This is a genomic window from Desulfocurvibacter africanus subsp. africanus DSM 2603 (genome assembly GCF_000422545.1).
GTDB lineage: Bacteria > Desulfobacterota > Desulfovibrionia > Desulfovibrionales > Desulfovibrionaceae > Desulfocurvibacter > Desulfocurvibacter africanus.
Window position 1 is genome coordinate 230687 of record NZ_AULZ01000001.1, and the last position, 57671, is coordinate 288357.

The window sequence follows — 57671 nt, forward strand, 5'->3', positions numbered from 1 at the left end:
CAACGGGGCCGGCCAGGCATCCCCGTCCCGCCTCGTCAACGCCGGCAACGCGTCCGGCCTTGTCGGCTGACACCAACGGCGGCACGCGTCCTCCTAATGCGCAGACAGAAAAGGGGGAGCCCACAGGCTCCCCCGGAAAGACGCTCTGCTCTAGGCTTCGGCAGTGGTGCGCTTGGTCTTGATGCGGGCAGCCTTGCCGCGCAGATTGCGCAGGTAGTAGAGGCGGCTGCGGCGCACGTTGCCTTCGGTGATCACTTCGATGCGCTCAATGAAGGGCGAATGCGTGGGGATGATGCGCTCCACGCCAACGCCGTCGGACACCTTGCGCACCGTGAAGGTGGAGTCGGTGGTGCCCTTGCGCATGCGGATCACGTTACCCTGGAAAACCTGAATGCGCTCTTTCTCGCCTTCGATGATGCGCAGGTAGACCTTGACGGTATCGCCCGCCTTGAACTGAGGCAGGTCCAGGCGCAGGTGCTCGCGCTCGATGTTCTTGATGAGGTCCATGGCTCTCTCCTTATAAAATAACGCTCCGGTCAGGGCCGGTTGTTCTTCCTACCAGTAATCCGCCAGCAATCGGTCCAGACAAATTGCCACCGCCGACCGTACAGGCAGATGGTTGTACTCGTCCAGGCAGCGGATGGGCCGCAGCATTCCGTCCGCTTCGCTCAACACCTGGGGCGCCAAGCCGTGGCTGGTGCCGAATATCAGCAACACGGGCCCTTCGGCAAGCCAGCGACGCACGTCGTCGGCCGCGAGTTGTTGCACCCTCGCCAGCTTTTGCCTGCCTTTGCCCTTGCGGGGCAAAGCCGCGCTGGTGGCCACAACCCGAGGCTTACGGCCCGTGCGGATCTCGATGTCCGCCACGGATGCCTCCAGACTCTCGCGCACGCATGCCAGTCGCAGGGCCTCCTGGCGATCTGGGTTGGACCGACCTCCGGGGCCGCCCACCCAATGGCCGAGAACCGACTCGGCCATCTCCTGCTGGTCCCGAAGCGGCGTGACCAGATAAAGACCGGCTGCACCATACGTGCGGGAAACGCGGCTTATATCGTGAACATCCAGGTTTGTCAAAGAGACTGCTGTTATTCTTCCCGACTTGTCCAGCACCGGGTAGTGCACCAAGGCTACAAACAAGCCCCGACCAAGGCGCTGCCTGGGTTTGCCGCGCAGATAGGCCACATCCTCGCCGTCCAGCGGCGTCTCGGCCAGAAGCTCCGGCCGCACGGCCAGCGTGGTCTCCAGGGATTGCTGACGACGCCAGGCCGCGATGCGCGCGTGGTCGCCGGAGAGCAGGATCTCCGGCACGCGCAATCCCTTGTATTCCTCGGGTCGCGTGTAGTGCGGGTATTCCAGCAGGCCGGCCGAAAAGCTTTCCTCCTCGCCCGAGCCCTCGTGTCCCATGAAGCCGGGCAGCAGCCGCGCCACGGCCTCCAGCAGGCACACGGCCCCTGCCTCGCCTCCGCTGAGCACATAGTCGCCGACAGAGACTTCCTCGATGGGGTGCAGCTCTGCCAGCCGAGCGTCGATACCCTCATAACGCCCGCACAGGAGCGTCAACCGTTCTTCGCCTGCCAGTTCGCGGGCCAGTGCCTGATTCAGTGGACGCCCGCGTGGCGAGAGCATGAGCACGCGGCCGGTGCCGCCGGAGGACTGCACGGACTCCATGGCCCGTTCCAGAGGGGCGAGCATCATGACCATGCCCGGCCCGCCGCCGTAAGGCCGGTCGTCCACGGTGCGATGGCGGTCAGTGGCGAAGTCGCGGGGATTCACCAGGGAGAACGACACTATGCCCTGCTCGCGGGCCTTGCCCATGAGCGCGGTGGTGAGCGGCGAGTCGAAGAACTCGGGGAAGAGGGTGATGACTGTAAAATGCACTTCTGGTCCTTGGGCACAACCGGTCAAACGGCGAGCAGGCTTTGAGGAAAACGACCGCTTGGCAATCCGTCAACAAACAGGCTGTGCGGGCCTTGTTGGCTCGCCGGTTGCGAAGCAGCCGCGAACAATGATGGAGCATTGCTCAACCATTATGAAATTGAAAATAGTCAAAACGACTCTCTCCAACAGTTTGCCAAGAACAGGGCAGCTCTCAACGCGCTACAGGGACTATCTCAAGTAAGTACTCAAAACAAGCCGTTCGGCGCACCAGAAAGCGATATTACTCGAGAAGTGCCGGCAGCCGACTGGAGCATTTGCTTTTAAAAATGCTCTGCAAGCCATGCGTCGGCATGGCTTGCCGCCACGTAGGCGTAGGCGCAATTCACTTGCGCCGTCAACGCCGGAGCGGGCGTTGTAAAACGCAATCTGCTCTAGAGAGGACACTGGCTACGCGGAAAAATCGGAAACAGTAAATGGACTTTTGTCAGAAGTCATGCGATAGTTATAGTGTTATAGGAGTAAGAATGAAAAAAGCTTTCAAGCACTTGGATTATATCATAGATCCCACTCCGTATAAAACGGAGGACGGGCGCTATACCGCTTCGGGCAGTATTTATCCGGAGGGGCATCCAGAAGACGGCAGGTACTACGATGTAATAACCATTGCGCCCAAGTCGTTTTCGACGATCGATAAGGCGACGAACATCTTCATCGTTTTCGCGAAGATGCGCATTGCTTCCGGCGCAATATAGCCTGACCTGCATCTTCCCTGTCCCGCACCGACGTCCCTGGTCTCCCTGGCCTTATAGGTCCGCTGGCGGTTCCCTGCAGATGAAGCCGAGGGACTGTTATTCGCTGTTGTCTCGGAGCAACAGGATTCAACCGTCAGCCTCTTCCTTCTTCAGGTACAGGTCCAGCAACCCTGGCGGTGGGGCGATAGTCACTGTGCCGGCTTCCAGATCGATGTTCGGGACCAGTTCCGGGACGGCCGGGAAGAGGACTTCCTCGCCCTTGTCCGTGGTGATGGACCACAACTCCTGAGGTTCGAGAATGAAATCGGTGATGGTGCCCAGGCGGCTGCCGTCTTCCAGAAGCACGGTCAGTCCCTGCAGGTCGTGCAGGTAGACTCCGCCTTCCTCGGGCGCGGGCAGCTCGGATTCCTTGAGCAGCACCTCGGCTCCGCGCCAAGCGTCGGCCTGGTCGCGCCCATCTATGCCCGTGAGCCAGAGCAGCACACGATCCTGGTGTCCGCGCCAAGCGCGAATCTGGAAACGCTTCGGCCTGCCGCCGGCGGTAGAAAGCCAGACGTGACCCACTTCATCCAATAGCAAGGGGGAGTCAGCGTAATACTTTACGCTAAACTCCCCCTTGAGTCCGTGCGACTTGGCCACCTCGCCGATCAGAACCCATTCGGTATCAGGCATGGGATATCCTTACGGCGAGGCCGTGCGAGCTTATTCCAGGATCTCGAGAACCGAGCGCTTCCTGGCCTTGGTGGACGCCGCGCCCAGAATGGTGCGCATGGCGCGGGCGGTCCTGCCCTGCTTGCCGATGACCTTGCCGAGATCTTCTTTGGCCACCTTAAGTTCGATGACGGAGGTCTGCTCACCCTCGATTTCGTGAACGCTCACTTCATCCGGATTATCAACCAGCGATCTGGCGATATACTCGACGAGATCTTTCAGCATGCTACCCTCCAACAGGTCGGTTCAGCTGTCACGCGAGCGGCGACAATCCGGGGCGCTTTCTGATCTGCTCGGGGGTGGGACGCCGCGCCTACTCTCCTGCCTTGCGGAGCAGGGCGCGCACGGTGTCCGAAGGCTGCGCGCCCCGGTCCATCCACTTCTGCACTTTTTCTTTATTAATCGTGATTTCCGCCGGGTCAACCATGGGATTATAGTGTCCCACGAAGTCCAGAGCGCGGCCGTCGCGGCGCGTGGCGCTATCCACGGCCACGATGCGGTAGAAAGGACGCTTCTTGGAACCCATGCGGGTCAGTCTGAGCTTGAGAGCCATACGTCTTACCCCCGTACTATTGGAGTCTATTCTGGTGGCTTGAAAAATGGCAAGAGAAAGTCACTATCGCTTCTTCTTGCGTTTCTTCCGATCGTTCTTCTTCTTTTTGGTAAAGGCCGACTTGGGCAGGGCCTTGGCGCCTTCACCTTCCATGCCCGGCATTCCGGGCATACCCGGCATACCGGGGAATCCGTCCATGCCAGCAGGCATTTTGGGCATGCGCATGCCCGGAGGCAGGCCGCGCCCGCCAGGCATCTTTGGCATCTGGGGCATGCCGCCTTTGGGCGCCTTGCCGCCCATAACCTGCTGCATCATCTTGCGCATCTGGTCGAAATTCTTCACCAGCTGGTTGACCTGCTCCAGGCTGGTGCCCGAGCCAGCCGCGATGCGCCTGCGACGGCTGACGTTGAGCACTTCGGGCTTGCGGCGCTCCTCCATGGTCATGGAGCTGATGATCGCCTCTACCCGCTTCATCTCCTTCTCATGCACGCTCATCTCGCCCAACTGCTTGGTGAGTTTGCCCATGCCGGGAATCAGCTTGAGCAGACCCTCCAGGGAGCCGAGCTTCTTGAGCCGGCGCATCTGGGTGCGGAAGTCCTCGAAGTCGAAGGACGCCTTCTGGAACTTCTTGCCCAGTTCCTGGGCCTCGTCCTCGCTGAACTCGCCCTGGGCCTTCTCGATGAGCGTGAGCACATCGCCCATGCCGAGGATGCGCGAGGCGATGCGATCCGGGTGGAAGACCTCCATTTCGGAGAGCTTCTCGCCCATGCCCACGAACTTGACCGACTTGCCCGTGACGCTCTTGATGGACAGGGCCGCGCCGCCGCGGGCGTCGCCATCCATCTTGGTCAGCACCACGCCCGAGATTTCGAGTTTGGCGTCGAAGCTCTGGGCCACGTTCACGGCATCCTGGCCGGTCATGGCGTCGGCCACGAACAGGATCTCGCGCGGGCTCACGGCGGCCTTGATGTTGGCCAACTCCTCCATGAGCCGCTCGTCGATATGCAGGCGGCCCGCGGTATCGAAGAGCACGAGGTCGTAGCCCTTGTCCTTGGCGACCTGGAGGGCGTCCCGGCAGATGTCCACCGGGTTCATGTCCGTGCTGGACGGATATACCGGCACGTCGATCTGCGCGCCGAGCTTGGTCAACTGGTCGATGGCCGCGGGACGATACACGTCGGCCGGGACCAGGAACGGCTTCATCTTGTGCTCGCGCCGCAGATACAGCGCCAGCTTGCCGGCCGAGGTGGTTTTGCCCGAACCCTGCAGGCCGACCATCATGACAGTCAGGGGCTTAGAGCCCTTGACGTCGAAGGCCGAGGTCTTGCCGCCCAGAAGCTCCACGAGCTCGTCATGGACAACCTTGACCACCTGTTGCCCAGGCGTCAGGCTGCCCTGCACGTCCTGACCGAGCGCCTTTTCGCGCACCCGGTCCACGAACTGCTTGACGACCTTGAAGTTGACGTCCGCCTCCAGGAGCGCAAGACGCACTTCGCGCAAGCCTTCCTGGATATTCTCCTCGGTCAGGCGGCCCTGACCCTTGAAGCGCTTGAATACGGACTCTAGGCGGTCGCTCAGGCTTTCGAACAAAATTTGCCTCCGGCGGCCAGGGGATGGGATACTCCGAAAGGGCTGTTTCCCCTGCCCCAATCCAACCCTTACATGCTTTCCGGTGCCGCTTCGCGAACGGGTTGGCCGAAATCCTCATGGAAGCGAGTCAGGCCCTAAAAAGCAAGACGGTGATTGTTAAGGAATATAGAAAAGGAAGTCAACCAGGCAGGTTCAGGAATTTCAACCCTGGTCAAAGCGGCCATGACGAATTATCATCTTGCCATGGTCGGGATAATCCTGCATTATTCCACGCCCTTTAATCCCTCAAAAAAGCTAATTTGTTAACATATCCTATGCCGTATCTGCCGTCTACCCACAATGCTCTGCCCCCTGGGGCCCTCGCCAAACGTGAATCCGTCCGCCAGCGGATTCTGGAACTCTTTGCAGCGGCGCCCAGGGAAGTTCAAGGCTCCATTCTGGGGCTCTTTGCTCTCGCCAGAGCCAGTCTTGATTTCCGTCGCCCCGAACTGGCCGCCGCGGAAAGAGACGTGCCAGTGTCCGACTGGCCCTCGCTGCTGGCCCTGCTGACCTCCGTGAGCCTGTCCGGCGAAGCGAGTTCGGGCCTGCCCAGCGCCAAGCGCCTGGAGAAACGTTGCGCCCAGCTCAAGCGCCTGCACGAGCACAGCCTGCTGATGATCGAAATAATGTACGAGCTCGTCAACGCGGGACATGAATTCCCCACGGGCCACGATATCCTGGAGGAAAGCGCCGGCATCCTCATGCGCGAACTGGGCGCGGACCTGTACGTCTGCCGGCTGCGCCAGCCGGACGGAAGCTGGGAGAACATCGCGGCCGACACGGCCAGGGGGCAGGCCACGCCGGTCTTCGTGCGCTACATGGAGGAGACGCATCCGCACCATCCGGTCATGCGCGCCGTCCTGGGCCATGACGGCGACAAGGCCTTCATCATGTCCAACAACCTGCGCGGCTCCGAGGCAGGCGGCGAATCCCTGGACTGCACGCCCTACCAGGAAGGCTACCGCTCGCGTCTGTCCTTCATCTTGCGCGACGCTTCGCACAAGGCCTTCGGTCTGATCATGCTCTACGACCGGCGGGAAGGCTATTTCCGGCGCTACGAGTCGGGCTTCCTGGACGACTGCGCCAAGATTGTCTCGCTCACCGTGGAACGTCGCCTGGAAGCCGGCCAGGACGCCCTGGCCAAAGCGGCCGGAGGCATGGCCCACGTTGGCAACAATGTACTCGGCATCATCAAGAACAATGTGGAGATCGTGGCCGAGGAACTGGACGAGTTCAAGAAGGAGTTCGGCCTTGGCCTAGCCGATGCCGAGGCGCTGGAACACAACCCGGCCTTCCATTACCTGCTCTCGTCCCTCAAGGTCGAGCAGAAGGTCGCCTACCTCAATACAGCCCTGGAAGGCGTGCAGCGCTTGAAGCGGGCCATCCAGCGCCTGAACGACTCGGTCCATCATCCGGTGATCATGCCCTATACACGGCAAGGCGAGGAGGTCCTCGACCTGGAGCCCGAGCGCCAGACCCAATTGCGCGGGACCGTTGTCCATCGCACGGCCTGAGCAGCCCGGATCACGGCGGGCCATGGCGCGAATTTAAGGGCAAGCGCCAGTCTCTATCTAGAATGTCATGAAGCCCCGCCTGGAGTACGCACCTGGCGGGGTTTTCTTTCAGAACTCGTCGCGGATGATGCGCCAGCCCCGGATCGTCTTGGCCAGGCCGAAGGAACCCGAAAAGCTCTTGGAGAAGATGCTTTGCTCGGCCGTGACGGAAATCACGATTTCGGCGCGCCGATCAGACATTCTCAGCTCCTCGATGTCGTGGCTCGTGATGCGCGCGCCGCGCTCCTCGTAGTCGTCCAGCTTTTTCTGAAGCCTGGCGGCGTACCTGTCCACGCTGACCCACTCATCCTCGGAGAGGTCATCCACCTTGATGCGAGCATGATCGGCATACAAATCAAGGAGGCACTCCGTGTCGCGCGCGTTGAAGCATTGGATATAGCGTGAGATGAGTCCGCTGATCGCCGCGCGGTCGTTGCCTTGCGCGGTCATGGCGGGTCGGTCCGGGTCCGCGAGCATGGCCAGGATGATGAGCGCGGCCAAAATGGGCATGAAGCGGGGCATGGACACGTCTCCTGGCCCCGAATGAAGGGGCTCGGATCAGTCTAGCCCGTCCAGCGGATCATAGGCAATGGGAAAGCCGCCCCGACCATCACCATCATCAGCGGAAGCCTGCCCAGACCCGCAACCGCTTTCACCGCCCCGGCCTTGCTCGGGCGGCTCGACCAGCCGCCACTTGCCGGTCTTTTGTCAGAATCCGTAGCGTTCGTACTTCCTGTTCACGCGATCCACGAACTGGATGTAGCGGTAGCCGCCCTTGAGCTGGTCCTGCTCCAGCAGGCCGTAGGCCGCCTCCACACACTTCTCGCACGCGCCGATAGGCGCCTCGATGCCCACGGACACCGGGTTGCGCGTGGAGCGCGTCTCGATGCGCAGCACGCCGCGGCAGTGGTCGCACTGGCGCACGGACTCGGTCTGGGCTTCGTTTATGTCGTCGGTGTCGTAGTAGATGTTCTTGTGCCGCACCCAGTAGCCGCCCACGAGGGCCTCGCGCTTTTCCGGCGGCGGCTCGGGCGGATTGAAGTACAGCTTGGGCAGCTCTTCGCACAGGGCCTTGATGTACTCGGTGATGCGCGGGTCCTGGCGCAGGGCGCGCTCGTCGTACTCGGGCTCGCGCACGTGCGAGTAGTCCATGCCCGCCATGGCCAGGCAGATGCCCAGGTTTACGTAAGGCAGCGCGCCCTGGATGGCGTAGCCGCCCTCCAGCACCGCGATATCCGGATTAAGGCGCCGGTTCAGTTCGGCATAGCCGCGCGCGGACACGGCCATGTTTGTGATGGGGTCAGTGAAGTGGTTGTCCTGGCCCGCCGAGTTGACGATGAGGTCGGGCTTGAAATCGGCCAGGATTGGCAGCACCACGTGGTCGATGCACCACAGGTAGCCTTCGTCCGCGGTGCGCGGCGGCAGGGGAATGTTGATGGTCCGGCCGCGCGCGCTGGGGCCGCCGGTCTCGGCCGGGAAACCCGTGCCGGGGTACAGGGTGCGGCCGTCCTGGTGCAGGGAGATGAACAGCACGTCCGGGTCGTTCCAGTACACGTCCTGGGTGCCGTCGCCATGGTGGCAGTCCGTGTCCACGATGGCGATACGCTTGCGGCCGTATGTCTCGCGAATCCACTCAACCATCACGGCCTCGTTGTTCACGGCGCAGAATCCGCGCGAGCCTTGCACGACCTTCATGGCGTGGTGGCCCGGCGGCCGCACCAGGGCGAAGGCCTTCTGGCAGCGGTTCTCCAGCACCAGCCTGGCCGCGGCGATGGCCCCGCCGGCCGAAACCATATGCGAGCGCGTGGCCACGGCGTCCACGTCCGGGAAGCAGAAGTGCGTGCGCTCGATATCCTCGCGGCTGGCCACGTCGGGCTTGTGCTCCGTGATGCCCTCGATGTCGAACAGCCCCTCTTCCATGAGCTGGTCCTGCGTGTAGAGCAGGCGCTCCTCGCGCTCGGGGTGCGTGGGGCTGATGGCCCAGTCGTAGGCCGGGAAAAAGATGACGCCCAGGGAGTTGCGCGCTTTCAGCATAGCGTCCCCGCGAGGTTCTTGTAGCGGTGCAGGATACCCGGCTTGATCTGGCATTTGACGCGGATATTGCGCCCCACCAACCGCGAGCCGTTGACCATGTTGAAGCTGGATGCGTGGGTGATCTCCACGTTCTCCTCGCGGGCCGGGACGCCCTCCTCGCGCAGCGAGTTGAGCAGCAGGCGCGTGGCGTCGCGCTGGGCGTCCTTGAGCCCGTAGCGCTCCTCCACCGTGCGCGAGTAGCCGAGCGAGGGCACGAACAACTGCTGGCGCTCGGTGTCGGCGAACAGCTCGATGCCACGCGTGGTGCGCGTAAGCGCCGCGCCCACGGCGTTGGCCACGGCGTAGTTGCGCGGCACGCTCACGGACAGGGAAAAGACCTTGAACAGCTCGGAAGCCAAGGCCTCGGCCGGGCCGCCCACCACGTAGACCTTGCGCGGCACGATGCGCCGCTCGCCCAGCAGCTCGCGCAGGGTGTACACGGGCCGAGAATTAAGCTCGTCGACCATCTCGCGCACGGCCTCGCGGATGCGGCCCACGGCCGCGGACACGGCCCGCTCGGCGAAATCCTGTGTCGTCAGCCCGAGCTTGGCAGCCAGTTCGTCCAGCCCTCTGCGCGAGGCCTGTAAATCGCCGTAAGCCGACTTGCCCAGAAAGTTGAGCGCATCCGTAAGCGTGGGCCTTGGGCCGCCGTCGGCCATGCACGGGCCGTCGCGCTGCGGACCCACGCGAACCTCGCCGTTGAACCAGATGGCCGAATCGCCGCCCACACCGATGGAGTGCGTCTTGAGGGCGCGCACCAGCGTGGCGTGGGAGCCGATATGGATGCCTTCGTACTCCATGACCGGCGCGCCATTCACGAACACGGCCATGTCCGTGGTGGTGCCGCCTATGTCCAGGATGACCGAGTCGAGCGCGATGTCGCACATGGCCGCCAGGCCCATGACGCTGGCCGCCGGCCCCGAGAGGATGGACTCCACGGGCGTGCGACGGGCGATGGACAGGGGAATGGTGCCGCCGTCGGCCTTGAGGATGTTGACCTTGGGGGACATGCCGAAGGTGTCCAGGCTGTCGGTCACGGCGTTGCAGAAGGTGTTGAAACGCCGCCAGACCGCGCTGTTGAAATAGGCCGTAGCGATGCGCCGGGGAAAGTTGAGCCGGCCGGTCATCTCGTGCCCCAGGCTCACGAAGTCGGCCCGCTTGCCGATGACGTCGCGGATCAGGGTTTCCTGCGCCGGGTTGCGCGGCGAAAACTTGGTCACGGCGGCGAACACGCGCACGCCGGCGTCCAGGCACTTGCGCACCGCGCGCTCCACATCATCAGCGTCCAGTTCCTGGACCACCGTGCCGCGATGGTCCGTGGAGCCGGGCAGCACATGGTAGTCGCGGCAGACCATGAAGTCCGCCGGGTCCAGGCCCGGCCCGCCGGACACGAGCACGCCCACGTCCTCCAGCTTGCCTTCCACCAGGGCATTGGTGGTCAGGGTCGTGGAGAGGTTCAGCCGTTCGATCTCGCCGGCCGGGACTTCCTCGCGCACGCGCTCCAGCACGGCCAGGACGGAATGAAGCAGATTTTTCTGGTCGGTCTTGACCTTGTAGGTGGCCGCAATGCCCGTGTCGTCGATGACCACGGCGTCGGTGTGCGTGCCACCCACATCAATGCCAAGCAGCATGGGTGCATCCCTCGCGTCAGGCGGATTGCTCGGTGGGACAGTCAGTCAACATGCCGATTTGTCCTCCGTCGGGAGGGAAATGTCCACCCTCATTCCGGTGGACGGCAGCCTGGACGCGGCGAGTGGTCTGGAAACAGCTATGCGTCCTTCTGTTCCTGCTCCTCGTTGCGTAATCCCACCCGTAACCGCCACGCGCCCAGCAGGCTCAGCATGCCTATGAACGCGCTGGCCTCGCCCATGCCGCGATAGGCGGCCACGACGAGCTGCACCGAGCCCACCAGCAGCAGGATGGCCGACAGGATTCGCACGGCCAGGCCTATGCGCTGCAGGGCCAGCACGCAGAGCATGATGTACGTGCACATGGCCGCGGTCATGGTGATGGGTACCAGGGGAGGCGCGGGCATGAGCACGGTCTCCAGGTAGCGCCAGCCTTGCCAGCCCACGAAGACGGACAGGATGATGATGCGTTCGTACATTCCGCCCACGGATGGTCCTCTTGGCCGGCTGGCGATCCGGGGCGGATCGCCGACTATAAATGCCGGTCTAGCCGGATACTACCGGATAGCCCTCGGATTGCCAGTACTGAAAACCGCCGATCATCTCCTTCACGCGGAAACCCAGCCCGGCCAGCTTGGCCGCGCCTTTCTGGGCCGCGTTGCAGTGCGGTCCCCAGGCGTAGACGACCAGCAGCTTGTCCTGCGGCAGACGGGCCGTCGTCTCGGAACTGATGGTCCGGTGCGGCAGGCTCACGGCGCCGGGCACATGGCCCTTGGCAAAGGCTTCCGGAGCGCGCACGTCCACGACCACGAAGGTTTCCACGCCTTGCTGCAAGTCATGGTGCACGTCGGAAGGATCGGTCTCCACGCTCAGGCGGGCCAGGAAATGCCGGGCGGCGTCGGTGGGATCGGCGGCAGGGTACTGAGTCACGAGCGAATTCTTTGGGGCCATGGCTGCTCCTTGGGTTGCGCTGGTCGTGGGGGATATGGAAGAATAGTTTTCCAGGCGGCGGGTTTTCAAGCGTATTTCCCGCCCGCCCATGATTACACACCCCCCTGACGACGCCAAGCGAGGCGAGCATGACGAGCCAGACGCCCGACGAAATGCATTACGAGCTGACCCTGCGCACCACCGCCGCTGGCATCGGCTTCTTCTCCACCAAGCCCACGCGGCAGATGCCCCTGCCCGAAGCCGCGCGCTTCCTGGTGGCCCACCCTTACGACGACTTCATGCGCAAGTTCCTGCTGGAAGGCGTGGAGGTCCTTGAACCCGAAGAGCTGGGCCAGATCATAGGCGAGAACCTGCATGCCCCCCGGCCCTTCCTGGCCGTGCTCTACGAAGCCTGCATCCTTTATCCCAAATACCGGGCCCTGAGCGGTCGATTCCAGGGCGTCGAGCCCGAGGACCTCGCGCCCGAGACCTCGCACGTAGCCATCCGCTCCGAGCTGCTGCCCGACCACTTCACGCACGTGGCCTGGATCGAGGCCTTCGAGGCCAACCGCAGCAGCCACCAGCCGCTGCCGAGCCAGAAAGACGTGGACGAGGAGCCGCCGGTTTCCTCGGCCGACATGGCCAAGCTGGCCGAACGCACATGGACGCGCATCGATGAGGTGCTGGAACGGGCCGATGCCCGCGCCCAGCCTGCCGCTCCCCGGCCGCCAGCCGCCGAGACATACGCCAGGGCCATCGAGCGGCTGGAATCTGTGGGCGTGTTCGCCGAGCCCGAGTTGCGCCACCAGTCGTCCCTGTCGCCGGTTGCGCTCATGCGCCGCTGGAAACTGGACCGCACGGTGCAAAACGGCCGCCTGGATTACCGGCTCACGGGCCTGCAGACGAGCTGGGGCAAGGGCCTGACCCTGGACGCGGCGCGCGCTTCCTATGCCATGGAGATGGTCGAGCGCGTATCGAGCTTCACGTCGGTGTCGCCCGAAGGCCTCCTGGGCTACACCCGGCCCTACCCGCTGGTTCAGGCCACTTTTGACGACCTTGTGCGCCAAGGTCGCCACGTCCTGGTCCCCAACGCCGTGCGCCTGGACGTGCCCTACGAGAACCAGCCTCTGTGGTGGATGCAGGCCCAGGACTGGCAGGGCAAGGATATCCTGGTGCCCACGCAGTTCGTGTTTCTGTTCTGCAACCTGGACGAGCAGGGCTTCTTCGGCGGTCTGGGCTCTACGGGCCTGGCTTCGGGCAACACGCAAACCGAGGCGCGGTTCTCGGCGCTGTTGGAATGCGTGGAGCGCGACGCCGAGGGCGTGGCCCTGTACCGGCCCGAGGACTGTTTCCTGCTGACCGCCGACGACCCGCAGCTCAAAGCGCTCCTGGACGGCTACGCGGCCAAGGGCGTGCACCCGGTCTTCCAGGACGTGACCACGGAGTTCGGCATTCCCTGTCTGCGCGCTTTCGTGGTCAGCGAGGACGGCGCGGTGGCCAAGGGCACGGCCGCTCACCTGGACGGACGCAAGGCGCTCGTCTCGGCCCTGACCGAGGTGGCCTATCCCTACCCCGAGAGCCCGGCCAGCAGGCCCGCGCCCGAGGATCTGCCCACCCGGCGCTACGAGGACCTGCCCAACTTCGCCAGCGGCGATTACGGCCGCGACCTGGCCCGGCTGGAAGAGGTCCTGGCGGCCAACGGCTACGAGCCCATCTACCTAGACCTGACGCGCCAGGACGTGGGCCTGCCCGTGGCCAAGGCAATAGTGCCCGGTCTGGAGCTTACCGCCGACCTGGAGAGCTTCTCGCGCGTGAGTCCGAGGTTGTGGGCCAGATATCTGCGCGCGGTGGGATAAAGGCAGAACTGGAGAGGGGCGCTGCCCCTCTCCAGACCTCTCCCCGCCAGGGCGTAACGACGCCCTGGACCCCGTATTTCGGGGCTGCCGGATGACAATAGTGCAGGACAGCGCTATTGGACGTCGCCACCTTGGGCGACGCCCGCAGGGCGAGGGCCAGGACAGCCCGAGTCAACCGGCAGCCTCGGGAAAATCGCAATACTGGGGCATGGGCAACGGCTCACAGCCGCCCGTTGCCTCGCGCCATCCGGCGTGCTACACGGCTGCCTTCGGCGGGTATCGCTCGCCGTTTCAGGTCATTGAATAGACTTTTGTTGCATCCGAATGGGGTGTCCCGCCCGAAGCGGGACTGAGATCACACCCATGGAACCTGACGCAGTTCGGACTGCCGTAGGGATTTCGGATCGCCGGACGCACTGGCCTCGCCAGCGCTCCTCCGCATTCCTCCATCCTTATCCGCCAGTCCATGCTGCCGTAACCTGCCGCCGAGCGCGGCAAGGAGAACGCATCATGGCAAACACCGTCGAAGGCAGATCGCCCGGCTATTCCGGCATCGGCCTGTTCCTGCTCTGGTTCGGCGCGGCCGTGTCCGTGGCCGAACTGCTCACGGGCGGCTACCTGGCCGACCTGGGCCTAGTCAAGGGCATGTGGGCCAACGTCGTCGGTCACCTTATCGGTACCGCGCTATTGGTCCTGGCCGGCCTCATGGGCTACCGCCAACGCCTGCCGGCCATCATGTCCTTCCGCCGATCCCTGGGCCGCCAGGGCTCCTGGCTCGTGTCGCTGCTCAACGTGCTGCAGCTCGTGGGCTGGACCGCCGTCATGGTCCAGCAGGGCGGCCAGGCCGTTGACGCCTTGCTGCGCCACCTGTGGGGCGTGGGCGACGTGGCCCTGGCTACCTGCGGGCTGGGCCTGCTGGTGGGCCTGTGGGCCGTGGCCGAAGCCTGGGGCGTGCGCATCCTGAACATGGTCGCCGTGGTCCTGCTGTTCGGCCTGACCCTGGTACTGGGCACGGTGGTCCTTGGTCAGCCCGTCGGGGCCGGCGCAGCGAAAGCCGAGGCGACTTTCGGGCTCGGGCTGGAACTGGCCGTGATCATGCCTCTGTCCTGGTTCCCACTCATCGCCGACTACACGAGCCGCGCCCGCTCGGCCACGGCCGCCTGGCTGGCACCGTTCCTCGGCTACTTCCTAGGCAGCACGGCCATGTACGCCATGGGTCTGTTCGGCGCGCTGGCCACGGGCTCGGCCGATCCCACGGGCATGCTGCTGGCCGCCGGCCTGGGCGTCACGGCCCTGCTGGTCATGTCCCTGTCCACCGTGACCACGACCTTCATGGACGTCTATTCGGCGGCCGTTTCCTGGCAGAACGTCTTCCCCAAGGCCTCGCGCCGCGTAGTCTCGGTGGCCGTCACCCTGATCGGCACACTGCTGGCGGTCGCGCTCTCCAGCGAGCTGTACATGGACTTCCTGTTCCTCATCGGCTCGGTCTTCGCGCCCCTGGCCGCCGTGGTGCTCACGGATTACTGGCTGCTGCGCGAGGACAGGCGCGAACAGTCTTGGGACCCCGCGGCCTGGGTCTCTCTCGCGGGCGGCTTCGCCTTCCACAGGCTGGCCGGAGGGCTTGACCTGCCCATGGGCGCGACTTTGGGTTGTATTTTGTTCACCGCCATACTGCACTTGATCGTGCGCAAGCTACTGGAGCCCGCTGCACGGCGGGCCATTACCGGCTCAACAGCGCACGCTGAAAGATGATGCACACACTTGGCGCTTCGCCAAGTAACTACGCGGGTCCAGGGTGTCGTTACGCCCTGGTGGGTGGGGTCTGGGGAGGGCAAAGCCCTTCCCAGCTCTTATGCCTTTCTCTTCAAGCATGAGGAATAGCAGCATGTTCGACGTTTCCACTGTCTGGGCCCACCTGTGCCGGGTCCGCGAAAAGAATCCCTTGGTGCTCAACGTGACCAATAACGTGGTCACCAACACTACGGCCAACGCCCTGCTGGCTCTTGGCGCGTCGCCGGCCATGACCCATGCGCCCGATGACGCCGGTGAACTAGCCTCCCTGGCCGATGCCGTGGTGCTCAACATCGGCACGCCAGCCTCCAGCTACATCGAGAGCATGTTCAAGGCCGGTCAGGCCGCCAACTCCAAGGGCATTCCCGTGGTCCTGGACCCGGTGGCCGCCGGCGCCACGGCCTACCGCCGCGAGGTGGTCGCCGAGCTTTTGAAGCGCGTGCGCCTGGCCGCCATCCGCGGCAACGCCTCGGAGATCCTGTATGTGGCCGGCGAGCAGGGCTCGTCCAAGGGCGCGGACAGCACCAACGCAAGCGAGGAGGCCCTGGATGCGGCGCGCGCCCTGGCGGAACGGCTCGGCGCGGTGGTCTGCGTGAGCGGCGCGCGCGACGTGATCACCGACGGACGTTCCGTATTGGCCGTGGACAACGGCCACCCCATGATGACCAAGGTCACGGGCCTGGGCTGTACGGCCACGGCCCTGGTGGGAGCCTTCGCGGCTTGCGCCGGCGGTGCGGACGACATGGGCGGCCGCCTGGCCGCCACGACGACGGCCATGGCTGTCATGGGTCTGGCCGGCGAGGTGGCGGCCCAGGATGCGCCCGGTCCCGGCACATTGCAGGTTCGCTTCCTGGACAGCCTGTACGCCATGGACGAGGAGCTGATCCGCTCTCGACTCAAGCTCGCCGCGCTGTAAGCCGTTCAGCCATCTGCAATGCAGGGATCGGCAGCCCGGAACAGGGCGGCTGATCCCTGTTTCTTTCTCGCACCGGAGCAGTAGGCGGTCCGGCAGTTTGCAACCCCGCCCGCACGCATCCCCTCGCTCTCTCATTATAAAACGTAAAAATCTCATTGCGCGCGACTGCACCAGGCGGCAGGATGCTGCATAGGGGAAAGTCTCATACTGGTTTGATATGGTGGACATGCCAAAGCTGTTGTTAGCTCTCGCCATATTCGCCGGTCTGCTTTTGCAGGCTGGACCAAGCTCAGGCCAGGATTGTGGCCTGCGGCTCGACGCCGGGATCGCCCGAGGCGGAGAGGAATTACGTATTCCCCTGGCGGCCGTGACCTTCCTCGATACGCCCGCGCCTGAACTTCGCGCACTGCCCGGATTGCCGCCCGGCTGGGCGCAGCACCCCGCCATAAACGCTTTGCCGCATCAGGACACATTGAGCATGTCGTTTGCGCAAACGTATCTTCCCTGCAACACGGGCATCACGTTTATGCCCTATGTCGGCGGCTGGGCCGCCCCTCTGGACTGGTACGCCGAAAGTGACAGCCTCGCGCCCGGTGATCAATCCGGGGCAAGGTTTGCCTGGAACTTCGGTGGCGGCATTGTCTGGTTTTTCCGCGATGTACTGGGCGTGGATTTTGGCCTGCGCTGGACCGAGAAGGACGTCAGGGTCAGCAGCGACGGTCTGCGCATTGGCGATATCCGCACACACGGCAAGCTTAACCTGCAAGAGCAGTCGGTGCATGTGAATGTCTCGATGCCCCTGCGCTAAAACTCGCTTCAGCCCATTAATCAGTACAACCGCCAGAATCGAGAGAGCCTCCCTGTCTTGCTTCGCGGACCGAAACCCGTAGTCGCCGCCAACTTTCGGAGCATGCTGCGACATGCGTGATTCCGGGCTCTGCCTATGCTAGACTGGCGTAGGTCCGTGGTCGCGGGATCACGAAAGAGGGTGCGCCATGCTACGCAATCTGTCCATCGCATCGAGAATCTTCCTGTTGCTGGCCTTGACCTGCACGTACGCTCTGGTTCTGGTGGCGGCGTTCACCTTCACGGCTAAGCGCATCGAGCGCGCCAGCGTTCAGGAGATGGGAGCGGCCATGCTCCGGGCACAGCAGGAGAAGGTCAAGGTGGCCACGCACTCCATGGCCGTGGCCCTGGGACACCTGCTGGATGACGTCGATAACCCGGCCCGGCGCGACGCCCTCGCGCGTGAGGCCGTCGGACCGTTGCGTTTCGAGCCGGACCGTTCCGGCTACTTCTTTGTCTTCGAGGGTACACGCAACGTGGCCTTGCCTGGGCAACCCAAGTACCAGGGCCAGGACATGCGCGACATACGCGACAAAGAGGGCGTCTTTCTGGTGCGCGAGTTGGAGGAGCGCGCACGCCAAGGCGGCGGTTTCGTTCGCTACCGTTTTCCCTTGCCCGGCGGACAGGAGGATGAGCCCAAGCTAGGCTACGCTGAAATCATCCCGGACACGGACCTGTGGATCGGCACAGGCGTCTACCTAGCGAATGTGGAACGTGAGAAGACCGCTCTGGTGCGTATAATCGACTCGCTTTTTGTGCGGCACATGACCGTGGCCCTGCTCGGCTTTGCCACGACCTTCTTGGCCATGGGCTTGGTGGCTCTGTCCGTGGCGCGCAGCATCGTACAGCCTATCTCACAGGTCACGCGCGCCGCCGTGCGCATCGCCAACGGTGAACTGGACGTGGTGCTGCCCGCCGCTGGCAAGGACGAGATCTCGAGCATGCAGGATGCCTTGAACCGCATGTCGCGCATTTTGAAGCACGACATCGAGATTATCCAGACACGCACGGATTTCGCCGAGGAACAGGCGCGCATCGCCCGCGACGCCTTGCGCGAGACCGAGGTGGCCAACCGCGAGGTGCTGCGCCAGATCACCGAACGCGTGGAGAGCCTGCGCAAGATCACCATGGCCGTGGCCCATCAATTGCGCAACCCCATGACCATCATCGGCGGCTTCGCCCGCGTGCTGTCGCGCAAGCCCGAACTGCAGGGCGAGTACCTGGAATATCTGGACGGTATACTGGAAGCCGCGAGCCGCATCGAGCGCATCACGGACGTGGTTTCCGACTACAGCTCCCTTCGCCTGGGCGCGCTGCATCCGACGCCGGTTACGGAATTGGTGGAGGAGGCTCGCGCCGCGAGCGAAGCAAAGACCGCGGCTCTGGCCCGCCGCGTATCCTGGAAGATCGACGTGCAACCCGTATGCATCCCCGTGGACAAGGAACTCATGACATGGGCCTTGACCGAGCTCCTGGATAATGCCGTGGAGTCCCTTCCGGGCGGAATGGGCGAGGTGCGCGTCGGAGCCAAGCGGGAAAATGGGGCCGTGGTTCTGGAGATCTCCGACACGGGCCGGGGCATCCCCGAGGCCGAAATGCCCTATATCCTGGACCCCTTTTACTCAACCAAGGCCGTGGCCGTGGGCATCGGCCTGCCCAAGACCGACAGGATCATCCACGAACACGGCGGAACCATGCGCATAACCAGCACCGTGGGCCAGGGCACCACAGTGACCATCCGTCTGCCCGTGGAGCACAGACGGTCGCAGGACCCGGCCTCCTGCAAGGACTCTCCCGTTTCCAAGAACGCTCTTGCGGAGGGCTGATGGAGCCTCGCGCCTTTGAAAACTCGACAACCAGCGCCCCGATCATGATCCTGCGCCGCTTCGCAATCCTCGCCTCCCGCTACCTGCTCCTGGTCCGCTGCGGCCTCAAGCGCCGGCTGGGCCTGCTTGGACCGCTGCAGATCCTGGCCTATCGCACCTACGGCAACAGCCGCGAACTGCTCGTGCGCGGCCGGGTGGTGGAGCGCAAGGACGTGCGGCCGTCCCGTGAAACCGACGGCATGTGGCGGAACCTGTGCAATGCCTGGCGCGGCATGTCGCGCCTGCCCGTGCCCGGCGCGCGTGTCGCGGCCGAATTCCAGGGCTGCCGCAGAGAAACCGTGGCCAACGATCGCGGCTTCTTCGAGTTGCGCCTGCGGCCGTCCGCGCCCCTGGAACCGCTGCTCTGGCAGATCGTACCCCTGGAATTGCTGGAACCCCGCCCCAACCCTTGGCCAGTGGAGGCCCTGGCCCAGGTGCTGACCCTGCCGGGCAATGCCAGACACGTGGTCATCAGCGACATCGACGACACGGTGGTACCCACGCATGCCACCAGCGCCCTGCGCATGCTGCGCTCGCTTTTCCTGCACAACGCCCGCACGCGCCTGCCCTTTCCCGGTCTGGCGGCCTTCTACCGCGCCTTGCACCTGGATCGTGAAGGGCACCCGGCAAATCCAATGCTCTACGTCTCGCGCGGGCCATGGAGCCTGTACGATCTGCTGGCCGAATTCTTCGGTCTGCACGGCATTCCCGTAGGGCCGGTGCTCTTCCTGCGCGATTGGGGCCTGTCCGAGGAGGGGCTGACCAAGCCCTCGCCCACGGGACACAAGTTCAAGCTCATCACGGCAATGCTGGAGCTGTACGACGATCTGCCCTTCATCCTTATGGGCGACAGCGGCCAGCTGGACCCCGAGATATACGCCGAAATCGTGGAGCGCCATCCGGGCAGGGTGCACGCCGTATACATCCGCCTGGCCCGCCCCGATCAAGTCCGCGAGCAAGGCGTTCTCCGGCTGGCCGAGGATCTGCGCCAATCCGGCAGCGAACTGGTGCTGGCCCGCGACACCATGGAAATGGCCGTGCACGCCGCCGAACGCGGCTGGATCGAGGCTTGGCGGCTGGCCGATATCGCTGGCGAGAAAGCCGCCGCCGAAGAGCCGCCGGGGCTCCTGGACGGCATGCACGCCGGGCACGGCAGGAAAACGGCGGGCAAGGACGAACCGCCCGACCGAGGCCGTGTGGAGTAGATATGGAACACGAACGCGGCCGTGTTATATATTGAGCTTGAATTTCCCATTTCCACGAGCCTTACCTCATTGCCTATGCTGATTCGGGGAGGAGGCCGCAAGGAGGCCTCACATGGCGGAACCCGTACGCAAGGGCCCAGGCAAGGTCCAGGGCCGGAACGAATCGCAGCAGTCCGACCGGCGCGTGAGCATGTTTCCCGACCGGCGCGACCCTTCGCGTCTCGACCGACGCGTGCCCGGCCTCAAAAGCAAACGGGAAGCCGCGGAGAAGCGGCAAGCCGAGCGCGAGGAGCCGGGCAGAGGCCGCGAAGCCGCCAGGCCCGGCGAGATCCCCAAGCCGGGCTGGCGGGATATCCTCAAGCGCACCTGGGCCGAGCAGTCCAAGGACAACCTCTCGCTGGTCGCGGCAGGCGTGGCCTTTTACGCCATGCTGGCCTTGTTTCCGGCCATCGCGGCGCTCATCTCCATTTACGGTCTGCTGGCCGACCCGGCCCAATTACAGAGCCAGATCGGCGAGATCAGCGGAGTGCTGCCCGCCGACGCCAGGTCCATCATCCAGAGCCAATTGTCCAAGGTCGTTTCCGGCGCGGGCGGCGCCCTGAGCCTGGGCGCGGCCGTGGGCCTTCTGCTGGCGCTATGGAGCGCGTCCAAGGGGATGAAAGGGCTCATCCAAGCCCTGAACATCTCCTACGGCGAGGAGGAAAGCCGAGGTTTCCTCAAGCTCAACGCCATTTCCCTGTTGCTCACCGTAAGCGGGCTGGTCTTCTTCATCCTGGCCCTGACCGCCGTGGTGGCCATGCCCGCCCTGCTCGACAACCTTGGGCTGCCTGAAGCAGTCATGTGGACCGTGTCCATCGCCCGCTGGCCGCTGTTGGCTCTTGCCGGCATGCTGGCTCTGGCCGTGCTTTACCGCTATGCCCCTGACCGCGACGAACCGCGCTGGCGTTGGGTGAGCTGGGGCTCGGCCGGAGCCACCATGGCCTGGATCGCGGCTTCGCTGCTTTTCTCCTTGTACGTAAGCCAATTCGGCAACTACAACGAAACCTACGGCACCCTGGGCGCGGTGGTCATCCTGCTCACGTGGCTGTTTCTCACGGCCTACGTGGTGCTGTTGGGCGCGGAGCTCAACGCCGAGATGGAGCGGCAGACCCGCAAGGACACCACCAAGGGCAAGCCGACCTCCATGGGCAGGCGCGGAGCCCACGCGGCGGATACTATGGGCCCCAAGCCGTAGAGGCTTATCGAACAAGCAAGGTCGCCAGTTTGGCCCCTCCTCTGAGCTGGGCGTGATAGACTATTTTGTAAATTCTTCACAGTTACGACAATTTTGCTACATTAATTTTTATTTTTTTGTTAAATTTGGCGATTGCGCGCAATCGGACCAATTTAGAAAAATGGTCGAGCCAGCAAACTAAAAGGACTTATACCTTGCAGGGTTGATCGGCGATTTTCAGCGGCGGAGAGTTCCAGGCCAGGCTCCTGACCTCCAGGGTACGCTCCTTGCTAGCAAGCTGTTATGACATCCATAGGCGCCCTGGAACTCAAGGTTCTATTCGAGATAGCCAACATCATCGGCCACGCGCTGGACCTGGAGCGCACCCTGGAAGAGGTGCTGCGCATCCTCTCCGACTCCATGTCCATGAAGCGGGCCACCATCACGCTCTTGGACGATAACGGCCAACTGGTCATCCGCGCTTCCCACGGCCTGAGCGCCGAGGAAAAGCAGCGCGGCGTGTACCGTCTGAACGAGGGCATCACGGGCCGCATCTTCTCCACGGCCAAGCCGTTCGTGGTCCCAGACATTCACAAGGAGCCGCTCTTCCTGGACAAGACCCGCTCCAGGCAGCTGGAGAAGGACCGCATCTCCTTCCTGGGCGTGCCCATCCTTCTGCAGGACAAGCCCGTGGGCGTGCTCAACGTGGACCGCCTGTTCGGCGACGAGATATCCTTCGAGGAGGATGTGCGTTTCCTGACCATCGTGGCCACGCTCATCGGGCAATTCTACAGCCTTGTGAAACAGGTCCAAGCGCGCGAGGAGCGCCTCAAGCGCGAGAACGTGAACCTGCGCTCCAAGCTGTCCAAGAACTACCAACGCTTTTTCATCGTGGGCAAAAGCCCGTCCATGCTGCGCGTGCGCCAGATGATCGAGAAAGTCGCGCCCACCAGGGCCACGGTGCTCCTGTTGGGCGAATCAGGCACGGGCAAGACCTTGGCCGCCCAGTTCATCCACGAGCTGTCCGACCGGAATTCCTTTCCGTTCATAAAGGTCAACTGCGCGGCCATCCCCGAAAACCTGCTGGAGTCCGAGCTTTTCGGCCACGAGAAAGGCGCCTTCACGGGCGCGACGAACATCAAGCCCGGCCGCATCGAGGAGGCCGACAAGGGCTCCCTGTTCCTGGACGAAATCGGAGAGATCTCGCCGGGCATCCAGGCCAAGCTGCTGCGATTTCTACAGGAAAGGGAGTTCGAGCGCCTGGGCTCAACGCGCACGCGTAAGGTCGACGTGCGCATCATCGCCGCGACCAACCGCGACCTCACCGAAGCCGTGCGCGAGGGCGACTTCCGCGAAGACCTTTTCTACAGGCTCAACGTCTTTCCCATCCGCGTGCCGTCCCTGCGCGAGCGCGCCGACGACATTTCCGCGCTCATCAACCACTTCCTGGACAAGCTGGACCGCGAGTACGGCCGTCGCCTGACACTGCGCCCCAGGGCCCTGGAGGCCCTCCTGCGCTACGATTGGCCTGGCAATGTGCGCGAGATGGAGAACCTGCTGGAGCGACTGTCCATCATGGTCGAGGATACGCACGTGGACCTGGAGGACATTCCGCCCAACTTCTTCCTCGGCAGCGATATCGCCCAGCCTCGCAACGAGGAACAGTCCTCCTTGCAAGAGATCGAACGGCGCGAGGTAGTATCGGCCCTTGAGCGCCACAACTGGGTCCAGTCCCGTGCCGCCCGCGAGTTGGGCATCACCCTGCGTCAGATGGGCTATCGCATCAAGAAATTCGATCTGGAAAACCTGCTGCGCGAGCGTCGCGGCCAAGGCCGCATGTCCCTGCACCGCTAAAACCGCCTTCAGCTTGGCCTGACACGCACATCCGCTTCCCACGGCATGTAGCGAATCCCTCCTGAACCAATCGGCCTCGTCTCCGCGCATGCAGCGCCGACCTGATGCGTGCCTGTCCCCGGACATGCACCGTCTCTGCGGCTGCATGCGGCATGATTGAAACGCAGCTCAAGAATCCTTGTCCACATGCACGCCACTGTGCAATCTACTAAGCATGCTCCCTCCTGTCCTTGCCAGGGTGACTCAAGGTCAGGGCATCCGTGAGGGAGAGGGGATGGAAGAGGAGAGATTGGGGGCGGCGAAGCATCGGGGCATTGCTTTTCGAGAGGGGGCGGATCGTCATGTGGAGCGTGCTGGAGACGCGGGAAAGGCATCAGGGCGACGGCGCGGACTGCGCCTGCGAATGGTTCATGGGCAAGACGCACGGAAAGGTCATGGACTCCGTCTTGCGGAGTCTGCACGAGCGGGTCGGCTACATCTGTTTGACGGGCAAGCCGGGAGTAGGCAAGAGCACCCTGGCCCGCGCCCTGTCCGAGACATACGCCACCGAGGGGAGACGGGTCTTGCTGGTGGACGGCGCGAACCTGTCCTTCGGCCGCCTTGTGCGCGAGTTGACGCGCGCGGCGGGCATAGCCCCGGATTCCAGCCAATCCGCCAAACCGGCGGACACATTGCGCCTGCTGTACATGGCCGGCGAACTGGGCAGCGATGTGGCGCTCCTGGTGGACTCCGCCGAGCTGCTTGCCCCAAGCACCCTCAAGGCACTCGCGTACTTGGCCAATCCGTGGCAGCCGGGCCGAAGCGCCGTGCAGCTGCTGCTCCTGGGCCGGCCCGAGCTTCTCGACAAGCTCGACGAACCGGAGCTGAGCCCACTGGGCGGCCTCTGCCGTAGCGTCGTGCTGCGCCCCATGGAGCAGAGGGAAAGCGCGACCTATGTGCGCTGGAAGTATGGACGCCCGCCAAGCGGTACGGGCGAAGCCTTCACGTCCAGGGCTCGCCGCCGATTGGCCGAGCTGTCCGGAGGGGTGCCCAGGCTGCTGGACATGCTCGCCGAAGCGGTTCTGGCCACGGGCGAGGCCCGCGGCTGTTTTCCCGTCACCTGCGCCATGGTTCGCCAGGCCGTGGGCGACATGCCCAGCCATGCTCCGCTCCGCCTGCCCATGGGCAAGACCCTGACCACGGCCGCGACCTGCCTGTTGATCGTCTCGGCCCTGGCCTGGTGGACTCGCCAGTCCCTGGTCCACGGCCTGGAGCTCGTGGCCGGAGACCTGCTGGGCCAGGCCTCGGCCAGCGTACAGCGGTTCGAGGCCCCCTGGGCGGCCGGCGTGCCTTCACCGAGTTGGGCGGATATGGAAACCACGGCAGGGCCCTTTGCGGGTGTCGTCGTCCTGCGGCCTCCGGCCATCGGCGAGACATGCGAGGAGCTGGACAGACGCCTGCAAGAGGTGATCGTGGCGCCGGGCGATTCCCTGGTAAGCCTTTGCCGCAAGGTTTACGGCCGCGCGGATCGCACGGCTCTGGCGGCCGTACTGTCGGCCAATCCGGCGATCCTGGATCCGAACAGCATCGAGGTGGGACAGATCATCGTCTTTCCCCAGCAGACCCATGCCGAGGGAAGCGACACTGTCAGTGAGAACGCGCGGAGCGACGTGACCACGTGAGGAATCGGAGAGGGTGCGCCCCTCTCCGATTCCTCACGTCTCGACTCGGTGCTGTTCTCATGCTCCGCCTATTCGACTCGCGCCACATAAAGCATTTTGCATTTCAGACGCTCCCTTCGGCGTTGACGGCGGAACTACATTCCGCCTACGCCTGCGGGGCGGCAAGCCATGCCGACGCATGGCTTGCAGAGCATTTTCAAAAGCAAAATGCTCTAAAATACGTAGCCGTAAGTCTTGGAAAACCTCTGGAAAAGATTGATTTCTTTGCGGGCCATGGCCGCTACCTGCAAGGCTCCGCGACCACCGGCATACTCTTGCTCGTAAGCCGCCTGATCGCGCCCTGGGCCCTGCGCATGCTCTCTTGATCGCCTGTCGAAAGCATTTGCCTTCGAATGCCAAGCGGCGTATGCGAACTCCTTGCGCCTCTGCGCCAATCAACAAGAACCGACACCATCACCACGCGGGCCGGAACGATCCACAGCCCAACCTACCGATCCCCGCCCGCGCATCTTAAGGAGTCCTCCCCATGGCTATCCCATTTGTGGATATCAAGAGCCAACTCGCCCAGGTGGAACAGGAAATCCGCCAGGGCTTCGACCGCGTGTTCGCCCACTGCCAGTTCATCATGGGTCCGGAGATCAAGGAAGTCGAGGATCAGCTCGCCGCCTTCGCCGGCACCAAACACGCCATCACCTGCTCCTCGGGCACCGACGCCCTGCTCATGCCGCTCATGGCCATGGGCATCGGAGCAGGCGACGCGGTGCTGACCACGCCCTTCACCTTCTTCGCCACGCTGGAGTCCATCGCGCTGCTGGGCGCCACGCCCGTGGTGGTCGACGTGGACCCGCGCACCTTCAACATCGATCCGGCCAAGCTTGAGCTGGCCATCAAGGCCATCAAGGCGAAGGACCCGTCCATCCATCCGCTGCCGACCGGCTACGAAAACCTCACCCTCAAGGCCATCATGCCCGTGGACCTCTTCGGCCTGCCCGCTGACTACGACCGCATCATGGCCATCGCCGCCCGCGAGAAGCTGTACGTCATCGGCGACTCGGCCCAGGGCTTCGGCGGCGTGTACAAGGGCCGCCCGGTCAGCGCCATCCCGCACGTGACCGCCACGAGCTTCTTCCCGGCCAAGCCGCTGGGCGTGTACGGCGACGGCGGCGCGGTGTTCACGGATGACGACAACTTGGCCGATGTCATGCGCTCCATCCGCGTGCACGGCATGGGTCACGACCGCTACTACAACGTGCGCCTGGGCCTGAACGCCCGCTTCGACACCTTCCAGGCCGTGGTGCTCAAGGCCAAGCTGCGCATCTTCCCGGCCGAGCTCGACGCTCGCCAGGCCGTGGCCGAGCGCTACGACGCAGGCCTGGCCGGCAAGGTCACGACCCCGCTCATCCCGGACGGCTACCGCTCTTCCTGGGCCCAGTACTCCATCCTGACCGACAAGCGCGACGCTCTGCAGGCCGCGCTCAAGGCTCAGGATATTCCGAGCATGATCTACTACCCCATCCCCTGCCACCTGCAGCCCGTGTTCTCGAACCTGGGCTACAAGCAGGGCAGCATGCCCGTGAGCGAGGGGCTGTCCCAGACCATCCTCAGCCTGCCCATGCACCCGTACCTCACGCAGGACGACCAGAAGAAGATCATCGAGGTAGTGAAGAAGGCCGTGTAGGCCTTGAAGCACCACGATTCATTAGAGCAGATTGCTTTTAAGACGCCCGCTCCGGCGTTGACGGCGCAAGTGAATTGCGCCTACGCCTACGCGGCGGCAAGCCATGCCGACGCATGGCTTGCAGAGCATTTTCAAAAGCAAAATGCTCTGAGCCATTTCGCGAAAAAGCCCGGCCTAGGCCGGGCTTTTCCTTTTCTACAATGACAATGCCGCATGGCTGGCCCGCACGCACAGCGTAGTCATCCCCCACCAGCTTGATCCTCCTCACGTCCTCGGACTGCAAGGTATACAACCGGTTCTTGTTGCCGATCCTGATGGGCTGCATGGCCGTGCGGCAGGACTTGACCGTGAACGAGCGCGCGCAAGCGCGGATGCTCACTTCTTTCAACGCCTTGCTTATGCTCAGCAGTTTTTTCAGAGGATTTTTCATGCAGCCCAAGGGCTGCACGGTATCTCCCTGGAGAAAGGCCGTAGTATTTCCTGAAGGCGTTGGCGAAGTGGCTCTGGTCGAAGAAGCCGGTCGTGGCGGCGGCTTCGCTCTGCGGCACGCCCTGGTCGAGAAGCATCCTGGCTCGCTTGAGCCGGGCGCGGACGAGGTAGGCGTGCGGCGTGAGCCCGAAGCGACGGGCGAATCCCCGGACCAGGGCGGAGGGTGAGACCCGTGCGGCCTGGGCAAGCTCGTCGAGCGTCACGTCGCGGTCGCATTCGGTAAGGATGATCCTGCGCGCACGTTCCAGGCCGCCTGCGCCCGCATCGGGCTGGCGAGGGGGGTCGACACAAATTCCATGATTCGCAAGCATGACGAAAAGCGCCTGGAAATACTGGCTGAGCACGTAGAAGGACGCGCTTTCCTCCAGTTTTTCTACGAGCCTCACGAATGCCGAGCGGATGTCGGCATCCAAGGCGAGAGGCCGGGCAAAGCGAGTCTGCCCGGCCGGAGCCGAGCCTGCGTCGTCAAGGATGCGGTAAAGGGCTTCGGGCGGCAGGCAGAGCGCGCTGTAGCTTTCGCCATCGCCAGGCATTGTCGTCGAGGAATGCGGCTCGTCGGGATTGAGCAGAAACATGCCGCCAGTGGGGACGTTCACGCGCGTCCGCCGCACGGTCAGTTCGCGCGCGCCCGCCCGCACGAGGCCGATCAGCATGGACTCGTGGGCGTGGCGGGCCGCGATGGCCCTGCCGCGCTCGATCGACATGAGCACCGCCCCGTCCAGGGCTGGAATGGCTATGCGCTTCAGCGCCATGTGCTTTGACATGCCCCTTCCCGCAGAGTGGGCCGGATTGCCGGCGGATAATCAGAGCAAGGCAGGCACGAACGTCGCCAGAAGATGGAGATCGCCGCCCTGAGCGACGACCCTGTGCCTGGCTCCCTGCGGCATGACCGCGCACGATCCCGGCGCATAGTCGATCTCCCTGTCCGACAGAACGCAGAGGCCGGAGCCCTCGATCACCTGGTGCAGCTCCTGCTGCGTCGCGTGGGCGTGGTCGCCGATCTCATGACCATCGCGGACGCGCACAAGGTGTATGCTGAACCTTCCGTTCGTGTCCACGGCCTTGAGGAGATGCTTGAGCTGCACGCCCGGAAATGCGGCTGGCGTCCATTCGATGTCGGCGGTGCTGATTTCCCTGCCCTGGGACATGATCGAGCCGTTTTCAAGCAGAGCTGCGAATCCGTTCATGGCTATTTCCTCCTGTTGTGTAATGACAGGAAGAAATAGTCCGATCCCCGGCCATGGTCTTGGAAAAAACACGCGTCTGCCTGCACTAAGCGGAATCTGCGCAAAAGACTCTACCCGCCCACCAGCTTGATCCTCCTCACGTCCCCGGACTGCAAGGTATACACCCGATTCTTGTAGCCGATTCGGATGGGCTGCATGGCCGTGCGGCAGGCCGTGACCGTTAGCAGGTCCTCTGTGACCTCGATTTGCAGGGAGTGGCCGCGGAAGCGGATGCGCGTTTTCATGCGCTCCATGGGCTCGGGGATGCGCGGGTTGAACCAGAGCACGTCGCCGCGCATCTCCATGTCCGTGTAGCCGCGCTGGATGATGTCCACGGCCCCGGCCATGGCGCCCGCGTGGATGCCCTCGGGCGTGGTGCCGCCCTGGATGTCCTCCACGTCGCTCTTGAGCGCGTCGCAGAACAGGCTCCAGGACTTGCGGCGGTCCAGGCGGCTGAGCACGCGGGCGTGCACCACGAAGCTGAGCGTGGAGCCGTGGGAGGTCCGCGCCAGGTAGTACTCGATGGTGCGCGGGATCATGGCCGGGTCGAAGGGATAACCGAGCTGGCTGAACAGCCGCTCGATCTCCTCGCGCGAAAAGAGATACAAGACCATGAGCGCGTCGGCCTGCTTGGAGGCCTTGTAGCGGTTGGGCGTGTCGCCCTCGGCCTTAAGCACGCGGTCCAGGCGCTGGATGTCGCCGTACTTCTGTCGGTAGCCCTGCCAGTCGAACTCCTCCAGCCGGTCATAGTGCTCGAACTGGGCCGGGACCTGCCCCTCGGGCGTATCGAGGAAGACCAGGCGCATGCGCTCGGTGATGTGCTCCCAGTGCTGAAGCTCGTCCTTGTGCAGGTACACGCGTTCGCTCACCTCGCTGGCCACGTCCTCGGGCATGAGATCGAGCAGGCGCAGGGCCTCGTCCAGGGTCCACACGGCCATGAGATTGGTATAGAAGTTGTTGTCCAGGCCCGGCTCGTCACGCCAGGGATAGCCTTCGTGGTATTCGTCAGGACCCATGACGCCCTTGATCTCGTACCGCTCCATCTCCTGGTTCCATACGCAGACGGCGGCCCAGAAACGGGCGATCTCCAGCAGCATCTCCATGCCGTAAAAGGCCATGAACTCCAGGTCGCCCGTGACCTGGTAGTACTGGCTGATATTGAAGGCGATGGCCGCGTTGACGTGGCGCTGTAGTCTGGAGTTGTCCGGTCCCCACTGGCCCGACTTGGGGTTAAGGTGCAGGAGCTGGCTCTCCTCGCGGCCGCTGCTGCCGCTCTGCCAGGGGTACATGGCGCCGCTGTGGCCGGCGTCCTTGGCCATGGCCCGCGCCTCGCGCAGACGGCGGTAACGGTACATGAGCAGGCTGCGCGTGATTTCCGGGATACGGAAATTGAGCAGCGGGAAGATGAACAGCTCGTCCCAGAAGACGTGGCCGCGGTAGGCCTCGCCGTGCCAGCCGCGCGACGGCACGCCCGCATCGATGGCGCGCGTGTGCGGCGAGGAGGTCTGCAGCAGATGAAAGGTGTACAGATGCAAAATCATCTGGAACCTGTCACGATCATCCGCCTTGAGCTTGAAACGTATGTCGAAGTAGCTCCAGATCTGCTTCCAGATCAGGGCATGGTCGGCCAGCAGCGGCTCGAAATCGATCACACGGCCTATGGACTCGCGCACGGCCAAGCCGGCCTCGGCTATGGCCCGGTCACGCGAGGTGAACACGGTCATGGCCTTCTGGACATGCGTTGGCCGGTGCTGCTCCAGGCGCAACCTGAAGGTTTGGCCCACGAATCCGTTCTCGCCGACCATGCTGCACTCCAATCGCTCGGCCCCGCCGTCGCCATGAAAGGCCCTGGTGCGCAGGGCCATGGCCACTTCCAGCCGCGACTGCACGGTGCGCACCTTGATCCAGACCGTCTCGCGGTCCACGGAGCCTGTCTCCAGCACCTCCAGGTGCTTGCCGGCCAGCTCCCGGTAGCGCTCCACGCCGTTGTTGGTCACGCCGCCGTCCAGGGCCGAGCGGAATTCCAGCTCGCCGGACCAGTCCAGCGGAGTGAACGTGACGCACTGCGCGGCCACGTGCATGTAGCGCATGTGCACCAGGCGGCGCTCCTCGACCTTGGTGCGCCGGCCCTCGGCGTCGATCCAGGTGAAGGTGCGCACGCTCAGGCCGCTCTCCATGTCCAACAGCAAGCGGTAGCCGGATAGATCCTCGGGCTTGGGCGCGAACCACTCCCCGCCGGGTCGGCGGAAGGTCAGGTGCAGCCAGTTGGGCATGTTCACCAGATCCTCGTTGGTCAGGGCCTTGCTCCTGATCTCGCTTTCCAATCGGTCGTAGCCGCCGGCCAGATACGTTCCGGGGTAGTGCGTGCCGTCGTCGGAGGCCCAGAAGCAGGCACCGCGCGTGACGAAATAGCCGTTGCCCAGGGCCGTGAGAGCCTCGCGCAGACCTTCCTGGCCGGGCCGATAATCGTCGTAGACCAGACCCCACTCGCCATAGTCCCTGGCCCCGGCCTTGCTGCCGAGGGCTTCCGGCCCTTCGGGTTCGCGGATCTCGCGCAGCCGGTCCAATAGGCGACCCAGGAAGTGCTCAACCTCCGACGGATCCAACAGCAGGTAGTCCGCCTCGGTCCCCTCCGGGTTCTCGGCTACGAGGATGGGCACGCCGCGCCCCTTGATGGCCCGGAAGGCGTCTTCGTCCGTGGTGTCATCGCCGATGTACACGGGCAGCGCCTTGCCGTCGCCCAGGCCCAGGGATTCGAGAATGTGGTTCAGGGCCCGTCCCTTGTCCCAGTCCATGCGCGGCTTGATATCGTAGATCATCTTGCCGCCCGAGAAGCGCAGCTTGGGGTATTTGTTCTCGACTTCCTCCACGGCCTTGCGCAGGTGGTCCATGTCTTCGTCGGCCACATTGCGGAAGTGCACGGCCAGGGAGTAGTCCTTGCGCTCGACCTGTGCGCCGGGAATTCCGCCCAGGCGCTTGTCCAGCTCATCGGCGGCCTGCCGCACGTCGGGCAGAAATTCCTTGGCCGGCTCGTAATCCATCGGCCTGCCGTCGGGCGCGAGCATGCTGAAGCCATGGTCGCCGGCATAGGCCAACCCAGGCAGATCCATGTGCTTGCGTACGTCGGCCAGGGCCCGGCCGCTGATAACGCCCACGGTGGTTTCTTCCGAGATCTGCTTGACCGCCTTGCGCATGCACTTGGAAAGCACGGCCAGCTCGGGCTTGCTGACGATGGGCGTCAGCGTGCCGTCATAGTCCAGGAACAGGGCCAGCGCCCTGCCTTCGGAACGGGCGATGATCTCGTCCAGATGGTCCAGGGCCGAGGGCAAAACACGTGTTTTCGCGACGTCCCGATTCACGCCCGCACCTCCACATCGGCCAGGTCGGTCAGCACCACGTCCGCGCCGGAGCGGGCCAGCTCCGGGCCGTGGCCCACGCGATCCACGCCGACCACGAGACGGAAATGGCCCCGGTGCCCGGCCTCGACGCCCGACTCCGCATCCTCGAACACTGCCACCCGCTCCGGACGCGAGCCCAGGCGCTCGGCCGCCGCCACAAAGGTGTCCGGAGCCGGCTTGCCGGCCAGGCCGTCCCGCGCTGCCACGAGGCCGTCCACGCGCACGTCGAACAGATCTTCGATGCCCGCGGCTTCGAGCACGTCCTTGCAGTTCTTGCTCGACGTAACCACGGCGACGCCGAAGCCCTTGTCCCGCAGGCGGCGCACCAGGTCCACGGCGTGATCGAAGACACGCACCCCGCCCTCGCGCAGAAGTTGTCGGAAGATTTCATTCTTACGATTGCCCAGGCCGCAGACAGTCTCCTTGTCCGGACTGTCCTCGGGCGTGCCGTAAGGCAGCTCGATGCCGCGCGAGGCGAGGAACGCCGTCACTCCCTCGTAGCGCGGCTTGCCGTCCACATGGTGCTGATAGTCCTGGCTGCCGAATGGCTCCTGCTTGCGCCCTTCGCGCTGGGCCCATTCGCTCAGATAGTCGTCGAACATGCGCTTCCAGGCCAGGAAGTGCACTTCGGCGGTGCGGGTGATCACGCCGTCCAGGTCGAAGACAACGGCGTCGAAATTCTCGCGAGAGATGGCGGTCCTGTCGCGCCGGCTTGCTTGCGCCATGAGGGCCTCCCAGACTTGCGCCCGCCTTGCGGCTGCATTCGGGCCTTTGCCCGAGCCTACCAGATGGCGGATGTGATGGGAACCCGCCTCCTCAATCCACCTTGAGCACCACGGCGAAGGCGCTGAACAGGACCTGCACGGCGTCGCCGTTCGCCAGGGCCAGCCGCTCGGCGCTCTCGGTGGTGATGAGCGAAACCATGCGCGTGCCGTCCGTCAGACAGGCCGTGACTTCGCTGATCACACGGCCGGCGCGGATCTCTTCCACTCTGCCGGGCAGGCGGTTCTCGATGCTCGCGGGGTATGGCTCTCCGCTCTTGACCAGGGCCACTAGCGGAGCCTTGATCTCGGCGGTGACGGGCGTTCCCGGCCGCAGTCCCAGGTCCTCGATGCTGCGTGTGGTGACCACGGAAATGATACGCATACCACCCAGGGTGGCCATGTCCACTTCGGCCTGGATGTCGCCCAGGCGCACGGCCGCGATCTTGCCGAAGAAGGCATTGCGCGCGCTGGATGTGCGCCGGGCCTCGCGCTCCAGGGTGCGGGCCATGATGCGCCGCGTGTCATCCTCGCTGAACTCCACCAGCGAGGCCGTGAGGTCGGACGAGGACTGGCCGAGCGTGGCCTGCACGATGGTCAGGGGCACGTCGGCGCGCAGGAGTTCTATGGCCCGCGAGCGCCGCAGCACCGAGGGGTTCAGGGCCTCGTGCGGCAAACCGGCCTCCTCGGCCCGCTCGTACAGCTTGCGCCGGATGTGCGCCGGGTCCAGGCGCATGATCTCGCCTCGGAACGGGTCCAGGCCGGGGTCGGAGAGCGCATCGGCGATTTCCCGCACGGCCGGCTCGGGCAGGCGCACCTCCCGGCCGTTGCGGCCGCCCTCCTTGCCCAGGCGCGCCACGCCCGCTTCCAGGTCCAGGTCCCGGCGGTCGTCCAGTGCCAGCACCTCGCCCAGCTTGGCCCCGGTCCAGCGCAGCAGCAGGTAGGTCAGCAGCACGCGCAGGCGCGAAGCGCGCACGTCCCGGCGCGGGCTCTTGCCAGCCCAGTCGCGGAATGCCGCGCTCACGGTGGCGAGCTGCAGCGTGTCCAGGTGGCGCACCTCGCCTGGCACGGCCATGGCCGCGCCAGGGCGAGCCTTACCCGCCGGGCGTTCCTCGACGCGCTCGATGCTGTCCACCATGCGCTCAAGCGCTTCCGTTTCGATGGTTTTTGGGGGCATGCTATGCTGTTCCTCGGCTGAGTGTCCGGCTAGGCTGCCGTCGTCGCCCAAGGTACGGTTTTCCACAAGAAAACGAAAGGTTGTAACTTGGATTGCTTATTTAGTGACAAATAGCACAAGGCGAGCTATGCTTTAACTAACACGGAAACTGGAGAATTCGTGTCAGTACAAACCAAGGAGCCCGTCATGCACTTCCCGGTCGCAGGCATCGACGTTTCGCCCTGGGTGCCGCCGCTGACCGCCCTGGTCGTGTCCTTCTTCACCTCCATGGGCGGGGTGTCCGGCGCTTTCCTGCTCCTGCCGTTCCAGGTTTCCTTCCTCGGCTACACCGCGCCCTCGGTCAGCGCCACCAACCAGTTCTACAACGTGGTGGCCATCCCCAGCGGCGTGTACCGCTTCATCCGCGAGGGCCGCATGGTCTGGCCCCTGACCTGGATGGTCGTCATCGGCACCTTGCCGGGCGTGCTCATCGGCGCGATCGTGCGCGTGAAATACCTACCCGATCCCGGCGCTTTCAAGCTCTTCGCCGGCCTCGTGCTCCTGTACATAGGCTTTCGGCTCGTGCGCGATCTGACCAGGAAGAAGGCCACGGGCCAGGACAAGGCCTCGGCCGAGAAGCGCTTTCAGGAGCAGGTCAAGGCCTGGAGGCAGCGGGCCGCCCAGTCCGCGCAGTCAGGAAATCCGCTGCCCACGGTCCGCGTGCGCCGCTTCTCGCTCACGCGCATATGCTACGAGTTCTACAGTGAGGTGTACGATGTCTCGTCCATCGGCATCTTCAGCCTGAGCTTCATTGTGGGCATCATCGGCGGCGTGTACGGCATCGGAGGCGGAGCCATCATCGCGCCCTTCTTCGTGACCTTCTTCCATCTGCCCGTGTACACCGTGGCCGGCGCAGCGCTCATGGGCACCTTCGTGACCTCCGTGGCAGGCGTGGCCTTCTACCAGGCCATCGCGCCGCTCTATCCCAACGTATCCGTGGCTCCGGACTGGACCCTAGGTCTGCTCTTCGGCCTGGGAGGCATGGTCGGCATGTACCTGGGCGCGCGCATGCAGAAGCATGTGCCGGCCAAGGCCATCAAGTGGATGCTCGCCGCCGTCATCGTCTACACGGGCGGCAAGTACGTTGTCGGATTCCTGCTGTAGCCAACTTAGAGCATTTTGCTTTTGAAAATGCTCTGCAAGCCATGCGTCGGCATGGCTTGCCGCCGCGTAGGCGTAGGCGCAATTCACTTGCGCCGTCAACGCCGAAGGGAGCGTCTGAAATGCAAAATGCTTTAAGATGCCTCCGGCGGCCGGGGGAGTAAGCACTCCCCCCGGCCCCCCGCATTTTTTTAGCGGGTTCATGGTCGAAGCAACCCTGAACCCGCTAAATGATTGGGCAAGAGCATGAGCGTTGGAAACGCAGGGCCGGTCGATTCAGGCGGTCCCTCCGCCTGAATCGACCGGCCCTGAAAAAGGGGTCCAGGGCCCCCCCCCTTATCTGGAAAGGCCCTGGTGGGTGGGGTTCGGGGAGGGCAACGCCTTTCCCGATTCTCTTGCGAAGCGCTAACCCGCCTTCGCCGCCTGGGTCAGCTTGGCGCCCAGTTCATAGGCCCGCGCGCAATCCTGCGGGAACACTTCCTCGCGCCGCTTGGCCTTGGCCTGCGCATCGAAGGCCGTGCACAGGTATTTCGAGTAGTCGTCGAACTGATACGTGTCCGTACACAGCAGGGTCTCGCAATTCCCGAAGGTGCGGGCCATGGTAAACTGTGATGCCGATGCGGCCACGTCCTGGTTAATGGTGGCCATGACTTCCGCGGGAACGTTCATGGTGTAGACGAGCCCGGTCTGGATCTTCCCGGGAAAGATGGAGGCGTAGCCCGGCGTGTAGGTCAGGTACGGGAACAGAAGGCGTTCCATGAATGAACGCATCTCGCCGGTTTCCGTTCGGAAGTAGAAGGGTGACCCCAGAATCAAGACATCGGCCTCGGCGACCTCGTCCAGGATAGGGGTAAGCTCATCCTGCACGGCGCAGCGGCCGTAGCTCTTTCCGCCGATCTTCTTACAGGCGAAACAGCTGATGCAGCCCTTGTACGCGAGGTCGTACAGGTGCACGAGCCGGGTCTCCGCGCCGTTGTCCTTGGCCCCGGCCAGGGCGTTCTCCAGCAGCGTCGCCGTGTTCCATTTCTTTCTGGGACTGCCGTTTATGGCTATCGCTTTCATGGGTTCTCCTTCGAAAGTTTGAGCTCGAATTTATAGTTTGGCTGATTTGGAACGAATCTGAGATAAAGACAAGTACTGACCTGAAAGGTACATACTTACCAAGCATATACTAATGGGATCGTAATTCACGCCAACCACACTCACGCCCCGCGCGTGAAGTGTTGCTACTACCATTCCCAGTGTACAATCAGGCCATCGGCGACTCAGCAAAGCCTACCATATTCAGAACCGCTACCTCGAAGGTGGATGATTGTCGTTTCAGTACTTCCAGCGAGCCGCCTGCCGGCACGGCCTACCATTAAGTTTTATGCTCTCTTGACCCTTATTCAAAATCATTCCTATTGCGTTTTCTTTCCAATATGATAGTTACCTCTGCAATTCTGCCGCATATTTGGATCGGCATACTCAACGCGGAGGAGAGTGAATGGATCCCTTGTTCTTGTCTCGGCTGCAATTCGCGGCGGCGACGTTCTTCCATTTCTTGTTCGTGCCGCTGACCCTGGGCCTGTCCCTGCTTGTGGCCACCATGGAAACCAAATGGGTGCGCACGGGCGACAAGACTTACCTTCGCATGACCAAATTCTGGGGCAAGCTGTTCCTCATCAACTTCGCCATCGGCGTGGTCACGGGCATCACCCTGGAATTCCAGTTCGGCACCAACTGGAGCCGCTATTCGGCCTATGTGGGCGACATCTTCGGCTCGCTGCTGGCCATCGAGGCCACGGCGGCCTTCTTCCTGGAGTCCACGTTCATCGCCGTGTGGGTCTTCGGCTGGAAGAAGCTCTCGCCCAGGTTCCACGCCACCGTGGCCTGGCTCATCTTCTTCGGCGCGAACATCTCGGCCGTCTGGATTCTGTTGGCCAACGGCTGGATGCAGAACCCCGTGGGCTACGTCATCCGCAACGGCCGCGCGGAGCTTGAAAGCTTCACCGCCGTGATAACCAACAGCTTCGGCTGGCAGCAGTTCCTGCATACCGTAAGCGGCTCGTTCCTGGTCGGGGCCATGTTCGTCATGGGCATCTCGGCCTGGCATCTGCTCAGGAAATCCAATGTGGACTTCTTCCGGCGCTCCTTCCGCCTGGCCCTTCCGCTCGGCATCTTCGCCTCGCTGTTCGTGGCCGTACAGGGCCACTTCCACGGCAACGAAGTTGCTTCGGTCCAGCCCGCCAAGCTGGCGGCCATGGAAGCTCACTGGGAGACCACGGACCACGCGCCCATGCACCTGCTGGTCCTCCCCGACCCGGAAGACGAGCGCAACTCAATGGAGTTCATCAAGCTGCCTTCGATGCTGTCCATCCTGGCCTACAACGATCCGTCCGCCACGGTGAAGGGTCTCAAGGACTTCCCGGAGGACGAGCGGCCGCCCGTGCAGCTGACCTTCTGGTCCTTCCGCATCATGGTCGGCCTGGGCACCCTGTTCATCGCGCTCATGGGCTGGGCCTGGCTCAAGCGCAATGACATCGAGAACCAGAAGGCCCTCCTGTGGGCGCTGCTGCTGGCCATCCCGCTGCCCTACCTCGCTCTGCAGGCAGGCTGGGCCGTGGCCGAAGTCGGCCGTCAACCGTGGATCGTCTACGGCATCATGCGCACCTCGGATGCGGTATCCCCGGCCATCAACTCCGCGCAGGTCTGGTTCAGCCTCGGCAGCATCGTCGCCATCTACACCCTGCTCGGAATTACTGGGTTCTGGCTCATTGTCCACTACGCCAAAAAAGGCCCCAAGGCGGCCTAGCGCCGAACTCAAGGAGGACGCTCAATGGATCTGCAAGCCATCTGGTTCTTTCTTTGGGGCCTGCTGTGGGCCGTGTTCTTCATGCTCGACGGCTATGACCTGGGCGCTGGCGCCCTCATGCCCGTCCTGGCCAAGAACGAGCGCGACCGGCGCATGATCCTCAATGCCTCCGGGCCGTTCTGGGACGGCAACGAGGTCTGGCTCATCACCGCTGGCGGCGCGACCTTCGCGGCCTTTCCGGCGGCCTACGCCGCCATGTTCAGCGGCCTGTACACCGCTCTCATGCTGCTCTTGTTCATGCTCATCCTGCGCGGCGTGTCCTTCGAGTTCCGCGGCAAGGTCGAAAGCGCCGCCTGGCAACGCACCTGGGACTGGCTGCACGTGGTCAGCAGCTTCGTGGTCGCCCTGCTGCTGGGCGTGGCCTTCGCCAACATCTTCCGCGGCCTGCCGCTGGACGAGCAGGGCATCTTCCAGGGCGGCCTGCTGACCCTGCTCAATCCTTACGGCCTGGCCGGCGGCGTGCTGTTCGTCGTCATGTTCTTCCTGCACGGGGCGCTGTGGCTGGGCCTGCGCACCGACGGTGAGCTGCAGAAGCGCTCCCAGGCCATGGCCGAAAAGCTCTGGATCGCCTTCGCCATCGTCCTGGTGCTCTTCCTGGCCTACACCGCCGTGGAGACGCAGCTCTTCTCCAACTATCTGCGCTGGCCGGTCCTGCTCATCGTGCCGCTGCTGGCCGTAATCGGGCTCATCGCCACGCGCACCTTCCTGGGCTCCCGGCGCATGTGGCCCGCCATGGGTGCCTCGGCCCTGACCATCGTGGCCGTGACCTTCTTCGGCATCATCGGCCTGTTTCCGGCCCTGCTGCCCTCGCGTCTCAATCCGGGCTGGAGCGTAACGGCCTACAACTCCTCCTCCAGCGAATTGACCCTGACCATCATGCTCGTGGTGGTGGGCATCTTCGTGCCCATCGTCATCGCCTACCAGACCTGGGCGCATATCATGTTCGCCAAGCCCATGGGCGACGAGGACCTGGACCACGAAGAAGCGTATTAGCGCATTGTTTATAGCCGGGAGAGGCCCTGCCTCTCCCGGCTTTTCATCCGCTCAAGGCCTGCGCTCTATAAAGCAGATTGCTTTTAAGACGCCCGCTCCGGCGTTGACGGCGCAAGTGAATTGCGCCTACGCCTACGCGGCGGCAAGCCATGCCGACGCATGGCTTGCAGAGCATTTTCAAAAGCAAAATGCTCTAATATCCCTCCAATCCGCATCTACTGACTGATCGGCCATCATCACCGTGGCAACCTGTCGACGCTTCCGCACGGATCGGCGGCCTGCCCACCCTGATACGTCCTGCGGAGTGCGCCGTCCTGGCAGCCTCAATGTCCCGGCCGCAGGTCTGCTCGGAATGCCGCCTTTTCAGGCCCTTGGGCAAGGGATGTCCGCTTCCATGCGCTTTTCCTTCGATCTTGACGTTGCCATGACGGCGCAGCGGAATTAGCTTCCGGCACTGAGCCGGCAAACACCGGCAAAGGAGGCACCATGTCCCGCAAACTAACCGGCCTTACCATGGCCGTAGCCATGGCCATGCTGGCGGCGCTCACGATTCTGCCGTTGTCGGCCCAGGCCGCCAAGGAAGACCACCGGACCATCGCCGGTATGGTGCAGTACTACGTGACCTGCTTCAACAAACGCGATGTCGCCGGCATCCTGGACTTGTACGCGCCCGACGCGCGCATCAGCGACTCGGGATTGTTTTCCAAAAAATGGCTGAGCGTCGAGGAATACGCGCCTAAGCTCCGGGACAAGCTCGCCAAGTACGACCAACGGCGGGCATTCATCGTGGATTGGGACATCGAGGAGTTGGACGTGAATGGCGATTCCGCCGACCTGAGCATCGAGGTGCGCGCCAAGCAGGGGCCCTTCTCGGCGCGAAAGCGGGGCGACTTCGAGTTGGCCAAGTCCGCCGAAGGCTGGAAGATCATCGTGGACGAATCCTGACGAGCGACTCGCCAGGCAAGGAAAAGCGCCCGGCCGGGTATCCGGCCGGGCGCTTTTCCTTTGGACAGGACCTGCGCTCTTCATGCGCGTTGCGCCAAACCGCCGCCATGGTGTAGCTTGGCGGGATGCTCGAGCCAGTGGCTCAAGGGCTAAATACTCCATGGAGGAAGCGATAAGCGCATGAGCTTGATTGAATATCAAGGCATTATAGTTACGTACGGATACCTGGCCATCATGTTGGGCACCTTTCTGGAAGGCGAGATGATCCTTGTCCTGGGAGGCTTTCTGGCCCATCAGGGCTACCTGTCCCTGCCCGGGGTGATTGTCGCGGCCTTTGTCGGCTCCATGTTGACCGACCAGATGTTCTTCCTGCTCGGTCGGTTCAGGGGCAGGCCCTTCCTGCGCAAACGCCCCGCGCTCCTGAACCGGATCGCCAGGGCCGACCGCCTGCTGACCCGGCACCGCGTGCCCGTGACCCTGGGTTTTCGTTTCCTGTACGGCATGCGCACGGTGATTCCCTTCGCCCTGGGCCTGAGCAGCATACGCCTGGCGCTCTTCGTGCCGCTCAACGCGATCGGAGCCCTGATCTGGGCCTCGGCCGGAGGGTCGCTGGGCTTCGTGTTCGGCCGCAGCCTGAGCCGCGCGATCCAGGAGCTTGGCCGCCACGAGGCCGAGGTATTCGCATCCCTGGCCGTAGCGGCCTTGCTCCTGTGGGCCGTGCTGCTCATGCGCGCCCGCCGCAAGCCGCCGCCGATTTGAACCGCCAGGCTTCTCCGTCCGGCAGGGACTCGGCAGGCGCTGCGCACCTCCCCAGCGTAGCCGGACAACACACTTCGCGGGTCCAGGGGGCCGTCGCACCTCTCCAGCTCCCTCCATGACCGCCAGAGTTCGGACAACACTGCCGCATTGCCTGCCTAAGCCTGCATCATGTATGCTTGTTTCCAGCGACGTGCGCTCGTGCACGAGCGTAGCAGCAAGGGAGTGCCGTGTTCGGGGATTACTGGTGGTTTGGTGCGCTGTGGGTGAGCGTGCATCTGCTGGGCATGGCCGCCGCCGTGCACGCCATGTTCGGCGTGCGCACGGCCCAGGGAGCGGTGGCCTGGATCGTGTCCCTGCTGACCCTGCCCTACATCGCCCTGCCGCTCTATCTCGTCTTCGGCCGCAACAAATTCAAGGGTTACGTGCGCTCCATACGCGTACGCTCCGAGCGCGTCCGCGAGGTCGGGCGCGGCCTGGTGCTCCTGCACCGCGACTTTCGCACGGTCTTGGACGGCGTGGCCGAACAGCACAGGGTTCTTGAGGAGCTGACCGACATCCCCTTCACCCGCGGCAACGAAGCCAAGCTCCAGGTGGACGGAGCCGAGGCTTTCAGAACCATGTTCGCGGATATCGAGGCCGCGCGGGAATACGTGCTCGTGCAGTTCTATATCGTGCACGACGACTCCGTGGGCCGCGAAATGAGCCGGCTGCTGTGCGCCAAGGCGGCCGAGGGCGTGTCCGTGTATTTCCTGTACGACGAACTGGGCTGTTACTACACGCCAGAACGCTACTGGCAACAGATGCGCGAGGCCGGCGTGCGCGCGAGGGCCTTCGGCACGGGCCGGCACAACCGCCTGCAGATCAATTTCCGCAACCACCGCAAGATGGTCGTGGTGGACGGAGAAATCGCGCACACCGGCGGCATAAACCTGGGCGATGAGTACGTTGGCAAGGATCCTTACTACGGCCCATGGCGCGACACCAACCTGCGCGTGCGCGGACCGGCCGTGCTGGCCTTCCAACTCTCCTTCCTGGCCGACTGGGACTGGGCTACGGGCGAGGTGCCAAAGTGGCGCTGGCAGCCGCAAGCCACGAACGGCACGAGCAGCATCCTCGTGCTGCCCACCGGCCCGGCCGACGAGCTGGAAAACTGCAACCTGCTCTATCTGCATGCCATCCATTCGGCCAAAAAGCGGCTGTGGATCGCCACGCCTTACTTCGTGCCCGACCCGCCCGTGGTCCAGGCCCTGCAGCTCGCGGCCCTGCGCGGCGTGGACGTGCGCGTGCTCGTGCCCCAGAAGGCCGACCACTGGCTGGTCTGGCTGTCCTCCTTTTCGTATCAGGATGAAACCGAGAAAAGCGGCGTGGTTTTCTACCGTTACACGGAAGGCTTCATGCATCAGAAAGCCATGCTCGTGGACGACGACTTCGCCGTGGTGGGTACAGCTAACCTGGACAACCGCTCCTTCCGGCTTAACTTCGAGATATCCGCCGTCTTTAACGACATGGCCTTCACGGAGCAGGTCGAGGCCATGCTCGCGCAGGACTTCCAGGGCTCGCATCGGGCCGAACCCGGTGAACTGGCGCGCAGGGGCTTCTGGTTCCGCCTGGCCGTCGCTGCCTCCCGGCTGCTGGCTCCCATGCAATAGGACGCATGGCTGAGGGATGGGAGACTGACATGACCTTCAAGACAACCTTCGCCATGCTCTGCACCGTGGGCTTCCTGGCCCGCTTCTCCTATGCCCTGGCGCGCAACCCAGTGCTGCCGTTGTTTGCCCTGTATCTTGGCGCCGGGCCCGAGGCCATCGGTCTGGCCGTGGGCATCTCCACGGTCACGGGCATCTTCTTCAAGCTCCCCTCGGGCGCGCTGTCCGATGTCACCGGGCGGCGCAAGACCATGCTCATGGGCCTGTTCTTTTTCGGCTTCGTGCCTTTCGCCTACCTGTTCATCACGAGTTACGCCATGCTCGTGGCCGTGCGCTTCTTCCATGGCTTCGCCACGGCGGTCTATGGTCCCGTGGCCATGGCCGTGGTGGCGGACACGGCCGGCAGCCGCAAGGGCGAGATGCTCTCCTGGTTCTCCTCCGTGGGCATCATCGGCGGGCTGCTCGGCGCTCCCGTGGGCGGCCTCATCCTGTCCATGACCTCCGTCAGCCCGGGCGAATACGCGCCCTGGGCCTTCAAGCTGGTCTACGGCATCTGCGCCGTGACCGGCCTGGCCGCCCTTGTGCTCGGCGCGCGCATGCTGCTCACCGAGGAGAAGGTCGAGGGCGCGGGATTCAAGGCCAGACTGGACAAGTTCCTCTCGGGCATCAAGGAGGTGGCCGGCGACCGGCGCGTGGTGATCACCTCGTCCATGGAGGGCCTGCAGAACATGGCCATGGGCGCGCTGGAAGCCTTCCTGCCCATCTACGCCGTGACCGTGGCCGGACTCACCGCCTTCGAGGCCGGCCTGCTGTGGGCCGCGCAGATCGTTGTGACCATGCTCTCCAAGCCCATCATGGGCCGCGTCTCGGACCGCTTCGGCCGCAAGCCGCTCATCGTGTCCGGGCTTCTGGCCTGCGCCGTAAGCTTCGCGGCCATCCCGCTGCTCACTGGCTTCTGGCCGCTGCTGGCCGCCGCCCTCGTCTTCGGTCTGGGCGAGGCCTTCGTGACCTCCTCTTCGGCGGCCATGGTCGCGGACATGTGCAGGGCCGGCCAGTACGGCACGGCCATGGGAGTGTTCGGCACCATCTTCGACGTAGGCCACGCCTCCGGCCCCATCCTGTCGGGCATCCTCCTGGGCGCCTTCGGCTACTTTCCGGCCTTCCTGACCATGTCCCTGGTCCTGGTGGCCGCCGCGCCCCTGTTCGCCCTGGCCGTGCGCGAGGAAAACGCCAGCGGCCGAGGATGACAATCCCGACCGCGACAGGGGTGTCATCCACCAAGTCGGGCCTACCGCGCATTGTGGCAGGCAGGGTCTTGGAGTATGCTGCGGCCTCCACGACATGGAGGAGAACGGTGAACATAGCAGTCCGCAGTCTATTGGTCCTGGCGCTCCTGACCGGCATGATCTTGAATGCCGCCCTCCCGGCCTGGGCGCAGTCAGGCCCCATCCTGTCGCGCGGGCAGACGCTCTACGTGCCGGCCTACTCGCACACTTACCAGGGTCCACGCTCGCGGCCCTACCAACTGACCGTCATGCTGTCCATCCGCAACACCGACCTGCGCCGAGCCCTGACCATCACCAGCGTCGAGTACTTCAATTCCGAAGGCAAGCTCGTGCGCAGTCAAATCAAGGAGCCCATAAGGTTGCCAGCCATGGGCACCAAGGAATTCCTGGTGGAGCAGAACGACCTGACCGGTGGATCGGGCGCCAACTTCATCGTGCGCTGGCGCGCGAGCGAGCCCATCAACGCGCCCATCGTCGAAACGGTCATGGTCGGCTCGTCAGCCGGCCAGGGCATCTCCTTCACCGGCCCTGCCAGGGAGATCGCGGAATAGCCGGTAACTGCCTTCCAGGAACGCGAATACCGCGTGCCGCACGCCGGGAGTTGGCTTTCCGGTCCGCCCCCGGAAACAACATTGACTTTCCAGGGGTGTCGGCGTACTTGTCTGTTCCTTTTTTTGGAGTGGCCCGCATCATGCCATCTCGAACCGTCCCGCGAACCTGCGGGACACGGCCACGGACTTCGCGCGAATCCTCATCCTCCCTGTTCCAATCTCCTGCGCAAGGTCTACGGGGGTACCAATGCTTAAGAAAAACACCCTGGAACGCTGGACGGCGGACAAGTCCGCCGACGTCTACGGCATCCGCAACTGGGGCGCCGGATACTTCGACATCAACGACAACGGCGACGTGGTGGTCACGCCGATACTGAGCAACCGCAAGGTCTCCGTATCCATCCCCGAGGTCATCGCCGGCATCAAGGAGCGCGGCTTCGACATGCCCGTGCTCCTGCGCATCGAGAACATCCTCGATTCGCAGATATCGCTGCTGCACGAGAGCTTCCGCGCGGCCATCAAGAAGCTCGACTACAAGGGCAAGTTCCGCGGGGTCTATCCCATCAAGGTCAACCAGCAGGAGCAGGTGGTCGACGAGGTCACGCGCTACGGCCAGCGTTTCCACCATGGCCTGGAGGCCGGCTCCAAGGCCGAACTCATCGCCGCCCTGGCCATGCTGCGCGACAAGGAAGCCTGCCTGGTCTGCAACGGCTACAAGGATCAGGAGTTCATCGACCTGGGCCTGTTCGCCACCAAGATGGGCTACAAGCTCTTTTTCGTGCTGGAAATGCCCAGCGAGCTGGACCTGATCATGTCCCGCGCGGCCTACCTGAACATCCGGCCGCTGCTGGGCGTGCGCCTGAAGCTCGCCACCCAGGCCGGCGGCCACTGGACCGAGTCCGGCGGCGACCGCTCCATCTTCGGCCTGAACACGAGCCAGCTCGTGGAAGTCGTGGACTCCCTCAAGGAACGCGGCATGCTCGACTGCCTGCAGCTGCTGCACTACCACCTGGGTTCGCAGATCCCCAACATCCGCGACATCCGCTCCGCGGCCCTGGAGGCCAGCCGCATCTACGCCGAACTGGTCAAGGAAGGCGTCAAGATGGGCTACCTGGACCTGGGCGGCGGCCTGGCCGTGGACTACGACGGCTCGCACACCAACTTCACCAACTCCCGCAACTACTCGTTGGAGGAGTACTGCGCCGACATCATCGAAACGGTCATGGAGACCATGGAGAATGCCGGCGTCGACCACCACCCGACCATCATCACCGAGTCGGGCCGAGCGCTGGTGGCCTACTACTCGGTGCTGCTGTTCAACATCCTGGACGTCTCGCGCTTCGAGGCCGCACCCGTGCCCGAAACCCTGCCCGAGGACACGCCCGAGCACCTCGTCAACCTGCTCGACGTCTACAAGTCGCTGACGCTCAAGAACATGCAGGAATGCTACAACGACGCCATGTTCTACCGCGACGAGATCCGCACGGGCTTCCGCCACGGCACCATGAGCCTGCGCGAACGCGCCCTGGGCGAGAACATCTTCTGGTCCATCATCACGCGCATCGCCAAGGACGCCAGGCGCCTCAAGCACGTGCCCAATGACCTCAAGGACATCCACGTGGCCCTGTCGGACATCTACTACGCGAACTTCAGCGTGTTCCAGTCCGTGCCCGACGCCTGGGCCATCGACCACCTGTTCCCCATCATGCCCGTGCACAGGCTCAATGACATACCCTCGCGCCAGGGCATCCTGGCCGACATCACCTGCGACTGCGACGGCAAGATCGACAAGTTCATCGACCTGCACGGGGTCAAGCACACCCTGCCGCTGCACGAACTGAACGGCGAGGAGTACTACCTGGGCGTGTTCCTCGTTGGCGCGTACCAGGAAACCCTGGGCGACCTGCACAACCTCATGGGCGACACCAACGTGGTCACCATCCGCGTGCATGACGACGGCAGCTACGACTTCGTGCGCGAACTAGAAGGCGATACCGTGGCCGACGTGCTCGACTACGTGGAGTACGAGCCCAAGGTTCTGCTGGAGCAGTTCCGCCGTACGGCCGAGGAGGCGGTGCGCGACCAGCTCATCACCGCCACCGAGCGCCGCGAAATCATGGAAGCCTACGAGGCCGGCATGCGCGGCTACACGTACTTCGAGAGATAGGAACCGGGAGAGGGTAACTCCCTCTCCCGACTTTTATGCAGTTGAGCACAGTGACGCCAGGTCCATATTAATGTTCAACGTGGTTTTCATTTTTATTCGGCACGGCCTTCAACACATCCTCCCGCAATTACGACTCTCCTTATAGTATTTATCGCCACCATACCCGTGTCCACCGTTTTTTGAGGCTTTGCTGCTGCTGTTTCGTGCGCTATAGTGCATCCGCCTCGCCATTGTACAATCCCCCGACAACGCCAGCCTGCGCATGCCCAGAGCCTTCCTGGTCTTTTGGCTTGCCGCCGGCGGGGAACGACATGTCTGAACTGGATTTCAAGAGAGTCGTCGAAAGCGCTCCGGACACGATCGTCATCTTCGACCTTGAAGGTTGCTACAAGTACGTTAGCCCGGCCATCAGCGAGGCCACCGCGGGGCTGCTATCCCCCGAGGATCTCGTTGGCAGGCACCCTCGCGAGATCGGCCATAATACCAACGACCTCCTGAGCATGATGGAGGCCGCGCAAACGCGCGCAAGAGAGACCGGCCAGGATCAGGTCCTGCCCTTCGACTATAAGACCCCCATCGGCACGCGCCATTTCCAGGCCCTGATCCGCCCGCAGCGGAACAGCCAAGGGCAGGTGGAGTCCTTCCTGTCCATTGTCCGGGATGTGACGGAGATGAAGCGGCTGCAGGAGGAGCTTGCCTCGGCCAAGGCCAAGGCCGAGGAGCAGGCCGAGGCGCTCAAGACGTCCAACCGGACCCTGGAGCATGTCTATCTCGAAGTGGAGAAGCGCGTTGGCGAGCGCACGGTGGCCCTGGAAACCGAAATCGCCGTGCGCAAGCAATCCGAGGAACGCCTGCGCGAGAGCCAGGAACGCTACCGGGCCATCGTGGAAGACCTGGGCGAGTTCGTCAGTCGTTTCACGCCCGACGGAACCATCACCTTCGTGAACAAAGCCCTCACCAGGTTTCATGGCGCGCCTAGCAGCGAGATCCTGGGCAATAACCTCTTCGACATGCTTCCGCCACTTATCAGCGAACGGCTGCGATGTTTGCTCGCATCCGCCACGCTGGATCAGCCGTTTGTGTCGTGGAGCCATGCCATGCATGCGCCAAACGGCGAGGAGCACTGCGTCGAGTGGGTAAATAGGGCCTTGTTCGACGAGACCGGCAGGATCGTCGAAGTCCAGGCCGTCGGGCGCGACATCACGAAACAGAAACACGCGGAAGAAGCCCTGGCCCGCCGGGAGCAGGAATTTCGGGCTCTGGCGGAAAACTCGCCTGACATCATCGTACGCTACAACCAGGACTGTGTGCGCCTCTACGCCAATGCGGCGCTGTCCCGCACTCTCAAGTTACCCCAGTCCGAACTGATCGGAAGGGACCTCTCCAACGCTCCTATTTTGAAACCGGTTCGTAAAGAGTTCGAGCAGGCGGTTCGCAACGTGTTCGAGACGGGGCAGGAGCGAGCCCAGGTGCTTACGCTGACCCCTGGCGAGAGCAGCTTGCACATCCAATATCGCCTGGCTCCTGAATTCTCCAAGGACGGCCAGGTGGAAAGCGTGCTGGCCATCGGCCGGGACATCACCGACCTCATGCGGCTGGGGCAGGAGCTCCGGAAGGCCAAGGAAACGGCTGAGTCCGCAAGCCTGGCCAAGAGCACGTTCCTGTCCAACATGAGCCACGAAATCCGCACGCCCCTGAACAGCATCCAGAGCGTGATCGAGCTTCTGCCCTCGCTCGGCATAGGCCAGGAGGCGTCCTCCTATGTACGGATCGCCGAGCAGTCGGCCAACCATCTCCTGCGCCTCATCAACAACCTGCTCGATCTGTCCAGGATCGAGGCCGGCGGAATCGAGCTGGCTAGCAAGCCGTTCGAACCGCGTCATCTGCTGCAGGCGATCCTCGGCCCCCTGGCCGTAACGGCCGGAGCCAAAGGGATTGAGCTCAGCGTGGATGTCGCGGAGGAAATCCCCGCGCGACTCGTGGGCGACGAACTGCGCCTGGGTCAGATCCTCATGAACCTCGTGGGCAACGCGATCAAGTACACGGAGACGGGCCGGATTCGCGTCAGCATGGGCCGAGACACTTCATGCGCCGGAGAAGACAGGCGCGTCCGACTCCGCTTTTCCGTGCGGGACACCGGCATCGGCATCCATCCGAGCCGGCGCGAACACATCTTCTCTGGTTTCAAGCACTTCCTGGACCAAAGCCGTCCGAGCAGCGAGAGCACGGGGCTGGGATTGCACATCTCCATGCAGCTCGTGGAGCGGATGGGCGGCAGGATATGGGTGGACAGCGTGCCTGGCCGGGGAAGCACCTTCTTCTTCACCGTCGTGCTCGGGGAAGTCGAGCCGGGGACGAACGAAAGCGCGAAGCCGACCCGGACGCCGCCGCACACGGCGCCACGCCCGCTCAAGATCCTCCTGGTGGAGGACAATCTCGTCAACCAGATGCTCACGTCCGAGATCCTCAAGCGCAAGGGTCACGAAGTGGTCACGGCGTCGGGCGGCCAGGAGGCCCTGGACGCGCTCAGGGACGTCGGATTCGATGTAGTGCTCATGGACGTGGACATGCCCGACATGGACGGCGTCGAAACGACCCGGCGCATCCGTAGAGGTCTGGCAGGTGATCCCGACGTACCCATCTTCGCCACGACGGCCTTCGGGCTGGACGGCGACCGCGAGCGGTTCCTGCAGGCGGGCATGGACGAGCACATTTCCAAGCCGTTCGCCATGGACGAGCTGGAAAAACTGCTCGCGGCCATCAGCGCGAGGGACAGGCAGGCCTAGCCCCCCAGCTCTTATTATTCAGGGAGACATGCGGAATGCCGCCATCCCGGCTCTCCGCTCCGCCTGGGCGGCGGCCCGGCTGCTCGCAAGCCGCCAGCGCAGTCACGCGCTCATCCCGCTCGCCCATGGGCCTCCAGCCGTAAAACCCCGCGGTGCTTTGCCCGACCGTCCCCTGATTTCCGGATTAGTAATTCAGCTTTGTCCTTCAGGCATGCTACACAGCGAAGGGCGTCCGGCAACCTTCCACGATCGTGGGTACGGCCATGCGCTCAAAGCTGATCAAGACGACCCCGGAGCGAAGGGCTCAGGTCATCGGGGATATCTCCCAAGGCTCGGAACCAGGGATTCGCTTCTATATCCTGGTGGGCATATCGACCCTCATCGCCAGCATTGGCCTGATAGCCGACAGCACGGCCGTTGTGATCGGAGCCATGCTCGTGGCCCCTCTCATGACTCCCATTTTCGGCATTTCGCTCGCTCTCGTGCTCGGGGAGGCCAAGCTGCTGCGCAATTCGCTCCTGGCGGTCACGGCGGGAATCTTCATCGCCGTGGCCACCGCACTGCTGCTCGGCAGCCTGCCCATCGCGCTGGAGGTGACTCCCGAAATGCTGTCCCGGACGCAGCCCAACCTGTTCGACCTCCTGGTGGCCGTGCTGGCCGGATTCGCCGGGGCTTATGCCCTTGTGGACGAGTCGCTCAGCCCGGCGCTCCCGGGCGTGGCCATCGCCACGGCGCTGGTGCCGCCGCTGGCGAACACCGGCCTGTGCATCGCGGTCAAGGCCTACGAGGGCGGCCTGGGCTCTTTCCTGCTCTTCGTAGCTAACTTTCTATCCATCCTCATCGTCGCCTCGGCGGTTTTCATCGTCGCAGGGATGAACTATCGGTTCGACTCGACGAACAAGAAGCTGTTCCTGCGCCGCTTCGGGCTGGCTGCGTTCGGCTTTTTGATCATCTTCGCACTGCTCACGAATTCCCTCATCGCAATGATCGAGGACCGCATTCTGTCACAGGATATCAAACAGGTGCTCGATCAGGAGCTGGCCGGCATGTATGGAGCGGAGTTGAACAGGTTCAACTCTGATTTCGAGAGCGGCAAGCTGTACGTCCTCGCGCATGTCATGAGCCCGGAGCTGTTCGTTCCCAAGGAGGTGAAACAGATCCAGGACGCACTGTCCAAGAAGCTGGACAAGCCGGTCGAGTTCACCATCAGGAATACGATCGTCAAGGACATGGGCGCGACGGGCTCGACGCCCCTGGTCGAAATGCGCAATCTGGAAGGCTTTTTCGAGGGTAGGGAATTGACCCGCAAGGAGCTGGTCATCAGAGAAACGGAGCAGCTTTTGTGGGAGCTGACTTCCGAGGCGCCGGGGACGCAGCTTGAACATGTGGACTTCGGCATGCTCCCGATCGGGCCGACGGTCGTGGCGACAATAACGGGCCGACCGCCTTTTCCGGAAATAATACGCGCGGTGCAGGATGATCTGCGCAAGCGCCTGGAAATGCCGGACCTCTACCTGCTCGTGGAGGTCATTGAGCCGGATTTCTGGAGCAGCCAGGGGCGCTTGCTCCTTGGCTGGACACGGTACGGCAAGCTCACGCCGGACAAGGAGCGGGCCATAAAGACCATTGAGAACGCCGTGCGCGAGGCGTTTTCCCGCATCGACGGGCTGTTCCCCCACGATGCCTATTTCGATTTCGGGGACGGGCGCCAGCCGGTCAAGATCCTTGTCGCGGTCTCGGGCGGCAGGGAGCCGGCCAAGGAAGACCTCGCGCACGTGCAGGATACAGTCGCCAAGGCAAGCCCTTTGCCAGTGGAAATGTACATGCTGAAGACGAACGAAGCCATGCTGACCAGGGACGGCTATGTTCCTCTAGCCGAGAAACTGCGCAAGAACGTCCGGAAACGATTGGAAGAAGTCAGGAAGAATTGGCACATGGTCAACTAAGCTAGTGGTCATCTGCTATTCCCTGCCAAGCGCCTGGAATAATTCCGCCCGAGCCGAGAGGGGGATTATTACGTGCCTCCGGCTTTCCCTATGGGGCCGCTGGCCCTGCATTTTTCCTGATTCCCATAGCCGCAAGGCGGGCAAGCTGCTAAACTAGGGCCCAAACGCGGGACCAGGCCAATGCGACAAGTTCTTTCAGCCGGGGCCGCGGCCCTGGCCATTCTGTGCGCCTCGTGCGCCGCCGGCTACGAACCTGCGCAACCGCCGGCCACGCATCCGGCCAGCCCGGATGCGCCGGCTTCGCCGGTCTGGCGGCTGCCGCCCACGCTGAGCAAGGTGGAGACCTCCAGCGTGAAGCCGCTCGTCCTCGACGTGCCAGGCCAAGCGCCGCCAATAACGCCCGCCCAGGCAAGCCAAACCGACCATACCGACCATGACGGACACGCCGGGCATACGGGACAGGCGGAACAGACAGGACAGGCTGCATCGCCCGAAACTCCGGACGGACAGGAGCGCCCGTCCGATGATCCGCAAGATCATAGTGGGCACGCGCCGTCGCAGGCAGACGATGCAAGGCAGGGCAGCCCATCCGTTGCATCCGAAGAGAGCAAAAGCCCTGACGACGATTCCACCGGACATGCGGGACACGCTGGACAGACTGCGTCCGGAGGCCAGTAATGTGCCTACACGTCCCGAGCAACCTGTTCGCCCTGGCTCTGCTCATGGTTCTGGCGGCCTGCGCGAGCACCGATCCGGCCGGAAACATCCAGGCCGTGGGCGCGGACGTGGCGGCGCGCACCGGGTACTCGGCGCAGCGGCTGGACGGAACGCAAGCCGAGAGCCACTCGCAACAGGCAGTGCAGGACATGCTTGCCGACGGCCTGGGCGAGAACGAAGCGGTACGCATCGCCCTGCTCAACTCAAAGCGGGTGCAGGCAATTTTCGAGGGACTCGGCGTGGCTAGGGCCGAGTACGTGCAGGCCGGACTCGTCGAGAATCCGGTCTTCGCGGGCGCGTACCGCTACACGCCAGGCGACGGCTCCACCTGGGAGCTGGAGATCGCCCAAAGTCTGACGGGTCTGCTCTTCACGCCTTTGCGCCGGTCCGTGGCGCGCGCCGAGCTGGCCCGGGCCGAGTCCCTGGCCACGGCCCAGGTGCTGGACATCATCCTGGAGTCCCGGCGCGCCTGGTTCGCGCACCAGGCCGCCCTGGAGCGCACGCGCGCGGCCCAGCTCATGGCCGAAACCTCGCGCGCGGCCCTGGACCTGGCCTTGAGGCTGCGCGCGGCCGGGAACATCACCGAGCTGGATCTGCTCACCCGCCAGGCCATGCACGAGGAAGACAGGATTCTGCAGGCCGACGAGGAACTGACCCTGGGCCGGGCGCGCGAGCGACTCAACGCTGCTCTCGGCCTGTGGGGCTCGCTCGCAGGTTGGGAGCCCGTGGGCGGCCTGCCGCCGCTACCGGACAGGCGCGACGATGCGGACCTCGCCGCCGAGAGGCTGGAGAGCCGGGCCGTGGCCGCGAATTTGAAGCTTGCGGCGACCCGCCAGGAACTGGACGCCTTAGCCCGCACGGTCGGCCTGGAGCGCTATGCGCCCTTTCAGGAGGTGGAGGTCGGCGCATCCCTGGAACGCGAGCCGGGCGAGAAATGGGGCGTCGGTCCCAGCTTGGCCCTGCCCATACCGCTGTTCGACTTCGGCCAAGCGCGGCGGGCGCGGGCCAGGGCAAGGCTGTCCGTTGTCTCGCGCGAGTACGAGGCCCAGGCAGTGGAAATGCGCGCGGCCGCCAGGAGCGCGGCGCTGACGTTGGAGGCAGCCCGCAACAGGGCCGAGCACTACCGATCCGTGCTCCTGCCACTTCGGCGCGACATCACGGCCGAGGGCCAGTTGCAGAACAACGCCATGAACCTGAGCACCATCGGCCTGCTGGATCTCAAGCGCGCCGAGTTGGATACCGAACGCAGCGCGGCCGAGGCTCTGCACGAATACTGGCGGGCCCGCAGCGCCCTGGAGCAGATCATCTCCGGACGCATTCCGAGTGATATGGCCGCAAACGGCGGCATGCCCGCTGCCTCTACCAGTGGCGGCGGTGGCGGGCACTGATAGGAGATCAGGATGTCGCTTGTACAATGGGAAACTGCCAATGAATTCCGCGTAACCTCGACCCGATCCGCCCATGAAATACGCGGGTCCAGGGAGCCGTTGCTCCCTGGTGGGTGGGGTCTGGGGAGGGCGACGCCCTTCCCAGTTCTCCCGGCTCTTCTGCATACGTCCTTGGCCCTGTGCTGCCTGCTTGCCATGCTTTGTGCTTCGCCGGCCGAAGCGCAGTATCAGACGGCCAGCGAACCCGACCATACCGGCCATGCAGGCCACGCAACCCAGGAAGATCAGGCGAACCAGCTAGAGCGGGCAGACCAGGATCATTCCGTCCATGCGCAGCCCGCTCAACCGCAAGACCCTGCGTCCGGACATGCGGGCCATGCAGCGCCTACTGCGGGCGACCGCCGGGAGAGCTCCGGGCAGGAACCCGAAAAGCCCCGAACGCCCAAGGCTAAAAAGCCGACCCGTGGGAAGACCGAGGCTGAACCTTCCGAACCTGGCCGCCATGTCTTCCCGCCTCTGCCCTGGTCGGAATTCGAGCGGACCCGGCTTCCTCCGGGCCAGCCCGGCCGCGACTACACCCCCGTGTTCGCGCCCGACGTGAACACGCTGCCATTTACCCTTCGCGACGATGTGAAGGTTTTCCATCTCGTGGCCGAGCCCATCGACCACGAGTTCGCGCCGGGGCTGGTGGCGCGCTGCTGGGGCTACAACGGCGACACGCCCGGCCCGCTTCTGGAAGCCATGCAGGGCGACCGCGTGCGCATCTACGTGACGAACAGACTGCCCGCGGCCACGAGCGTGCACTGGCACGGCATCCGCCTGCCAAGCGGCATGGACGGCGCGGCCGGTCTGACCCAGCCGTCCATCCCTCCGGGCAAGACCTTCATCTACGAGTTCTGGCTGCCCGACGCGGGCACGTTCATGTACCACTCGCATTTCGACGACATGACCCAGGAGGCCATGGGCTTGGTCGGCATGTTCGTGGTCCACCCGCGCAAGGCCCGCCCGCCGGACCGCGACTTCGCCATCCTGCTCCAAGAGTGGCGCATTGATCCTGGCACGGCGCGGCCCAATCCGCTGGAGATGATCGAGTTCAACGTGCTGACCATGAACGGCCGGGCCTTCCCGCACACGCACCCGCTCGTGGCCGAGCTCGGCGATCGCGTGCGCATCCGCCTGGGCAACTTGAGCCCGCAGGACCACCATCCCATCCACATCCACGGCTATGATTTCAGGATCGTGGCCACGGACGGCGGGCCCATCGCGGAGGCAGCCCAGTGGCCCGAGACCACGGTGCTCGTGCCAGTAGGCAGCACGCGCGACATCGAGCTTGTGGCCGACAATCCCGGCGACTGGTTCTTCCACTGCCACATGACCCACCACACCATGAATCAGATGGGCCACGACATGGAGAACATGGTAGGAGTGGACCCGACCGGCGCGGAGCAGCGCATCAGTCGGCTGCTGCCCGGATGGATGCCCATGGGCACGCGCGGCATGGAGAACATGGAAGGCATGCCCGCGCCCAAGAACAGCATCCCCATGTCCGGCCTCAAGGGCCAGTTCGGCCCCACGACCATGGGCGGCATGGTCACCGTGTTCCGTGTGCGCGAGCGCGCCCCAGGCTACGCCGATCCCGGCCCGTACGATTTCCCGGCCGGGACCGTTGCGCGCGAGGCCACGGCCAAGGAGCTACGCGGAGACGGCATCGAGTTGAAGTAGGCGGTCGAGAGTGTGTCTTGCAATCATCGCAGAGTGGCGATATATTGCGAGGTTCTGACTATTGCCCGGAGGGAATGCCATGTCCAAAGTTCTCATTGTCGGAGCCGGTGGTGTCGGCCAGGTCGTGGTGCACAAGTGCGCCCAGGTGCCCGAGGTCTTCTCGGAAATCCATCTCGCCAGCCGCACCAAGTCCAAGTGCGACGCCATTGCCAAGCAGGTCAAGGACAGGTGGAAGCGCGACGTGCGGACGCACGCGCTGGACGCCGACAATGTCCAGGAGACCGTAGCGCTCATCCGCAAGGTCAAGCCCGACCTGCTGCTCAACGTGGCCCTGCCCTACCAGGACCTGGCGCTTATGGAAGCCTGCCTGGAGACGGGCGTGGACTATCTGGACACGGCCAACTACGAGCCCAAGGACGTGGCCAAGTTCGAATACAAATGGCAGTGGGCCTATCAGGAGCGCTTCCAGCAGGCCGGCATCATGGCCCTGCTCGGCTCGGGTTTTGATCCGGGTGTGACCAACGTGTTCACGGCCTATGCGGCCAAGCACCACTTCGACGAGATCCGCGAGCTGGACATCCTGGACGCCAACGCTGGCCAGCACGGCCAGCACTTCGCCACGAATTTCAATCCCGAGATCAATATCCGCGAGGTCACGGCCAAGGGCCGCTTCTGGGAGAACGGGGAGTGGAAGGAGACCGAGCCGCTCAGCGTGAAGCAGAGCTACGACTTCCCCGAGGGCATCGGCCCCATGAATATCTACCTCATGTACCATGAGGAGCTGGAGTCGCTGGCTAGGCACTTCCCCACGCTCAAGCGCGCCCGCTTCTGGATGACCTTCTCGGACAACTACCTCAAGCACCTGGAAGTCCTGCAGAACGTGGGCATGACCCGCATCGGCCCCGTGGACTACAAGGGCTGCAAGGTCATCCCGCTGGAGTTCCTCAAAGCCCTGCTGCCCGATCCCGGCAGCCTCGGCCCGCTGACCAAGGGCCGCACCTGCATCGGCAACATCGTCAAGGGCACCAAGGACGGCAAGGAGCGCGAGTACTACATCTACAACATCTGCGACCACCAGCAAGCCTATGCCGAGGTCGGCTCGCAGGCCATCTCCTACACCACGGGCGTGCCGGCCATGATCGGCGCCATGATGATGCTTACCAAGAAGTGGTCCAAGCCCGGCGTGTGGAACATGGAGCAGTTCGATCCCGACCCGTTCATGGACGCCCTGAACAAGCATGGACTGCCGTGGACAGAAGTCTTCCTCAAGGGCTAGACCTTTCGCGCGTTCCCACGCCCTGCTTCGTGGTGGACGAACGGCTCATCGAGCGCAACCTCGCGGTCCTGCGGTCCGTCATCGACAGGACGGACTGCAGGATTTTGCTCGCGCTCAAGGGCTTCGCCATGTGGTCCACCTTCCCGCTCATCGCGCGCAGCCTGCACGGCTGCACGGCCAGCTCGCCGCACGAGGCGCGCCTGGCCCGCGAGGAGTTCGCGCGGGGCGCCAATGAGCGCGAGGTGCACGCCTTCGCGGCCGGCTACTCCCAGGCCGACGTGCGCGAACTGGCCAGCCTGTGCGACCACATCGTGTTCAATTCGTTCAATCAGTGGAAGCGCTACCGCAAGATTGTGCGGGAAAGCGGGCACGAGGTGGAGTGCGGCATGCGCGTGAACCCGGAGCACTCCGAGGGCGCAGTGCCCATTTACGACCCCTGCTCGCCCGGCTCGCGCATGGGCGTGCTGCGCAAGGATTTCCAGCCCGCCGAACTAAACACGCCCGACGGCCGCATAGTCGGCCTGCACTTCCACACCCTCTGCGAGCAGAACGCGGACGCGCTCGCGCGCACGCTGCCGCACGTGGAAGACAAGTTCGGCGAGTTCTTCCCGCGCTTGAAGTGGCTCAACTTCGGCGGCGGCCACCATATCTCGCGGCCAGATTACGACGTGGACCTGCTCGTGAACGAGGTCAACCGCATCAAGGCCAAGTATGGTTTGCAAGTCTACCTGGAACCCGGCGAGGCCATCGCCCTGGACACGGGCGTGCTCGTGGCCACGGTGCTGGATGTCATCGACAACCAGGGCAAGATAGCGATTCTGGATACGTCAGCCGCCGCGCACATGCCCGACGTGCTGGAGATGCCCTACCGACCGCGCTGCGCGCTGCTCACGGACGGCGACGGCGAGAACGCCGGCCAGACCGGCGAAAAGGCATATGATTACAGACTCGCCGGCCACTCCTGCCTGGCTGGCGACGTCATCGGCGCGTATTCATTCCACCGCGAGCTGCAAGTCGGCGACAAGCTGGCCTTCATGGACATGGCTATCTATTCGATGGTCAAGACCACCACGTTCAATGGCCTGCAGTTGCCAAGCATCGCGAAGGTCACGGAGGAAGGGGAGTTCAGGCTGGTGAAGCGGTTTGGATATGAGGATTTCAGGGGGCGGTTGTCGTAAGCCGTCCATACTTGACGGATTTAAGCCCTCCCGTGCTCAAGCCTGGAGGGCTTTTTTAATCTAGAATAGATTGCCTTTATGACGCCCGCTCCGGCGTTGACGGCGCAAGTGAATTGCGCCTACGCCTATGCGGCGGCAAGCCATGCCGATGCACGGCTTGCAGAGCATTTTCAAAAGTAAATGCTCTAATTCGTTGGGCAATAAGGCCTAAATTCTAATTCACTCTAATCTCTCTTGACTCTTCTCGTTTCCCTATCTTGTAACAGTATTATCGGCGGAGGGTGCGACCATGCTTCGCAAGGCATGAACGGGGGCAACCGTCCAACGATTCAGGAGGCGGATATGCGAAGGATCGCCGTTCTTGTAATCGCCATTGCTCTGCTCATGTCCGGCGCGGCCTGGGCTCAGCAGTCGGGTCAGAAGTCCGGCCAAGATGGTCAGCAGTTCCTCCAGGCCCTCAAGCAGGATCACGAGAAGGTCATGCAGGACTTCAAGCAGTTGGAGCAGCCGGGGCTGAGCAAGGAGAAGAAGGAGCAGCTCTGGTCGCAGCTCAAGAAGGACCTTGAACCGCACATGAAGGCCGAGGAGGAGACCCTTTACAAGACCATGGAGGACAAGCAGAGCGTCAAGCAGGCCGCCCTGCGCGCCGAGGCCGAGCACCAGGCGGCTCAGAC

General features: G+C 63.7%; 49 protein-coding genes and 1 riboswitch (2 of these 50 running past the window's edge). Of the genes, 31 read left to right on the forward strand and 18 right to left on the reverse strand.

Features of this window, described 5'->3' with window-relative positions:
• From H585_RS0101010 to trmD, 3 genes are all read right to left on the reverse strand, one after another.
• Window positions 1-85 carry the beginning of a ribonuclease HII gene (locus H585_RS0101010; RefSeq protein WP_034626865.1) on the reverse strand. 551 nt of this gene lie to the left of the window's left edge, so 85 of the gene's 636 nt are visible here — the first part of the coding sequence; its start codon is at window positions 83-85; its stop codon lies off the left edge, out of view.
• 65 nt (window positions 86-150) lie between these two features.
• Window positions 151-507: a 50S ribosomal protein L19 gene (gene rplS, locus H585_RS0101015; protein ID WP_005988533.1), complete on the reverse strand. Its 357-nt coding sequence runs from the start codon at window positions 505-507 to the stop codon at window positions 151-153.
• A gap of 48 nt (window positions 508-555) precedes the next feature.
• On the reverse strand, window positions 556-1878 hold the full coding sequence (gene trmD / locus H585_RS0101020; protein WP_027366396.1) for a tRNA (guanosine(37)-N1)-methyltransferase TrmD: 1323 nt from the start codon (window positions 1876-1878) through the stop codon (window positions 556-558).
• 524 nt (window positions 1879-2402) lie between these two features.
• Here trmD and H585_RS0101025 point away from each other — a divergent pair.
• Window positions 2403-2630 (forward strand): hypothetical protein, encoded by a 228-nt coding sequence (locus tag H585_RS0101025; RefSeq protein ID WP_005988537.1) that lies wholly within the window; start codon window positions 2403-2405, stop codon window positions 2628-2630.
• Between the two features lie 126 nt (window positions 2631-2756).
• On the opposite strand, the gene rimM is transcribed toward H585_RS0101025, so the two are convergent.
• The 4 genes from rimM to ffh all read right to left on the reverse strand — a co-directional run bounded on the left by rimM (window position 2757) and on the right by ffh (window position 5484).
• Window positions 2757-3302 carry a ribosome maturation factor RimM gene (rimM, locus tag H585_RS0101030; RefSeq protein WP_027366397.1) on the reverse strand — a complete coding sequence of 182 codons (546 nt, stop codon included), beginning with the start codon at window positions 3300-3302 and terminating at the stop codon, window positions 2757-2759.
• 30 nt (window positions 3303-3332) lie between these two features.
• Window positions 3333-3566, reverse strand: a complete 234-nt coding sequence (locus H585_RS0101035) for a KH domain-containing protein (protein ID WP_005988544.1) — start codon at window positions 3564-3566, stop codon at window positions 3333-3335.
• 88 nt (window positions 3567-3654) lie between these two features.
• Window positions 3655-3894, reverse strand: coding sequence for a 30S ribosomal protein S16 (rpsP, locus tag H585_RS0101040; protein WP_005988547.1), 240 nt, complete (start codon window positions 3892-3894; stop codon window positions 3655-3657).
• 63 nt (window positions 3895-3957) lie between these two features.
• Window positions 3958-5484, reverse strand: a complete 1527-nt coding sequence (gene ffh / locus H585_RS0101045) for a signal recognition particle protein (protein WP_027366398.1) — start codon at window positions 5482-5484, stop codon at window positions 3958-3960.
• Window positions 5485-5993: 509 nt separating this feature from the next.
• Between ffh and H585_RS0101050 the strand changes: the two genes are divergently transcribed.
• Complete coding sequence (locus tag H585_RS0101050; protein ID WP_237707668.1) at window positions 5994-7037, forward strand: hypothetical protein; 1044 nt, start codon at window positions 5994-5996, stop codon at window positions 7035-7037.
• Window positions 7038-7145: 108 nt separating this feature from the next.
• Here the strand turns inward: H585_RS0101050 and H585_RS0101055 are convergent, their stop codons facing one another.
• The 5 genes from H585_RS0101055 to H585_RS0101075 form a co-directional block, all read right to left on the reverse strand.
• Window positions 7146-7598, reverse strand: a complete 453-nt coding sequence (locus H585_RS0101055) for a nuclear transport factor 2 family protein (RefSeq protein WP_027366399.1) — start codon at window positions 7596-7598, stop codon at window positions 7146-7148.
• Window positions 7599-7784: 186 nt separating this feature from the next.
• Window positions 7785-9110 carry a histone deacetylase family protein gene (locus H585_RS0101060; RefSeq protein WP_027366400.1) on the reverse strand — a complete coding sequence of 442 codons (1326 nt, stop codon included), beginning with the start codon at window positions 9108-9110 and terminating at the stop codon, window positions 7785-7787.
• Window positions 9104-10780, reverse strand: a complete 1677-nt coding sequence (locus H585_RS0101065; RefSeq protein ID WP_027366401.1) for a hydantoinase/oxoprolinase family protein — start codon at window positions 10778-10780, stop codon at window positions 9104-9106. Before H585_RS0101065 ends, H585_RS0101060 begins: the two co-directional genes overlap by 7 nt.
• A 137-nt stretch (window positions 10781-10917) precedes the next feature.
• Complete coding sequence (locus tag H585_RS0101070; protein ID WP_237707732.1) at window positions 10918-11256, reverse strand: hypothetical protein; 339 nt, start codon at window positions 11254-11256, stop codon at window positions 10918-10920.
• Between the two features lie 67 nt (window positions 11257-11323).
• Window positions 11324-11728 (reverse strand): rhodanese-like domain-containing protein, encoded by a 405-nt coding sequence (locus H585_RS0101075; RefSeq protein WP_027366402.1) that lies wholly within the window; start codon window positions 11726-11728, stop codon window positions 11324-11326.
• Window positions 11729-11856: 128 nt separating this feature from the next.
• Here H585_RS0101075 and H585_RS0101080 point away from each other — a divergent pair, with 128 nt between their 5' ends.
• The 12 genes from H585_RS0101080 to H585_RS22975 all read left to right on the forward strand — a co-directional run bounded on the left by H585_RS0101080 (window position 11857) and on the right by H585_RS22975 (window position 26796).
• Window positions 11857-13563: a YcaO-like family protein gene (locus H585_RS0101080; protein ID WP_027366403.1), complete on the forward strand. Its 1707-nt coding sequence runs from the start codon at window positions 11857-11859 to the stop codon at window positions 13561-13563.
• A 315-nt stretch (window positions 13564-13878) separates the two neighbouring features.
• Window positions 13879-13978, forward strand: a riboswitch (TPP riboswitch).
• Between the two features lie 95 nt (window positions 13979-14073).
• Window positions 14074-15315 (forward strand): putative hydroxymethylpyrimidine transporter CytX, encoded by a 1242-nt coding sequence (gene cytX / locus H585_RS0101085; RefSeq protein WP_027366404.1) that lies wholly within the window; start codon window positions 14074-14076, stop codon window positions 15313-15315.
• A gap of 133 nt (window positions 15316-15448) precedes the next feature.
• The gene (gene thiM, locus H585_RS0101090) at window positions 15449-16270 is read left to right on the forward strand and encodes a hydroxyethylthiazole kinase (RefSeq protein WP_027366405.1); all 822 of its coding nucleotides are present in this window, start codon (window positions 15449-15451) and stop codon (window positions 16268-16270) included.
• Between the two features lie 226 nt (window positions 16271-16496).
• Window positions 16497-17078 carry a hypothetical protein gene (locus H585_RS0101095; RefSeq protein ID WP_244432448.1) on the forward strand — a complete coding sequence of 194 codons (582 nt, stop codon included), beginning with the start codon at window positions 16497-16499 and terminating at the stop codon, window positions 17076-17078.
• 187 nt (window positions 17079-17265) lie between these two features.
• Window positions 17266-18942: an ATP-binding protein gene (locus tag H585_RS0101100; protein ID WP_027366407.1), complete on the forward strand. Its 1677-nt coding sequence runs from the start codon at window positions 17266-17268 to the stop codon at window positions 18940-18942.
• Window positions 18942-20186: an App1 family protein gene (locus H585_RS0101105; RefSeq protein WP_027366408.1), complete on the forward strand. Its 1245-nt coding sequence runs from the start codon at window positions 18942-18944 to the stop codon at window positions 20184-20186. The genes H585_RS0101100 and H585_RS0101105 overlap by 1 nt, the downstream gene beginning before the upstream one ends.
• 112 nt (window positions 20187-20298) lie before the next feature.
• Window positions 20299-21420, forward strand: coding sequence for a YihY/virulence factor BrkB family protein (locus tag H585_RS0101110; protein ID WP_027366409.1), 1122 nt, complete (start codon window positions 20299-20301; stop codon window positions 21418-21420).
• 282 nt (window positions 21421-21702) lie between these two features.
• Window positions 21703-23253 carry a sigma-54-dependent Fis family transcriptional regulator gene (locus tag H585_RS0101115; RefSeq protein WP_005988576.1) on the forward strand — a complete coding sequence of 517 codons (1551 nt, stop codon included), beginning with the start codon at window positions 21703-21705 and terminating at the stop codon, window positions 23251-23253.
• A gap of 341 nt (window positions 23254-23594) precedes the next feature.
• Window positions 23595-24914, forward strand: coding sequence for an AAA family ATPase (locus tag H585_RS0101120; protein WP_027366410.1), 1320 nt, complete (start codon window positions 23595-23597; stop codon window positions 24912-24914).
• A gap of 59 nt (window positions 24915-24973) precedes the next feature.
• A complete protein-coding gene (locus tag H585_RS0101125) occupies window positions 24974-25279 on the forward strand; it encodes a hypothetical protein (protein WP_138708156.1) in 306 nt (101 codons plus the stop codon).
• A 161-nt stretch (window positions 25280-25440) separates the two neighbouring features.
• On the forward strand, window positions 25441-26592 hold the full coding sequence (locus H585_RS0101130; RefSeq protein WP_027366412.1) for a DegT/DnrJ/EryC1/StrS family aminotransferase: 1152 nt from the start codon (window positions 25441-25443) through the stop codon (window positions 26590-26592).
• Window positions 26593-26595: 3 nt separating this feature from the next.
• On the forward strand, window positions 26596-26796 hold the full coding sequence (locus tag H585_RS22975) for a hypothetical protein (protein WP_138708157.1): 201 nt from the start codon (window positions 26596-26598) through the stop codon (window positions 26794-26796).
• Window positions 26797-26831: 35 nt separating this feature from the next.
• Here H585_RS22975 and H585_RS0101135 read toward each other — a convergent pair whose 3' ends face one another.
• The 5 genes from H585_RS0101135 to H585_RS0101155 all read right to left on the reverse strand — a co-directional run bounded on the left by H585_RS0101135 (window position 26832) and on the right by H585_RS0101155 (window position 33643).
• The gene (locus H585_RS0101135; protein WP_027366413.1) at window positions 26832-27845 is read right to left on the reverse strand and encodes an AraC family transcriptional regulator; all 1014 of its coding nucleotides are present in this window, start codon (window positions 27843-27845) and stop codon (window positions 26832-26834) included.
• 39 nt (window positions 27846-27884) lie between these two features.
• Window positions 27885-28268 carry a cupin domain-containing protein gene (locus H585_RS0101140; RefSeq protein WP_027366414.1) on the reverse strand — a complete coding sequence of 128 codons (384 nt, stop codon included), beginning with the start codon at window positions 28266-28268 and terminating at the stop codon, window positions 27885-27887.
• A 110-nt stretch (window positions 28269-28378) separates the two neighbouring features.
• Complete coding sequence (gene otsB, locus H585_RS0101145; protein ID WP_027366415.1) at window positions 28379-31666, reverse strand: trehalose-phosphatase; 3288 nt, start codon at window positions 31664-31666, stop codon at window positions 28379-28381.
• Window positions 31663-32430 carry an HAD family hydrolase gene (locus H585_RS0101150; RefSeq protein WP_034626872.1) on the reverse strand — a complete coding sequence of 256 codons (768 nt, stop codon included), beginning with the start codon at window positions 32428-32430 and terminating at the stop codon, window positions 31663-31665. Before H585_RS0101150 ends, otsB begins: the two co-directional genes overlap by 4 nt.
• Window positions 32431-32521: 91 nt before the next feature.
• On the reverse strand, window positions 32522-33643 hold the full coding sequence (locus H585_RS0101155) for a TOBE domain-containing protein (RefSeq protein ID WP_027366417.1): 1122 nt from the start codon (window positions 33641-33643) through the stop codon (window positions 32522-32524).
• 186 nt (window positions 33644-33829) lie between these two features.
• On the opposite strand from H585_RS0101155, the gene H585_RS0101160 reads away from it, so the two are divergent.
• Window positions 33830-34786 carry a sulfite exporter TauE/SafE family protein gene (locus tag H585_RS0101160; RefSeq protein WP_027366418.1) on the forward strand — a complete coding sequence of 319 codons (957 nt, stop codon included), beginning with the start codon at window positions 33830-33832 and terminating at the stop codon, window positions 34784-34786.
• 402 nt (window positions 34787-35188) lie between these two features.
• Here H585_RS0101160 and H585_RS0101165 read toward each other — a convergent pair whose 3' ends face one another.
• Entirely contained in the window at window positions 35189-35845 is a 657-nt protein-coding gene (locus H585_RS0101165) for a flavodoxin family protein (RefSeq protein ID WP_027366419.1), read from the reverse strand.
• A 424-nt stretch (window positions 35846-36269) separates the two neighbouring features.
• On the opposite strand from H585_RS0101165, the gene H585_RS0101170 reads away from it, so the two are divergent.
• The 16 genes from H585_RS0101170 to H585_RS0101245 form a co-directional block, all read left to right on the forward strand.
• Window positions 36270-37577: a cytochrome ubiquinol oxidase subunit I gene (locus H585_RS0101170; RefSeq protein WP_027366420.1), complete on the forward strand. Its 1308-nt coding sequence runs from the start codon at window positions 36270-36272 to the stop codon at window positions 37575-37577.
• A gap of 24 nt (window positions 37578-37601) precedes the next feature.
• Window positions 37602-38630, forward strand: a complete 1029-nt coding sequence (cydB, locus tag H585_RS0101175; protein ID WP_027366421.1) for a cytochrome d ubiquinol oxidase subunit II — start codon at window positions 37602-37604, stop codon at window positions 38628-38630.
• A 486-nt stretch (window positions 38631-39116) separates the two neighbouring features.
• Window positions 39117-39575 (forward strand): nuclear transport factor 2 family protein, encoded by a 459-nt coding sequence (locus H585_RS0101180; protein WP_027366422.1) that lies wholly within the window; start codon window positions 39117-39119, stop codon window positions 39573-39575.
• Between the two features lie 180 nt (window positions 39576-39755).
• Window positions 39756-40334, forward strand: a complete 579-nt coding sequence (locus tag H585_RS0101185; protein WP_027366423.1) for a DedA family protein — start codon at window positions 39756-39758, stop codon at window positions 40332-40334.
• A gap of 227 nt (window positions 40335-40561) precedes the next feature.
• The gene (cls, locus tag H585_RS0101190) at window positions 40562-41983 is read left to right on the forward strand and encodes a cardiolipin synthase (protein WP_027366424.1); all 1422 of its coding nucleotides are present in this window, start codon (window positions 40562-40564) and stop codon (window positions 41981-41983) included.
• Window positions 41984-42012: 29 nt separating this feature from the next.
• Window positions 42013-43227 carry an MFS transporter gene (locus tag H585_RS0101195; RefSeq protein WP_027366425.1) on the forward strand — a complete coding sequence of 405 codons (1215 nt, stop codon included), beginning with the start codon at window positions 42013-42015 and terminating at the stop codon, window positions 43225-43227.
• Between the two features lie 107 nt (window positions 43228-43334).
• Window positions 43335-43817, forward strand: a complete 483-nt coding sequence (locus H585_RS0101200) for a DUF3124 domain-containing protein (RefSeq protein ID WP_027366426.1) — start codon at window positions 43335-43337, stop codon at window positions 43815-43817.
• A 247-nt stretch (window positions 43818-44064) separates the two neighbouring features.
• Window positions 44065-45984, forward strand: a complete 1920-nt coding sequence (speA, locus tag H585_RS0101205) for a biosynthetic arginine decarboxylase (RefSeq protein WP_014258736.1) — start codon at window positions 44065-44067, stop codon at window positions 45982-45984.
• 311 nt (window positions 45985-46295) lie between these two features.
• A complete protein-coding gene (locus tag H585_RS0101210; protein WP_027366427.1) occupies window positions 46296-48770 on the forward strand; it encodes a PAS domain S-box protein in 2475 nt (824 codons plus the stop codon).
• Between the two features lie 263 nt (window positions 48771-49033).
• Window positions 49034-50716 carry a TIGR00341 family protein gene (locus H585_RS0101215; protein WP_027366428.1) on the forward strand — a complete coding sequence of 561 codons (1683 nt, stop codon included), beginning with the start codon at window positions 49034-49036 and terminating at the stop codon, window positions 50714-50716.
• A 180-nt stretch (window positions 50717-50896) separates the two neighbouring features.
• Window positions 50897-51394: a prolipoprotein diacylglyceryl transferase gene (locus H585_RS20695; RefSeq protein ID WP_034626875.1), complete on the forward strand. Its 498-nt coding sequence runs from the start codon at window positions 50897-50899 to the stop codon at window positions 51392-51394.
• A complete protein-coding gene (locus tag H585_RS0101225) occupies window positions 51394-52821 on the forward strand; it encodes a TolC family protein (RefSeq protein ID WP_027366429.1) in 1428 nt (475 codons plus the stop codon). The genes H585_RS20695 and H585_RS0101225 overlap by 1 nt, the downstream gene beginning before the upstream one ends.
• A 12-nt stretch (window positions 52822-52833) precedes the next feature.
• Window positions 52834-54543 carry a copper oxidase gene (locus tag H585_RS0101230; protein ID WP_027366430.1) on the forward strand — a complete coding sequence of 570 codons (1710 nt, stop codon included), beginning with the start codon at window positions 52834-52836 and terminating at the stop codon, window positions 54541-54543.
• Window positions 54544-54622: 79 nt separating this feature from the next.
• Window positions 54623-55819 (forward strand): saccharopine dehydrogenase family protein, encoded by a 1197-nt coding sequence (locus tag H585_RS0101235; RefSeq protein ID WP_027366431.1) that lies wholly within the window; start codon window positions 54623-54625, stop codon window positions 55817-55819.
• The gene (gene nspC, locus H585_RS0101240; protein ID WP_027366432.1) at window positions 55792-56997 is read left to right on the forward strand and encodes a carboxynorspermidine decarboxylase; all 1206 of its coding nucleotides are present in this window, start codon (window positions 55792-55794) and stop codon (window positions 56995-56997) included. The genes H585_RS0101235 and nspC overlap by 28 nt, the downstream gene beginning before the upstream one ends.
• 342 nt (window positions 56998-57339) lie before the next feature.
• Window positions 57340-57671 carry the 5' portion of a hemerythrin domain-containing protein gene (locus H585_RS0101245; protein WP_027366433.1) on the forward strand. Its footprint extends 202 nt past the window's final position, so 332 of the gene's 534 nt are visible here — the first part of the coding sequence; it begins with the start codon at window positions 57340-57342; its stop codon lies beyond the right edge, outside the window.

Excerpts from the sequence above, each read along its gene's own strand:
- H585_RS0101120 (WP_027366410.1), top strand. The coding sequence starts at position 23,595 with ATGTGGAGCGTGCTGGAGACGCGGGAAAGGCATCAGGGCGACGGCGCG.
- H585_RS0101105 (WP_027366408.1), top strand. The coding sequence starts at position 18,942 with ATGGAGCCTCGCGCCTTTGAAAACTCGACAACCAGCGCCCCGATCATG.
- speA (WP_014258736.1), top strand. The coding sequence starts at position 44,065 with ATGCTTAAGAAAAACACCCTGGAACGCTGGACGGCGGACAAGTCCGCC.
- rimM (WP_027366397.1), bottom strand. The coding sequence starts at position 3,302 with ATGCCTGATACCGAATGGGTTCTGATCGGCGAGGTGGCCAAGTCGCAC.
- H585_RS0101185 (WP_027366423.1), top strand. The coding sequence starts at position 39,756 with ATGAGCTTGATTGAATATCAAGGCATTATAGTTACGTACGGATACCTG.
- H585_RS0101215 (WP_027366428.1), top strand. The coding sequence starts at position 49,034 with ATGCGCTCAAAGCTGATCAAGACGACCCCGGAGCGAAGGGCTCAGGTC.
- H585_RS0101230 (WP_027366430.1), top strand. The coding sequence starts at position 52,834 with ATGTCGCTTGTACAATGGGAAACTGCCAATGAATTCCGCGTAACCTCG.
- H585_RS0101060 (WP_027366400.1), bottom strand. The coding sequence starts at position 9,110 with ATGCTGAAAGCGCGCAACTCCCTGGGCGTCATCTTTTTCCCGGCCTAC.
- H585_RS0101110 (WP_027366409.1), top strand. The coding sequence starts at position 20,299 with ATGGCGGAACCCGTACGCAAGGGCCCAGGCAAGGTCCAGGGCCGGAAC.
- rpsP (WP_005988547.1), bottom strand. The coding sequence starts at position 3,894 with ATGGCTCTCAAGCTCAGACTGACCCGCATGGGTTCCAAGAAGCGTCCT.
- H585_RS0101210 (WP_027366427.1), top strand. The coding sequence starts at position 46,296 with ATGTCTGAACTGGATTTCAAGAGAGTCGTCGAAAGCGCTCCGGACACG.
- H585_RS0101065 (WP_027366401.1), bottom strand. The coding sequence starts at position 10,780 with ATGCTGCTTGGCATTGATGTGGGTGGCACGCACACCGACGCCGTGGTC.
- rplS (WP_005988533.1), bottom strand. The coding sequence starts at position 507 with ATGGACCTCATCAAGAACATCGAGCGCGAGCACCTGCGCCTGGACCTG.
- H585_RS0101165 (WP_027366419.1), bottom strand. The coding sequence starts at position 35,845 with ATGAAAGCGATAGCCATAAACGGCAGTCCCAGAAAGAAATGGAACACG.
- H585_RS0101170 (WP_027366420.1), top strand. The coding sequence starts at position 36,270 with ATGGATCCCTTGTTCTTGTCTCGGCTGCAATTCGCGGCGGCGACGTTC.
- H585_RS0101080 (WP_027366403.1), top strand. The coding sequence starts at position 11,857 with ATGACGAGCCAGACGCCCGACGAAATGCATTACGAGCTGACCCTGCGC.
- H585_RS20695 (WP_034626875.1), top strand. The coding sequence starts at position 50,897 with ATGCGACAAGTTCTTTCAGCCGGGGCCGCGGCCCTGGCCATTCTGTGC.
- H585_RS0101150 (WP_034626872.1), bottom strand. The coding sequence starts at position 32,430 with ATGGCGCAAGCAAGCCGGCGCGACAGGACCGCCATCTCTCGCGAGAAT.
- H585_RS0101155 (WP_027366417.1), bottom strand. The coding sequence starts at position 33,643 with ATGCCCCCAAAAACCATCGAAACGGAAGCGCTTGAGCGCATGGTGGAC.
- H585_RS0101160 (WP_027366418.1), top strand. The coding sequence starts at position 33,830 with ATGCACTTCCCGGTCGCAGGCATCGACGTTTCGCCCTGGGTGCCGCCG.
- H585_RS0101130 (WP_027366412.1), top strand. The coding sequence starts at position 25,441 with ATGGCTATCCCATTTGTGGATATCAAGAGCCAACTCGCCCAGGTGGAA.
- H585_RS0101100 (WP_027366407.1), top strand. The coding sequence starts at position 17,266 with ATGCTACGCAATCTGTCCATCGCATCGAGAATCTTCCTGTTGCTGGCC.
- H585_RS0101095 (WP_244432448.1), top strand. The coding sequence starts at position 16,497 with ATGCCAAAGCTGTTGTTAGCTCTCGCCATATTCGCCGGTCTGCTTTTG.
- H585_RS0101125 (WP_138708156.1), top strand. The coding sequence starts at position 24,974 with ATGCTCCGCCTATTCGACTCGCGCCACATAAAGCATTTTGCATTTCAG.
- H585_RS0101055 (WP_027366399.1), bottom strand. The coding sequence starts at position 7,598 with ATGCCCCGCTTCATGCCCATTTTGGCCGCGCTCATCATCCTGGCCATG.
- H585_RS0101235 (WP_027366431.1), top strand. The coding sequence starts at position 54,623 with ATGTCCAAAGTTCTCATTGTCGGAGCCGGTGGTGTCGGCCAGGTCGTG.
- cytX (WP_027366404.1), top strand. The coding sequence starts at position 14,074 with ATGGCAAACACCGTCGAAGGCAGATCGCCCGGCTATTCCGGCATCGGC.
- H585_RS0101025 (WP_005988537.1), top strand. The coding sequence starts at position 2,403 with ATGAAAAAAGCTTTCAAGCACTTGGATTATATCATAGATCCCACTCCG.
- H585_RS0101135 (WP_027366413.1), bottom strand. The coding sequence starts at position 27,845 with ATGTCAAAGCACATGGCGCTGAAGCGCATAGCCATTCCAGCCCTGGAC.
- H585_RS0101140 (WP_027366414.1), bottom strand. The coding sequence starts at position 28,268 with ATGAACGGATTCGCAGCTCTGCTTGAAAACGGCTCGATCATGTCCCAG.
- H585_RS0101035 (WP_005988544.1), bottom strand. The coding sequence starts at position 3,566 with ATGCTGAAAGATCTCGTCGAGTATATCGCCAGATCGCTGGTTGATAAT.
- H585_RS0101115 (WP_005988576.1), top strand. The coding sequence starts at position 21,703 with ATGACATCCATAGGCGCCCTGGAACTCAAGGTTCTATTCGAGATAGCC.
- H585_RS0101195 (WP_027366425.1), top strand. The coding sequence starts at position 42,013 with ATGACCTTCAAGACAACCTTCGCCATGCTCTGCACCGTGGGCTTCCTG.
- H585_RS0101075 (WP_027366402.1), bottom strand. The coding sequence starts at position 11,728 with ATGGCCCCAAAGAATTCGCTCGTGACTCAGTACCCTGCCGCCGATCCC.
- H585_RS0101070 (WP_237707732.1), bottom strand. The coding sequence starts at position 11,256 with ATGTACGAACGCATCATCATCCTGTCCGTCTTCGTGGGCTGGCAAGGC.
- H585_RS0101180 (WP_027366422.1), top strand. The coding sequence starts at position 39,117 with ATGTCCCGCAAACTAACCGGCCTTACCATGGCCGTAGCCATGGCCATG.
- thiM (WP_027366405.1), top strand. The coding sequence starts at position 15,449 with ATGTTCGACGTTTCCACTGTCTGGGCCCACCTGTGCCGGGTCCGCGAA.
- cydB (WP_027366421.1), top strand. The coding sequence starts at position 37,602 with ATGGATCTGCAAGCCATCTGGTTCTTTCTTTGGGGCCTGCTGTGGGCC.
- H585_RS0101225 (WP_027366429.1), top strand. The coding sequence starts at position 51,394 with ATGTGCCTACACGTCCCGAGCAACCTGTTCGCCCTGGCTCTGCTCATG.